We start from the raw sequence: 53,666 nt of genomic DNA, 5'->3' as shown, positions 1-53,666 counted from the left end.
TCGTGCGCGCCATGCCGAATGCCTGCGCCGAGCAGCGGCAGTCCTTCACGCCGTGGTTTGCGACGGACGACGTGCGCAAGTCCGAGGCGGAGTTCGCGCAAAGCTTCTTTTCCGCCTCGGGGCGGGCGCATTTCATCACCAACGAACACGAGCTCGATTATTTCACCGCGCTCACCGGTTCGGGCGCCGCCTTCCCGGCGCTGGTGGCGGATGCGATGATCCGCCATGCGATCGAGGCGGGCATCGATCCCGAGACGGCCGACCTTGCCGTGCGCCAGCTTTTCCTCGGTGCTGCCATGCAGATGGCGAGCATCAGCGATACGCCGGCCGATATCGTCGAACTCTTCATGGAATATCGCGGCACCACGGCGGCCGGCCTTTCCGCGATGATCGACGCCGACCTGGCGCACGCCGTCTTCATGGGGCTGACGGCCGCGCGGCGGCGGGCGATGCAGGGCGCGGACTGATCCGCACGGCATCCTGCACCTGCGCCCACTGGCTGAGCCAGACACTTCCCAGCACCACGACCATGCCGGCGATCTGCAGCAAGCTGAGATCCTGCCTGAGCAGCGCCCAGCCGAGCACGACGGCGACCAAGGGGCTCAGGAATCCAAGCGGCGAGATCGTTGCCGGGTCGAGCCGGGCAAGGCCGCGGAACCAGACGATATAGGTGAGGGCCGCGCCGATGACGCCGAGATAGGCGAAGCCGATGAGGTTTTCGGCTGTCGGAACGGGCAGCGCCGGCTCGAAGAACAGCGCGACGGGCACGAGCAGCAGGCCGCCCGCCGTCAGTTGCCAGGCGGTGAAGGTGAGCGGCGGCACGGGCGGCTGCCAATGGCGCGACAGCACGGTGCCGAAGGCCATGGACACGGCGCCGGCAAGGCCGGCGACGATGCCGATCGGGTCGAGATGGGCGGCTGGTGTCAGCACCAGCAGCGCCACGCCGCCAATGCCGGCGAGACCCGCGACGACCGAAAGCGGCCGGATCGCCGTGCCCATCACGGCGCGCGACAGGCCGAGCACGATCAGCGGCTGGATGGCGCCGACCGTGGCCGCCACGCCGCCCGGCAGGCGATAGGCCGAAACGAAAAGCATCGCCCAGAAGAACGAAAAGTTCAGCGCGCCGAGGAGGAAGGTCCGCCCCCACCAGATCCCCTGCGGCAATTGCCGCACGAGGGCGAGCAGGAGAAGGCCCGCCGGCAGCGCGCGCAGCATGGCGAGGGTCAGCGGATAGCCGGCCGGCAGCAGCTCGGTGGTGACGATATAGGTGCTGCCCCAGATGGCGGGTGCGGCGGCGGTGAGGAGGATATCGGTGCTGCGAGACATAATTATCTCCATATAAAGAATCTTGATGTCAAGATATATGAGATTATCTTGACGTCAAGTTAATTTCGCCCTTAAGTCCGCGCATGGATCACGTCGACAGAATTTTAGCCCAGTGGAACCGCGAACGGCCGGACCTCGATGTCGGGCCGATGGGCCTGCTCGGCCGCATCGCGCGGCTGCGCACCCATCTTGCCCGGGAAATCGACAAGACGCTCGCCGAAAACGGGCTCAACGCCGCGAGTTTCGACGTGCTGGCGACGCTTCGCCGGTCCGGGCCGCCCTATCGGCTTTCGCCGGGCGACCTGCTGGCGGCCACCATGGTGACCTCCGGCACGATGACCAATCGCCTCGATCAACTGGAAAAAGCCGGGCTCATCGAACGCTCACACAATCCGGAGGACCGGCGCGGCGTGATCATCGCGCTGACGCCGAAGGGTTTTTCCGTGGTGGATGCGACCGTGACCGCCCATGTCGGGAACCAGCACCGGCTGCTGGAAGGCCTGGATGACGGCGAGCGCGCGGCGCTGGATGGCTTGCTGCGGAAATTCCTGGCCGAATTCGAATAGTCAGATGCGGTCGACCAGCTTTTCGACCCGCGCGATATGCGCCTTGCGCTTGGCCTCGCTGCTGCGATCGATGTCGTAGAGATTGACCAGCTTGAAATCGAGGCCCTTGGCGCAGAAGGCGGCGATGGCGCGCTTCAGCAGCCGTTTCACCGGGTTGCCCATGTAGAGATGCACGATCCACCAGGGTGAACCGGTCGTGGTGAAGGCCCAGAACAGGTGGATATTGTCGAGGCGCGGCTGGATGCGCCCGCCCGCCGGATCGTTTTCATAGGCGACACCGGGGGCAAACACCCGGTCGAAGAAGCCCTTCAGGATGGCCGGGAAATTGAACCACCACTGCGGAAAGACCAGCACGAGCCCGTCCGCCGCCTTCAGCCGCGAAACGAACGGCTCCGCTTCCGACGGGTCGTAACCCGGCTGGAAAAAGCGGGCGCGTTCGGAGGGTGTGAGCCGCGGATCGAAATCCTCGCGGTAGAGGTCGAGAAGATCGACCGTATGGCCGTTTGCCACCAGCTTCCGTCGCACCGTCTCGGCGACGCTTGCGGCGAAACTCTCCTCCAGCGGATGGGCGAGCACGAGCAGGATGCGCATCAGAACAGCGAGCCCTGGCGCGGCGCGGGTTTTTCCGGCTCCGCCTTCGCGCCCTTCTTGCGCGGTGGCGTGCCGCCGCCCGAGCCCGTGACGGCATCGACCGTGCCGTCGGCGAATTCGATGGCGATCGCCCGGCCCGGTCCCAGTTCCGCTGCGGCATTGATGGGCGAGCCCTCCTCGTCGCGCACCAGCGCGTAACCGCGCTTCAGCACGTTGCGATAGGAGAGCGATTGCAGCATGCGGTCCTGCGCCTGGAGCAGCGCGCGGCGGCGGGCGAGATTGCCGGCGAGCGCGCTTTCGGCGCGCAGCGCCAGCCCCGTCAGCCGGTCGCGTGAGCGGCCGGTCTGCGCGGCGATGCGAGCCGGCGTCGCGCGCAGCGACACGTCGAAGGCGGAGAGCCGGGCGCGGAACTGGTCGAGCCTGCGCTCGATGATGCGCTCGGCGCGTTGCACGCGGTCGGTGACGCGCTGGCGGCGCTCGGCGATGCGGGTGAGGAGAACGTCGGGCCGAAGATGCGCCGCCGCGCGCTCGAAGGTGCGGCGCTTGTTGACCGTGTTCATCTGCAGGCCGCGGCCGAGCCCGGTGGCCGCCTCATCGAAGCGGCGGCGGGGGAGTGCGAGAAGCTGGTCGAGCGAGGGCAGCGCGCGCGCGAGTGCGCGCACCCCCTGGCGACGATTGTCCATCTGGCGGGCCACGGCGCCACGAAGGCGTGCGGTGAGCGAGGCGATTTCCGCGTCGAGGTCGGCTTTGACGGGCACGGCCATTTCGGCGGCCCCCGTCGGCGTCGGCGCGCGCCGGTCGGCCGCATGGTCGATCAGCGTCCAGTCCGTCTCATGGCCGACGGCGGAGATCAGCGGGATTTTCGAGGCGGCGGCGGCGCGCACGACGATCTCGTCGTTGAAACTCCAGAGGTCCTCCAGGCTGCCGCCGCCGCGCGCGACGATCAGCACGTCAGGCCGCGGCATCGCTCCACCCGGCTGAAACGCGTTGAACCCCTCGATCGCCGCCGCCACCTCCTGGCCCGACCCTTCGCCCTGCACCTTGACGGGCCAGACGATGACATGGACGGGAAAACGGTCGGCGATGCGGTGCAGGATGTCACGGATGACGGCACCCGTTGGTGACGTGACGACGCCGATCACCCTGGGCAGGAAGGGGAGCGGCTTCTTGCGCTCCGTATCGAAAAGCCCCTCGGCGGCGAGCTTGCGGCGGCGTTCTTCCAGCAGCGCCATCAGCGCGCCGGCACCGGCGGGCTCCAGCGTCTCGATGACGATCTGGTATTTCGAGGAGCCGGGGAAGGTCGTGACCTTGCCGGTGGCGATCACCTCCATGCCCTCTTCCGGCTTGAAGCGCAGCTTCGAGAAGCTGCCCTTCCAGATGACCGCGTCGATGCGCGCCCGGTCGTCCTTCAGCGAGAAATAGGCGTGTCCCGAGGAATGCGGGCCGCGATAGCCAGAAATCTCGCCGCGCACGCGCACCTGGTCGAAGGCCTGCTCGACCGTGCGCTTGATGGAACCGGAAAGTTCCGACACCGAATATTCGGCGAGGTTGCTGGGCGAATCACTGTCGGAAAAGAAGCTCATGCGGCAAAGTGTAGTGCGTTTGGCGGCGGATGACAGGGTGCCGCAGCCGGCATCCCCAGCTGTCGCGCGCCAAAAAGCGGCCTATTCGGGTTTCACCCGGTAGAGTTTTAGCACCGGCCCCTGTGCGCCCTCGACCGGTTCGAGATAGTCCGGCACTTTGCCTTTCAGGAGGTTGGCATAGAGACCGTCCGGCTCGGCCTTGGCGATCATCTTGATCTGCGAATTGCCCGGGCAAAAGGCGAGCAGCGTCACCTTGGCCCCGCGCAAGAATGCTTCCGCCTGGCGCGGGTTGGAAAGGCCGATATGCAGCTCCGTCAGCATGCCGCCCTGGTTGCGGTGGTAGGGCGCGGACAGCACGCGGTGGCCGGTAAAGCGCAGGATCGGCGCGCCGAGATCCGAAACGGCGGCGACGACGCCGATCGGCTCGTGGGCAAGCGGCGCCAGCACGGACTGGTCCTTGCAGGCGGGCAGCTTCGGCTTGCTCGAAAGTTCGGCGCGCAGCACATCGCCGGACTGGCCAGGCAGGAGGGCGCCGCCGAGCGCCCAGCTCGCGGGCGTCGAGGCGAGTGTGAGGCCGGCGAAGGCAGCGCCGAGCTTCAGGTTCTTCGGTGCGGCATTAGAGGCCTCGCGCAGCCTGGCGACCATGCGGCCGAGCGGGATGGCGGCAAGCACATAGACGAAGATCGAGCCGCGGATCTGGAGGACGGAGATCGCGAAGGCGACCGTTAGCAGCGCGAGCAGGATGATATGCTGTTCCGTCGCCTCGCGGCGATAGACGCAGCGCAGGCAGGCGACGATCGCGATTACGCCGGTGGCGTAGAAGCCGGCGATCGACGTGGGGTCGAGGTGGAACTGCGCGATTGCCGATTGCGCCTCGATGACCATGTCGAGCCAGAAGGTTTTCAACAGCGGATCGAGCGCATCGAGCGGGTTCGACAGGCAGCCGGGCGCGATCAGCAGCACGGCCGCGGCAAGTACGGCGCCGGCACCCGCGAGCGCGAAAACCCGGCCGCGGAACGACCAGGCGCTGGCAAGCGACGCTGTCAGGAAAAGCGTGCCGCCGCCGAGCGTGGCGAGCGCATAGAAGCCGTAGGACAGGCTGTCGCAGGTGACCTGGCTGTAATGCGACGGCGCCACGGTGGCGAAGAAGGCCCCGGTCGTCGTCAGTGCCAGCGCGAGGCCATAGGCGGTGGCGGCATCCCGGAAGCTGCTGCCATGCCACGCCCAGCGCAGGGCGACGATCAGGCAGACCGCGCCGATCAGCGGCGTCGTCTCCACGCCGATGGCGATGGCGAAGCCCGCCAGCACGCCCGCGATGGCATGGTCGCGTGGTCGTCTTGTGGGCGAAAGCAGCATGGCCGTGATGGCGGTCACCAGCAGGATCTGCACATTGTGATGATCGATCGAGCCGGGCTGGAAGCGGTTCAGCGAGAGGATGAGGATGGAGGTCAGGATCAGCGTCGCATGCATCGCCATCGTGCCGCCCAGCCGATAGCTGGCAACGCCTGCGCTGAAGAGCACCGCGACGACGAGAATGGATGGCCAGACGGCAAGCGCCAGCGCCTCGGCCTGCTGCTGCCCGGCAAAAAGCGAGAAGAAACTGATCAGGTTGGCGATCGGCAGGTCGATGAAGCGCGACCAGTGCATCGGTGTGCCGCCGGCCAGCCCCAGGCGATACTGCGTGGTATCGAACCAGCCCTGGCCGGCGAGCAGGTCGCGCACCATGACGAGCCGCATCGCATCGTCATTGTCGGAGCCGACATAATCGGTGGTGAAGGGCAGCGAAAGGGCAAGCAGCAGGGCGATGGTGATGGCGGAATAGAAGGCGAGCACGCGCCAGGTCATCCCGGTGCGCGGTGCGAACGTCTCCTGCGGTGCGATCGGCAGGGCTGCAGGCATGGATTTCGACACGTTTCGCCTCTTTGTCTGCCCATTCAACTCTGGCGAAAACCTAGCCTTAACCTTCTCAAGAAATAGTAAAACCGGTGGGGCGCATGAGGCGGCCCGCAACGGAGACCGCGTCGTCATGACGGAAGCCTTGCTGGAAGACCTTGAGATTGCCGTCCTGCTGCCCTGCTACAACGAGGCGCAGACGATCGGCGATGTCGTGACGAATTTCCGCGCAGCGCTGCCCTCCGCCCGCGTCTATGTCTACGACAACAATTCCACCGACTCGACCGCGTTGCGCGCAGCCCTTGCGGGCGCGACCGTCGTGCGCGAGCGCCGCCAGGGCAAGGGCAATGTGGTGCGCCGTATGTTCTCCGATATCGAGGCGGACATTTACATCATGGCCGACGGCGACGGCACCTATGCCGCCTCGGATGCGCCGGAACTCATCCGCACGCTGATCACCGAGGGTGCCGACATGGTCGTCGGCACGCGGCGCGGCGTGCATGCGGATGCCGGACGCCAGGGCCATGCCTTCGGCAACCGCATCTTCAACACGCTGTTCCGCTCGCTGTTCGGCAACGATTTCTCCGATATCTTCTCCGGCTACCGCGCCTTCTCCCGCCGCTTCGCCAAGAGCTTTCCGGCCGTGTCCGGCGGCTTCGAGATCGAGACGGAAATGTCCGTGCATGCCTCTCGGCTGCGCATGCCCATCGCCGAGCTGGAGCTCGATTACGGCCGCCGGCCGGAGGGTTCGCACTCGAAGCTCTCCACATTCAAGGACGGCGCAAAGATCCTCTGGATGTTCGCCATGCTGATGAAGGAGACGCGGCCCTTCGTGTTCTTCGGCGCGATCAGCGGCTTCTTCATGATCCTGAGCCTCAGCTTCATGGCGCCGGTGCTGGGCGAATATTTCCGCACGGGGCTCGTCGAGCGTATGCCGACCTGGGTCTTCTCGCTGGCGTTGATGATGATCTCGTTCCTGGTCTTCTCCGCCGGCATGATCCTCGATTCGCTGGCCCGCGCCCGCGCCGAGCAGCTCCGCATCCATTACATGAACCAATCCGCCGGCCGGTATGCCCGCACCGCCCGCAGGGCGGAAAAAGCGGCGCGGAATCTTGCGGCCTGACCGAACGGGACAGCACCATGAACAGGGAAACCACCAACCGCATCCGCTTCGTGATCGAAGACGTGCTGCCACCGATCCTGCGCGATTCCGCGCTGTTCAAGCAGGCGGCGAGCCTGGTCTGGGGCAAGCATATCGGCAAGCTCGCCAAATTCCGCGAGCGCGCGCCCTTCCTCACCGCCGCGGAATATGAAGACCTCTATCGCGAGCATCCGCGCGTCCACGCCGGCACGGACAATTCGCAGGCCTGCATCGATCGCATCGTCGCCTCCATCGTCGGCGAAAGCGTCTGCGATGTCGGCTGCGGCACCGGCGCGCTGCTGAACTTCATCAAGGCGGGCAATCCCGGCCTCAAGCGGCTGACCGGCGTCGATTTCGTCGTCGACGATGCGGCGAGCATCACCGGCGTCGAATATGTCGCCGCGATGATCGAGTCTTTGCCCTTTGCCGATGGCGAATTCGACACGGTCGTCTGCACCCATGTCATCGAACATGTGCTGGAATACCGCCAGGCCATCGCCGAGCTGCGCCGCATCGCCCGTCGCCGGCTGATCATCGTCGTGCCGCGCGAGCGGGAATATCGCTACAGCTTCAACCCGCATTTCAACTTCTTCCCCTACACGCATTCCTTCCTGCGCGCCGTGCATCCCGTGCCGCCGCGCCATGTCTGCGTCGATATCGGCCGCGACATTTTTTACATGGAAGACCGCGCGGAGCCCGACGCGTGACCACAGGCGGCTATAGCCCGACCATCTGGGCCGGCCTGCTCGGAACACCGCTGCTGATTGCGGCGGGGCAGGTGCTGTTCAAGCTGACGAGCGGCACGACCGGCGAATTCGGCGTGAAGGGTCTCGTCGCGCTGGCGTTCAATCCGCTGCTGCTGCTGGCGCTGGCCATCTACGGCGCCGGCACGATCGTCTGGATCTTCGTGCTGAAGGCGGTGCCGCTGACGATCGGCTATTCCTTCATGGCGCTGACCTTTTGCTTCGTGCCGCTGCTCGCCAGCCTCTTCCTCGGCGAGGCGCTGACCCTGCGCTACGCGCTCGGCGCCGTCCTCATCGTCGGCGGCATGCTCGTCATCAACGGCTGACATCACCCCTCGAAATGCGCCCGCGTCTCGGCATCCGCCGGGAAGAAACTCTCGATCAGCACGCCCTGCACCAGCGCATCCTGCGCCGAGCCGAAGGAGGTGAGCGTGGTGATCCAGTTGAAGCGTTTCGTGCCGATCGCCATCTCGATCGGCAGGATCGGCAACCTGTCCGTCTCCGGAAAGGCTTCTAGTGCGGCCTGGATATCGTCCGCTGCCGCCAGCCGCTCGATGCGCTTAAGAAGGGGGCTTCGCGGCCCCTGCAACCAGGCTTCGGCGCGGATGCGGTGCACCAGATCGGCCGCCGACTGTGCCCAGTTGACGACGATCTCGCGCAGCGGCGTCGGTCCGAGATAGGCGTCGAGGAAATTGTCGCCCGGCGACACTGCGATGCCCGCCATGCCGGCAAGGCTGAGGAACGCCTGGTTGGCCGTCAGCACATTGTATTCGTGATCGAAGACGACGCCCGGATAGGGATCGTGCCGGCCGAGGATGAGGCCGATCGCCTCCGCCACCGCCGGCGGGAAGGCCGACAGGCTCGCGGCCGGCGACGTCGCGAAGCGCGGGCGAAAACCGGCAGCGGAAAACAGCATGCCCTGGTCGCGCGCCGGAATGTCGAGCACGGCGGAAAGCCGGAGGATCATGCCTTCCGAGGGGCGCGAGCGGCCGGTTTCCAGGAAGGACAGGTGGCGGGAGGAGATGCCGGCCTCGGTCGCAAGCTCCAGCTGGCTCATGCGCCGGTGGCCGCGCCATTCCTTGAGATGTTCGCCAAATTCCATGCCGGTCTCCTATTCATGCTGTCCCGCGCACTAAACAGCAGGCGCGACATCATTTCCATTACCTCCAAGGTAATTGGTTTGCCGCATCGCTCCCGGCAGGATCAGCCCATCGAAACGAAAGGAGCCCATCATGTTCACCACCCTCAACCGCAATCTCCTGAAGTCCATCATGCTCGCCGACGGCGTCTTCTCGCTCGCCGCCGCCGCCGGCCTCTTCGCCCTGTCGGGTCCGATCGGCAGCCTCGTTGGCCCGCTCGCCACACCGGCCGTCCTCAACGGTTTCGCCGCCTTCTTCCTCGTCTGGGGCGCCTTCCACCTCGCCGCCGGCCGGCAGGAGCGGCCGTCACCTGCCGCGGTGCGCTTCGCCATCGCCGGCGATGCGCTCTGGGTCATCGGCAGCGTGGCCGTGCTGCTCTTTGCCCGCAGCGGGCTGACGCTCACCGGCATCGGCCTCATCGCGGTCGTGGCCGTGGCGGTTGCCGATATCCTGCTCGTCAAGCAGATCGGCCTCGGCCGGCAGCAGCGCGCAGCCCTCGCGTGAGCATCCAATCGCCCCCGCGAAAGCGGGGGCGATTGCCGTTCAGAAAGCATCGACCTACCTCGCGGGAGAGATTCCCCTTGCTCGGAAAATGCACTACCGTCGCGCCCGAATGAACACGGGGAGCCCTTCATGCGCGTTATCTTTTCCGAGGACCACAAGCTCAGGAACGCTCGCACCGAGCTTTACGGCGGCGAGCTCGTGCCGCCCTTCGAGGCGCCGTTCCGGGCGGAGTGGATCCTGGCGGCGGTCAAGGATGCCGGTTTCACCGATGTATCCGCGCCAGAGCGCCACGGTCTCGAAACCGCGCTGAAGGTCCACGATGCCGGCTACCTCGCCTTCCTGGAAGTGGCCTGGGAAAAGTGGAAGGCCGCCGGCTACAGGGGCGAGGCGATCGCCACCTCCTTCCCGGTGCGCCGCACCTCGCCGCGCATCCCCACCCAGATCGATGGCCTGCTCGGCTACTATTGCAACGCCACGGAAACCGCGATCACCCCCGGCACCTGGGAAGCCGCCGTCTCCTCCATGCAGACCGCGCTGACGGCAGCCGACATCGTGGCCGGCGGCGACAAGGCCGCCTTCGCGCTCTGCCGCCCGCCCGGCCACCATGCCGGCATCGACAGTTTCGGCGGCTATTGCTTCATCAACAACGCCGCCGTCGCCGCCCAGCGCTTCCTCGACAAGGGCGCGAAGAAGGTCGCGGTGCTCGATGTCGATTTCCACCACGGCAACGGCACGCAGGATATCTTCTACGAGCGCGGAGACGTCTATTTCGCCTCGCTGCATGGCGATCCGGCCGAAGCCTTCCCGCACTTCCTCGGCTATGCGGAAGAGACTGGCAAGGGTGCCGGCGAAGGCACGACGCAGAACTACCCGCTGCCGCCCGGCACGCCCTATTCCGTCTGGGAGGCCGCCCTTCACGACGCACTGAAGCGTATCGCCGCCTTCGGTGCGGAGGTGATCGTGCTGTCGCTCGGCGTCGACACGTTCGAGAAGGACCCGATCTCCTTCTTCAAGCTCACCTCGCCGGACTATGTAACGATGGGCCGGGCGATGGCGGCAAGCGGCCTGCCCGTGCTCGTCGTCATGGAAGGCGGCTACGGCGTGCCGGAAATCGGCCCCAACGTCGCGAACACGCTAAAAGGCATCACCGGCTGAGGCCTGGAGGCTGTCAGGTTCATTATGAACCTGACAGACTCCAGGTTTCTTTGTTTTCGTTTGTCTTTTCGGGAAAACCGGTTTCCACTTTTCCCTGACAAACTTTAGCATCAATTTTCCTGAAGCAAGGCGTCACGATTATCCATTTGTCGGCTGGCAGACCCTCCTCTAGGACTGGGTGCCTGGAGGAGCATCTCATATGGCGGATCAACAGGTGGCAGCGGGCGGAAAGCTTTCCGGCTCCGGAAATGCGGGGCTTTTTTCGGGCGTGCTGCTCTGCCTCGCCTCCATGTCGAGCATCCAGTTCGGCTCGGCGTTTTCCGCGACCGCCATCGACGCCTACGGGCCGTCCACCACGACGTTCCTCCGCTTGGTCATGGCGGCCGCCGTGCTGGCGCTGATCGTGCGCCCGCCCATGCGCTCCTACAGCCGCGAACAGTGGAAGAGCGCGTTGACGCTCGGCACCACCATGGCGGCCATGACGCTCTGTTTCTTCGCCGCCATCGACCGCATTCCGCTCGGCCTGGTCGTGGCGATCGAGTTTCTCGGGCCGCTTGCCGTCGCGACCTGGGGGCTTGGCGGCGGCTGGCGGCTGATCTGGCCGCTCGCGGCCTTCATCGGCGTCGTGCTGCTCTCCCATGACGGCGAAGGCTGGGTCGGCGATCCCGTCGGCGTGCTGTTCGCCTGCGGCGCGGGCGTCGGCTGGGGCACCTATATCGTTCTCATGAAGAAGTCTGGAAAGCTCTTCAAGGGCCTGGAAGGGCTCTCCATGTCGCTGATCGTGGCGGCAGTCGCCGCCGCACCCTTCGGCCTCATGCGCGCACACGAGGCGATGAGCCCGGAAGGGCTCGGCATGATGCTCGGCCTCGCTATCCTCGTGCCGCTCTTCCCCTATGCGCTGGAAATGATTGCGCTGCGCCGCATGCCGATGTCCGCTTTCGGCATCCTGATGAGCCTGGAACCCGCGCTCGGCGCGCTGGCCGGCTTCCTGGTGCTCAGCCAGCCGATGACGCCCTTCCAGATGCTCGGCACCGCCTTGGTCGTCGCGGCGAGCGCTGGTGTCACGTCTGGCGGAAACAGTGAAGCCTAGGCAAAACTGCCGCCTCTTTCATGTTCCTGCCGCAATCGCTAGGTTGAAGCAGATTCATCGAATCCTCGGGGACGCCTAGATGTACAAGAAATGCGCTGTTATCGCGGTTGCCGCGGTCTATCTTTCTGCCTGCACGACGACTGACCCCTATACGGGCGAACAGAAGGTCTCGAACACCGCCGGGGGTGCCGCGATCGGCGCGGGCGTGGGCGCCGTGGCCGGCCTGCTGATCGGCAACAACCCGGTGCAGCGCCGCAATGCCGCGCTGATCGGCGCCGGTGTCGGGGCGCTCGCTGGCGGCGCGATCGGCAATTACATGGATACGCAGGAATCCGAGTTGCGCGCGCAGCTGCAGGGCACCGGCGTCTCGGTTACCCGCGTTGGCGACCGCATCGTCCTCAACATGCCGTCGAACGTGACCTTCTCGACCGACCAGGACCAGGTGATTCCGCCGTTCTATCCGACGCTTGATTCGGTGGCGATCGTGCTGCGCAAGTTCGACAAGACGCTGATCGACGTCGACGGCCACACCGACTCGGTCGGCAATGCCGGCTACAACATGGATCTCTCCAACCGCCGCGCCAATTCGGTCGCGAACTACCTCGCCTCGCGCGGTGTCGATCCGCGCCGCATGTCGGCGATGGGGTATGGCCTGGAACGTCCGATCGCCTCCAACGCCTCGGAAATGGGCCGCGCGCAGAACCGTCGCGTCGAAATCGCGATCTCGCCGCTCAAGAGCTAAGCGCGCTTGAGACCCGGGTCGTCGTCGGCCGGGTTGTAGAAGAGCGAGAGCACCAGGCTCTTCGCGATCCGCTCGGCCGTCGCCATGAACCACGCCTTCGCCTCCGGCGAGGGCGCGATGTCGTCCAGCGTCGCGGAAAACAGGCCGAGCCAGGTCTGGAACAGCGGCGGGTTCATGCCCGCCACACCCTGGTGCGCCATCACCGGCTTGCCGCCATAGCCGCCATCCTTGAAGGCGACGGCGGACCAGAAGCGGTTCATCTTCGCCATATGCTCCGGCCAGCGGCCTTGAAGCCGGCCGTCGAAGACCGGGCCTAGCTCCGGATGCGCCCGCACGCGGCCATAAAACGTCTCCACCAGCAGCGGAATGAATGCGGCGGTGACGCCGATCGCCAGCATCTCCGCCTCCGCACGGGCACGGATGGCGGCGAAATGGGAGAGGCGGTCGGGAGCATCTTCGGTCATGGGCCGAAGATAGGATGCCGGCCGGCCGCATACAATCCGGCCGATCGCCGCAGGCAGGTCAAGGCCCCTCGCGATCCAGCGCCCATTCCAGCCGTTTGTAGTCAAACCCGTATTTCAGCGTCGGTTTGACGACCTCGAAATAGGGCGAGAGGTCGAAATCGCGCGGCGTGTAGAGCGAGTGGTGGCGGATGTGCAGGATCTCTTCGCGCGAATAGGTCGAGGTCGCCGCTGCATGGCCCGGTGAGCGGACGATATCCGGCAGGATCGGGTAGCGGATCCGCTCGAAGGCTTCCGCGATCAGCGTGGAGCAGATCGCCCGCGTCGGATCGCCCGAGCCGAAGGCCAGCATGCGGCGGCGCCAGCGCACCGGCACGGGCGGTGCGGGCAGGAAGAAGCGCAGCATGTCGGTGATGTTCTTCAGGTCGTATTTGAGGCCGAGGCGCGAGACCATGAAGGAGACCAGCATGTTGCGATCCTCCGGCGTCAGGCCGACGGGCCGGCAGATGCGCGTGTTGTAGGTGCGGTATTTGGTGAGCGGCACCGCCACGCAGCCCTCGCCGAGATTGACCTCGATGAGCTGCGGCCGGTCGATCGAGGGCAGCGCCGCCTGGTCGAGCGTCAGAGGAATCTCGTCGCCAACGAAGAGCGCGGCATGCGACCAGGTTGATTGCGTGAGGTATTTGATCGCCGCCGAGACCTTCTGGTTACCCTCGACCAGCAGCACGTCGCCGGGCCGCAGCGTGCGCGCCAGCGTTTCCGGGTCGGAGGGCGTGTAGGGCTCGTAGCCCGAGGCCTGGCTTTGCAGGCGGTCTGCGAGACGGCGGCCGAGGCGGTCCAGCAATGTGTCGCGGCTTGCGGAAAGCGGCTTCAGTGCGGCGATCACATTGCGTCCTTTGCAGTCTCTGTCGCCACCACTCTAGCGTCAGCCGCGACACTCTGTCGAGGTTGACCGCAGCGGCTGGAATCCTATATTTAGAATAATTCTAAACTGGATAGTCGCCGATGTTCTCCCGCCTTCTTCGCCCCGGCAAACGCAGCCTCGAATCGCTCAGCGAACAGGAAATCCTGGCGCTCGCCATCTCCTCCGAGGAAGACGACGGCCGCATCTATCTCGCCTATGCCGATGCGCTGCGTGACGCCTATCCGCATTCCGCCGGCGTCTTCGAGGAGATGGCGGAAGAGGAGAGCCATCATCGCCAGATGCTGATCGACCGGCATATCGCCCGCTTCGGCGACCGCATCCCGCTGGTGCGGCGCGAATATGTGCGCGACTTCCCGGAGCGAAAGCCCGACTGGCTGATTGCCAACATGTCGGTCGAGAAGATCCGGGAGCAGGCGGAAGCCATGGAGGATGCCGCCCACCGCTTCTACCTGACCGCCGCTTCGCGCACGCAGGACGCTGCCACGCGAAAACTGCTCGGCGACCTGGCGCTGGCGGAAAAGTCGCATGAATCGCTCGCCCGAAGGCTCGGCGAGGAGCACACGCCGACGGATGTGAAGGCCGAGGAGGACCAGACGTCGCGGCGGCAATTCGTGCTGACCTACGTACAGCCGGGCCTTGCCGGACTGATGGATGGCTCGGTCTCGACGCTCGCGCCGATCTTCGCCGCCGCTTTCGCCACGCAGGATACCTGGCAGACGTTCCTGGTCGGCCTCTCCGCCTCCGTCGGCGCCGGCATCTCCATGGGCTTCACGGAGGCAGCCCATGACGACGGCAAGCTCTCCGGCCGCGGTTCGCCCGTCAAACGCGGCCTCGCCTCCGGCATCATGACGGCACTCGGCGGCCTCGGCCACGCGCTGCCTTACCTCATCCCGAATTTCCTGCTGGCGACGACCATCGCCGTGATCGTCGTCTTCATCGAACTCTGGGCCATCGCCTTCATCCAGAACCGCTACATGGAAACACCGTTCCTGCGCGCCGCCATGCAGGTCGTGCTCGGCGGTAGCCTGGTGCTGGCGGCGGGTGTGCTGATTGGCAATGCGTGAACGCAAAAGGGCCCACCTCACCCACTGCGTCATCCTCGGGCTTGACCCGAGGATCCATGCCACAAGTGAGGGCGTACCGTGATGCGTGGATCCTTGGGTCAAGCCCGAGGATGACGGAGGAGAGGTCGGCAGGCCTTGAATTGGTACGAGCGGGGCGTTGTTATCGCCCCGCCTTTACACGATTACGCCCGCAGCGTGCCGCCGGTCGTCTTGACGACGTTGCCGACGATCTTTGCTGTCAGCGCTTCGAAATCCTCGTCCGTCAGCGTCTTGTCGGTCGGCTGGATGACGACTTCGATGGCGATCGACTTCTTGCCTTCACCGAGCGAGGCGCCCTCGAAGACGTCGAAGACGGTGACGCCGGCGATCAGCTTGCGGTCGGCGCCGGTGGCGGCGCGCACGATGGCGCCCGCATCCACCGTCTTGTCGACGACGAAGGCGAAGTCGCGCTTGACGGCCTGGAAGGGCGAGAGGTCGAGCGCCGGCTTGGTGCGGGTCGCCTTCTTCTTCGGGTCCGGCATGGCATCGACATAGATCTCGAAGCCGGCGAGTGCGCCGGACACGTCGAGCGCGCCGAGCGCCTTCGGATGGAACTCGCCGAAATATCCGAGAACGATCTTCGGACCCATCTTGATCGTGCCGGAGCGGCCCGGATGATACCAGGCGGGCGCACCCGCCTCGATCTGCACATTGCTCATCGGCAGGCCGCAGGCCTCGATCACGGCGAGCGCATCGGCTTTGGCGTCATAGACGTCGACCGGCTTGCCGCCACCCTTGGCGGCGTTCGACCAGAGACGGCCAGAGCCGGCAAGCGAGGCTGTGCCGCGGCGCACGCCGCCGGCAACGCGGCGCTGGCCTTCCGGCCTGTCGTTCTCGTAGGTGCCGGAGACTTCGAACAGCGCGACGTCGCCGTACCCCTTGTCGGCATTGCGCTGCGCAGCCGCCAGCAGGCCCGGCAGCAGCGAGGGCCGCATGTCGGACATATCGGCAGCGATCGGGTTCGACAGCGCGAGCGATGCGGCGCCGCCGCCGAAGAGTTCGGCATGCGCCTTCGGGATGAACGACCAGGTGACGGCCTCCATCATGCCGCGTGCGGCAAGCGCGCGCTTGGCAAGGCGCGAGCGGATCTGCAGCGTGGTGAGGATGCGGCCGTTCACCGCGCCGTGGCTTTCGAGCGGCGCCGGCTTGATATTGTCGACGCCGTGGATGCGCATGACCTCTTCAACGAGGTCCGCCTTGCCATCGACATCCGGACGCCAGGAGGGAACCGCGACGGAGACGCGTTCGCCCGAGCCCGAAACCTTGAAACCGAGGCGGGTCAGGATATCGACGCTCTCGTCCGACGAGACGTCGAGGCCGGTGAGGCGCTTAACGTCCGTGAACGGGAAATCGACGACCTTGGCGTCGTAGCCCTTGTAGCCGACGACGTCGGTCTTGGCCGGTGTGCCGCCGCAGAGCTCCAGCACCAGTTCGGTGGCACGTTCGAGGCCCGGCACCATGTATTCCGGGTCCACTCCGCGCTCGAAGCGGTAGCGCGCATCGGTGATGATGCCATGCGAGCGGCCGGACTTGGCGATGTTCATCGGGTCCCAGAGTGCGGATTCGATCAGCACGTCGGTGGTGTCCGCATCGCAGCCGGAATGTTCGCCGCCCATGATGCCGCCGATCGATTCCACGCCATTGTCATCGGCGATGACGACGTTGGACGGGTTCAGCGTGTATTCGCGCGTATCGAGCGCCAGCACCTTCTCGCCTTCCGCCGCGCGACGCACGACGAGATTGCCCTTCACCTTGGCCGCGTCGAAGACGTGCAGCGGGCGGCCCTGGTCGAAGGTCATGTAGTTGGTGATGTCGACCAGCGCGTTGATCGGGCGCAGGCCGATGGCGATGAGCCGCTGCTGCATCCAGCGCGGGCTCGGGCCGTTCTTGACGCCGCGCACGAGGCGGAGCGCAAAGCCCGGGCAGAGATGATCGTCACCGCCGAGATTGAGCGTCACCTTGACCGACGTCTCACCTTCCACCTTGAAGGACGGCGCCTTCGGCGTCTTCAGCGTACCGAGGCCGGCGGCCGCGAGGTCGCGGGCGATGCCGAAAATGCTGGTGCAGTCCGGCCGGTTCGGCGTCAGGTTGATCTCGATGACCTGGTCGTCGAGACCGGCATAGGCGGCATAGCTCTGGCCGACCGGCGCATCGGCCGGCAGGTCGATGATGCCGTCATGGTTGTCGGAGATTTCCAGTTCCTTCTCCGAGCACATCATGCCGCGGCTCTCGACGCCACGGATGGTGCCGACGGCAAGCGTCACGTCGATGCCGGGCACATAGGTGCCAGGCGCCGCGAAGGCGCCGACGAGGCCGGTGCGCGCATTCGGCGCGCCGCAGACGACCTGGATCGGATCGCCCTTGCCGGTATCGACCATCAGCACGCGCAGCTTGTCGGCGTTGGGGTGCTGCTCGGCGGAAACGACCTTGGCGATGACGAAGGGCTTGAAGGCCGCCTTGTCGTCGACGTCTTCCACTTCGAGGCCGATCGCCGTCAGCTTCGCGCAGATGTCTTCCAGCGAGGCGTCGGTATCGAGATGGTCCTTCAACCAGGAGAGCGTGAATTTCATGTGATTTCTCCTTGATGCCGGTTACGCGCTGAGGCCGCCGAACAGGGTCGGCATATCGAGCGGGCGGAAGCCGTAATGGCTCAGCCAGCGGACGTCGGCGTTGAAGAAGTCGCGCAGGTCCGGCATGCCGTATTTCAGCATGGCGATGCGATCGAGGCCCATGCCCCAGGCAAAACCCTGATATTCGTCCGGATCGAGACCGCCGGCGCGCAGCACGTTCGGGTGCACCATGCCGCAGCCCAAAATCTCCATCCAGTCCGTGCCCTCGCCGAACTTCACGATCGGGCCGGACGAGCGATCGCACTGGATATCGACCTCGAAGGATGGTTCCGTGAAGGGGAAGTAGGACGGACGGAAGCGCATGGTGACGCTGTCGACCTCGAAGAAGGCCTTGCAGAACTCTTCCAGCACCCAGCGCATGTTGGCGACATTCGCCTTTTTGTCGACCACGAGGCCCTCGACCTGGTGGAACATCGGCGAATGGGTCGCGTCCGAATCCTGCCGGTAGGTCTTGCCGGGGATGATGATGCGGATCGGCGGCTTTTGCGCTTCCATGGTGCGGATCTGCACGGGCGAGGTGTGCGTGCGCAGCACCTTGCGCTCTCCGTTCTCGTCCGCGGGGAAGAAGAACGTGTCGTGCATCTCGCGGGCCGGGTGGCCCTCGGGGAAATTCAGCGCCGTGAAGTTATAATAGTCGGTCTCGACGTCGGGCCCTTCGGCGATGGAAAAGCCCATGTCGCCGAAGATTGCGGTGATTTCATCGACGATCTGGCTGATCGGATGGATGCGGCCGCGCTCGGCGGGCGAGGAGCGCACCGGCAGGCTGACATCGACCGTCTCGGCCGCAAGGCGCGCTTCGATCGCGGCATCGCGCAGCGCCGTCTTGCGTTCGGTGATCGCGTCCGTCACGCGGGTCTTCAGCGCGTTGATCGCCGCGCCGCGCGTCTGGCGCTCTTCCGGCGACATGGTGCCGAGCGTCTTCAGGAGGTCCGAGACGGAACCCTTCTTGCCGAGTGCGCCCACGCGCACGGCCTCGATCGCCGCTTCGTCGGAGGCCGCGGCAACGTCGGAGAGGAGCTGCTGTTCCAAAGTGTCGAGTTCAGTCATCTTTACCTGCTTTGCTTGCGTCGGCCGGGCGGGGGGCCAGGAGACCCGCGGGCGGATAGCCGGTTGCGGCGAGGAAGCGCCGCAGATCACTACCCATGTGCACGCGCCCGATCAATCGGGTGGGCCAGAAAAACTTGGCGAGGACCGCCATCGCAAGACGGTGTCCATCAAGCAAAAACCCGCACCGGTTCCCCGGCGCGGGTTTCACAACGAAACGAAGTTTTGGTTGTGGAAGCGCCGGTTAGTTTACGGCGGCTTCAAACTCGTTCTTCGTACCAGCGTCCTTGAGGTATTCGAGAGCCTTCTTGGAGGCAGCGACCAGCGCGCCGAAAGCTTCGGTCTCATGGATTGCCATGTCGGACAGCACCTTGCGGTCCACTTCGATGCCGGCCTTGTTCAGGCCGTCGATGAAGCGGCCATAGGTCAGGCCATGCTCGCGGACGGCAGCGTTGATGCGCTGGATCCAGAGCGCGCGGAAATTGCGCTTGTTGACCTTGCGGTCGCGGTAGGCGAACTGCTTCGAACGGTCAACCGCGGCCTTGGCGGCGCGGATGGTGTTCTTGCGGCGGCCGTAGAAACCCTTGGCTGCCTTCAGCGTCTTCTTGTGCTTGGCGTGCGAGGTAACGCCGCGTTTTACACGTGCCATTTCATGATCTCCTTAAACGTATCAAAAGTGCCGGATAAGTCTCAGAGACCGTTGGGCAGGTAGTTCTTGATGACTTTCTTGCCATCGGCTTCGGCCAGCACCATGGTGCCGCGCGCGTCGCGAATGAACTTGTTGCTACGCTTGATCATGCCATGGCGCTTGCCGGCGGCGGCCGCTACGACCTTGCCGGTCGCGGTGATCTTGAACCGCTTCTTGGCAGACGATTTCGTCTTCATCTTGGGCATTTTGCTACTCCATTCTTCTTGAATTCGAGCCGCGTGACGATGCACGGCTCCAGCGTAAAGAACGGCCACGGCATGCCCTGCCGGACCGTTCGGACGGCGGCTTGTAACCGAAGTGCCTTAAAAGCGCAACCGGATTCCTCGAAGTCGGGGATTTCCGGCGCAGAAAAGGAAAAGCCGCCCCGAAAGGCGGCTTCGATCCATGCGGGCTAAAGCAATTCCAGCAAAAGTGTGTCGCGGTTTTGCGTCCGCAATTGCGTATAAAAGCAAAGCCGCGCGAGAGACGGGCTCACTTCGGAGCGAGCACCATCATCATCTGGCGGCCTTCGAGCTTCGGCTCGGCTTCGACCTTGGCGATGGTCACGGTGTCTTCCTTGACCTGCATCAGGAGCTTCATGCCGAGTTCCTGGTGGGCCATTTCGCGGCCGCGGAACTTCAGGGTCACCTTGACCTTGTCGCCCTCTTCAAAGAAGCGGTTCATCGCCTTCATCTTCACCTCATAGTCATGGGTGTCGATGTTCGGGCGCATCTTGATTTCCTTGATCTCGACGATCTTCTGCTTCTTGCGCGCTTCGGCCGCCTTCTTTTGGTTGGCGTATTTCAGCTTGCCCAGGTCGAGGATCTTGACGACGGGGGGCTCGGAGTTCGGCGAAATCTCCACCAGATCCAAGCCGGCTTCTTCCGCCATGCGGAGTGCCTGATCGGTCGGAACGGTGCCGTGGTTGGTGCCTTCGGCATCGATAAGTTGAACCCGGGGAATCCGGATTTCCTTGTTGGAGCGCGGGCCGTCCTTGACGGGTGCTTCCGCTTTGAAGGGTCTGCGAATGGTCGTGTTCTCCTCGAACTGTTTCAGCAGGGTATAATTTGGTGCGTCGATCGGGCCGTTTGCCCGCCTCGCGGCGTTTTTCGGCAATGTGTTGATCGGGCTTGCGAAGTCAATAGCACGGCGCGTGGAAAAAATCACCACCTGTCCTTGCGTGCGCGAATCTGGTCTAGCTCTCGGCCAAAGACCGGCTGGCGGGCGGGTTTTCGCGGCTGGAACGTGCAGATCAGGGAGATAGGTATGACGGCGACGAACGGCAATGGGCAGGCCACGGATTTCATCACCGTCGGGGCCGGTGACGAGGCGCGGCAGATCGCGGTCGCGCTCCAGCCGGAAGCCGCCGGCAACGGGCTTGCCCATTTCGTCTGGCTCGGCGGCTACCGTTCCGACATGACCGGCACCAAGGCGGTGGAGCTTGCCGCATTGGCCGCAAGACTCGGCACCGGCTGCGTGCGCTTCGACTATTCCGGCCACGGCGCCTCCGGCGGCGCCTTCACCGACGGCACGATTTCGCGCTGGCTGGAAGAGACGCTTGCCGTGATCGAGCATGCGGCCAGGGCGCTCGGCACGCGCCGCATGGTGCTCGTCGGCTCGTCCATGGGCGGCTGGATCGCGCTGCGCACTGTCGCGGAACTTGCCGGGCGCAAGGGGATCGCGATCGCGGGCCTCGTGCTGATCGCGCCGGCGCCCGATTTCACCTCGGAACTGATCGAGCCGAACCTGACGGACGCTGAACGCGCGGCCCTTGCCGAGCGCGGCCAGTTCGAGGAGCCGACGCCCTACGGTCCCGATCCGAACATCTATACGCTGAAACTCATCGAGGACGGCCGCGACAACCGCGTGCTCACTGGCGCCATCGAGACCGGCTGCCCCGTGCATATCCTGCAGGGCATGGCCGATCCGGACGTGCCCTACAGCCATGCCGTGCGCCTCATGGAGCATCTGTCCGGCGACGACGTGATCTTAACGATGATCCGCGATGGTGACCATCGCCTGTCGCGGCCGCAGGATATCGCGAAAATCCTTGAAGCAGCAGAGGTTTTCGCCCGGGCGGAATGAGGTCTCGGCGTGTCGCCGGGATCGCATTTTAACCATAATGCTGCATCGCCAATTCTGATGATTGACGAGATGCCCTCCTGACCGTTAACTCTTTGTTAACGATTAGGGGACGTTTCATGGCACGAATGATTGGTGCGAAGGCTGGGGCTGCGGCGTTTTTCGCGCTCCTCGTTTCTTCTTCCTCGGCTTTCACGGCACCGGCATCGGCGCTTTCCATGCAGACCGGCGGCGTCACGTCCCAGCCGATCGGCCACTACGAATTCTGTCAGACCTATAAGTCCGAATGCCGCGCCGGCGTGCGCAACCAGGCGCCCGCCAAGGTCACGGAGTTCGGCTGGTCGGTGGTCCGCCAGATCAATGCCAGCGTCAACCGCGACATCACGCCGATGACCGACAAGGAACTGCACGGCAAGGACGAATACTGGTCCTATCCCGACGGTGCGGGCGACTGCGAGGATTTCGTTCTCCTCAAGCGCAAGAAGCTGATGGAAAAGGGTTTTGCCGCCGGTGACCTCTTGATCACCGTGGTGCGCAAGCCGGACGGCGAAGGCCATGCCGTGCTGACCGTGCGCACCACCCAGGGCGATTTCATCCTCGACAACCTCAACACCGAAGTGAAGCCCTGGACGGCGACGCCCTACCGCTACCTGAAGCGCCAGGCCTCGTTCCACGCCGGCCGCTGGGTCTCGATCGAAAACGGCGATGCCGTCATGGTGTCGTCGGTCGGCCAGTAAGCAGGCCGCAGACCCGATCTGAAAAGGCCGCGGAGCGATCCGCGGCCTTTTTGTTTCGCACCCCCATCTCCTCCGTCATCCTCGGGCCTGACCCGAGGATCCACGCGGCACTCTCGGCTTGGATGGTCGGGTCAAGCCCGACCATGACGAGGGAGAGGGTTTCCTTCTAGCGGCTGGTCATCGAGGCCATGCGCTGCGAATAGCGCCCGCCGGCAACCTTGGCCGGCGACAGCAGGTCGCCGAGGCGGGCGGCCTCTTCAGTGGTCAGCACCACGTCGGCCGCAGCCGCGTTCTGTTCCAGGTGCGGCACCTTGCTGGCGCCGGGGATCGGCACGATGAAATCGCCCTGCGCCAGGACCCAGGCCAGCGCCAGCTGGGCGGGTGCGACGTCCTTTTCCTTGGCCATCTCCTCCAGCGCCGCCACCAGCGCCAGGTTGGCGTCGAAATTCTCGGCCGCAAAACGCGGCAGCGAGCGGCGGAAGTCGTCGGCGGAAAGGCCGTCGATATTCTTCAGCGCGCCGGTCAGCACGCCGCGGCCGAGCGGGCTGAAGGGCACAAAGCCGATGCCGAGCTCCCGGCAGGTATCGAGCACGCCGTTTTCCTCGACGTCGCGGGTCCACAGCGAATATTCGCTCTGGAGGGCGGCGATCGGATGGACGGCATGCGCCCGACGAACCGTATCGGCGCCCGCCTCCGAAAGGCCGAGCGCCTTCACCTTGCCGGCGCTGACCAGCTCCGCCATGGCGCCCACCGTTTCCTCGATCGGCACGTTGGGATCGACGCGGTGCTGGTAGAACAGGTCGATGACCTCGATGCCGAGCCGCTTCAGCGAGGCCTCGGCGACGGCCTTGACGTTTTCCGGCCGGCTGTCGGTGCCGGTGATCATCTCGGCCGATGGCTTTGACGGATCGATGCGGAAGCCGAACTTGGTGGCGATCACCACCTTGTCGCGCACCGGCTTCAGAGCCTTGCCGACAAGGATTTCGTTCTTGTAGGGGCCGTAGACCTCGGCCGTGTCAAACAGCGTGATGCCGAGATCGACGGCACGGTGCAGCGTGTCGATCGCCGCCGTCTCGTCGTGCGCGGGGCCATAGGCATGGCTCATGCCCATGCAGCCGAGGCCGAGAGCGGAAACGTCGAGGCTGCCGAGTTTTCTGTGATGCATGGCAAAATCCTTTTCCTGGGGTCCGGGCAGCGCTTCGCCGTCATCCGGACAAGTCCAATCTAGGGCGCGGCCCTTCATCTGAAAATTGCTGCAAACGCCAACGGGTTGTTCTATCTGTTGGAACAATGAACCGGACCCAGCTTTCCCAACTCGCCGTGCTCGCCATCGTCGCGGAGGCGCGCAGTTTCCGCAAGGCCGCCGCCGAACTCGGCATCGCGCCGTCCGCCGTCAGCCATGCGGTCTCCGCGCTCGAGGCGAGCCTCGGCGTGCGGCTCATCGCCCGCACCACCCGCAGCGTCGCGCCGACGGAGGAGGGCCGCCTGCTGCTCGACACGCTGGCGCCGGCGCTCGCCGATATCGGCTCCGTCATGGAATCGCTGTCCGACCGGCAGGGCCGCCCCGCCGGGCCGCTGCGCATCACCATGCCGCTAATCGCCGCGGAAGACATCGTCATGCCGCGCCTCGGCGCCTTCCTGCTTGCTTACCCGGATATCGAACTGGAACTGAGAACCGACGACCGCTTCGAGGACATCGTCGAAAAGGGTTTTGACGCCGGGCTCCGGCTCGGGGAGCACCTGGAGGCCGACATGATCGCGGTGAGGGCAAGCGGCCCCTGGCGCGGCCTCATCGTCGGCGCGCCGGCCTATTTCGAGGCGCATCCGAAACCGTCGCAGCCACGCGATCTCATGCAGCACCGCTGCATCCGCCGACGCTTTTCGAGTGGCCGGCTCTATCGTTGGGAACTGGAAAAGGATGGCCGGCTGGTGACGGTGGATGTCACCGGCCCGCTGATCGTCTCGGACCAGCGGCTGATGCGCGCTGCGGCGATGGACGGCGCCGGCCTCGCCTATGTCTTCGACCAGCGGGTCGACGAGGATATTCGCGCTGGCCGGCTCATCCCGGTGCTGGAAGACTGGTGCCCGGCCTTCGATGGCTTTTCGATCTACTATCCCTCGCGCCGGCAGATGCGCCCGGCGCTGCGCGCTTTTCTCGATTTCTTTCGGTATCGCGGCTAGGTCTTCAGGCGATACCGGATGTGGCCGTCGGTCTCGACATAGGTGTCATAGAGTTTGCGGGCGCGGGCATTGTCGTGGTTGGTGTGCCAGTAGATGCCGCGCCAGCCGTTGCGCTTGGAAATCTTGACGAGATCGTCGATCAGCGCCCGCCCGACGCCCTTGCCGCGGATCGTCTCGTCGACGAAGAGGTCTTCCAAATAACCTTCCGGCGCGATGTCCCAGGTGGAATCGTGATAGTGGTGGATGGCGAAGCCGAGCATGTCCTCGTCCTCCACGGCAACGCGCATCGTCACGCGCGAGCCCGCATCGAGGATGCGCGCCCAGGTGAAGGCCGTCACTTCGTCCGACAGCTCGGTCTCGTAAAAGGCGAGGTAGCCGGCCCAGAGTTTCCTCCAGGCCGCCTCGTCGCGCTCCACGGCATCGCGGATCGTCACGGTCATGTCGAGGCTCCCGCCGCGTCGAGCGCGGCCATCTGTTCCGGGGAAAGCGACAACGACGCCGCCTTCGTCAGGCTTGCAAGCTGGGCAAGGCTGGTGGCGCTGGCGATCGGCGCGGTCACGGCCGGCTTCGCCATCAGCCAGGCAAGCGCGATTTCCGCCGGCTTGGCGTCGGTCTCCGCGGCGACCTGGTCGAGCGCCGCGAGAATGCGAAGGCCCTTCTCATCGAGATAGTGCACGACACCCTCGCCGCGGGCCTTGCCCTTGGTATCCTCTGCCGAGCGGTACTTGCCCGTGAGGAAGCCGGAGGCGAGGCTGTAATAGGTAATGACGCCGATCTCTTCCTTTTGGCAAAGGTCGGCAAGCGCACCCTCGAAGCCGGCGCGGTCGTAGAGATTGTATTCCGGCTGGAGCGCGCCGTAACGCGGCAAGCCGGCCTTGTCGGCGGCGTCGAACGAGGCCTGGAGCTGACCGGCATCGAGGTTCGAGGCGCCGAAGGCGCGCACCTTGCCCGATTTCACCAGGGCCGCGTGGGCTTCCAGCGTTTCCTCATAGGGCGTTTCCGGATCCGGCCAGTGCGACAGGTAGAGGTCGATATGGTCGGTCTGGAGCCTCTTCAGCGAATTCTCGACCGCCTCGACGATCCAAGACTTGCGCAGGTCCCGCCGGCCCTGGCCCATGTCGGAGCCAACCTTGGTGATGACGACGACCTTGTCGCGCGCGATGCCGGAGCACTTCAGCCACTTGCCGATGATCGCCTCGGACTCGCCGCCTTCATTGCCCGGCACCCAGCGCGAATAGACATCCGCCGTGTCGATGGCGTTGAAGCCGGCGCCGGTGAAGGCGTCGAGCAGATCGAAAGAGGTCTTCTCGTCGGCGGTCCAGCCGAAGACATTGCCGCCGAAGACGAGAGGCGCGATGGAAAGGCCGGTCTTGCCGAGGGAACGAAGCTGCATGGGATCCTCCAAAGGGTTCGTGCTGAAAACGGTCGAAGGCAACATAGGACTCGGCAAAGCGCTTTGCACGCTGTTCGTCCGATTTTTTGCCGGCATCCGCGCTTGCGAGGAACGTACCTCGCGACTAGTCTCTGCGCGCAATCCAGGGAGAGATCACCATGCTGCGTTTCGGAATTCTGTCGACGGCCAAGATCGGTCGCGAGCTCGTCGTGCCGGCCATCCAGGATGCGGAAAACTGCGTCGTCACCGCCATCGCCAGCCGCGACCTTGCCAAGGCGCGCGCCCTGGCCGACCGCTTTTCCGTGCCGCACGCCTTCGGTTCCTATGAGGAGATGCTCGCCTCCGACGTAATCGACGCCGTCTACATCCCGCTGCCGACCTCGCAGCATGTGGAATGGTCGATCAAGGCGGCGGATGCCGGCAAGCATGTTCTGTGCGAAAAGCCGATCGCGCTGAACGCCGGCGAGATCGCCACGCTGATCGAAGCGCGCGAGCGCAACAACGTGCTGATCTCGGAAGCCTTCATGGTCACCTACAGCCCCGTCTGGCGCAAGGTGCGCTCGCTTCTGGCGGAAGGCGCGATCGGCAGGCTGCGCCATGTGCAGGGTGCCTTCACCTATTTCAACCGCGACCCCGGCAACATGCGCAACGTGCCGGCGCTCGGCGGCGGCGGCCTGCCGGATATCGGCGTCTACCCGACGATCACCACGCGCTTCGTCACCGGCAAGGAGCCGGTCCGCGTGCAGGCGAGCACCGATCGCGATCCGGATTTCGGCACGGACATCTATTCCAGCGTGCGCGCCGATTTTGGCGATTTCGAACTGTCCTTCTACATCTCCACCCAGCTCGCCCAGCGCCAGATCATGGTCTTCCACGGCGACAAGGGCTTCATCGAGGTGAAATCCCCCTTCAATGCCGACCGCTACGGCGCGGAAGAAATCGAGCTCACCAACCAGAGCCACACCGAGAGCCAGCACTTCCGCTTCCAGGACGCCCGCCAGTACCGGTGCCAGGTGGAAGCCTTCACCAAGGCTGCCCTTGGCGAGAAGGAGGAAGTGGTGTCGCTGGAAAGCTCCGCCAGCAACCAGAAACTCATCGACGCCATCTACCGCGCCAGCGAGAAGGACGGCTGGGAGGCAGTCTGAGCGTCAGGACCTAAGGATCAGAACAGGGTTTCGTAGATGTCCGGCTTGAAGCCGGCCGTCAGCGCGCCGTCGCGGTCGAGCATCGGGCGCTTGATCATCGAGGGCTGGGCGAGCATCAGCGCGATCGCCTTCTTCGCATCAAGATCCTGCTTGTCGGCATCCGGCAGTGCGCGAAAGGTGGTGCCGGCGCGGTTCAGCACGATTTCCCAGCCCAGCGCTTCGACCCAGCGCTTGAGGCTCGCTTCGTCGATGCCTTCGGCCTTGTAGTCGTGGAAGCGGTAGGCGATGCCCTTGGCATCGAGCCAGGTGCGGGCCTTCTTCATCGTGTCGCAGTTCTTGATGCCGTAGATCGTGACGGTCACGCGTCTCTCCTCGATTCGCCTTGTGGCGCTTTCTTAGAGCGCCTTCGCCGTCACGTCACCCCGAGATAACGGCCGGGGCGGTGATTGATCGCGAGCGTCATGTTGACCACGACGGCGCCGACGATGGAGAGGGCGAGGCGATCGAGCGGGATGACGAAGAAGGCGGCGGCGAGGATGGCCAGATCCACGGCGAGCTGGAAATAGCCGGCGCGGATGCCGAAATGGTCCTGAAGGTAGATCGCCAGCACGTTGATGCCGCCAAGCCCGGTGCGGTGGCGAAAGAGAATGAGCAGGCCCGTGCCGGACAGCGCGCCGCCCATGACCGCCGCATAGAGCGGATCAAGGTGCGAGAAGGAGACCAGCTCGAATGTGAGCCGGGTAAAGATCGAGACCAGCGTGACCGCGGCGAAGGTGCGCAGCGTGAAGGCCCAGCCGAGCTTTCTGACGGCAAGGATGCAGAAGGGCAGGTTGATGGCGAAGAACAGCCACCAGAAGCCGATGCCGGTGGCATATTGCAGGAGCAGCGCGAGACCCGCCGTGCTGCCGGCGAGCAGCACGGTTTTCGTATAGATCACGATGCCGAGCGCCATGAACATCGTGCCGACGACGATGGCGATGGCATCCTCGTAGGCGGAATGGCGCTCGTTCTGTGTCGCGGTCTCGGCCGACATGGTTCCCTCAGAGGCTCAGGAATTTCTCGATGACGGCATCGACCTCGGCGGTCTTGAGGCCGGCAATGTTGATGCGGCCGGAGGTGGGCATGTAGATCGCGTGTTCGGCGCGCAGCTTCAGCACGTCGGCCTCTTCGAGCGGCAGCAGCGAGAACATGCCCTCCTGCTCGCGCACCGCCGTCAGCACCTGCCAGCGGCGGGAAAGCCCGGCGGAGAGCCGTTCGCGGATCGAGGTGATGCGCAGCCGCATGGCCTCGATCTCTTCCATCCAGTCGGCCGTCAGCGCCGCGTCGCCGAGGATCGTGCTGACAATGGCGGCGCCATGGTCCGGCGGCATGGAATAGCTGGTGCGGGCAAGGGCGGCGAGGTTGGTACGCACGGAAAGCGCGGTCTCAGGCGTGCTGCAGGCGGCATAGATGGCGCCGGTGCGCTCGCGGTAGAGGCCGAAGGATTTCGAGCAGGAGACGGCGACGAGCGCTTCCGGCACGGCGGTCAGCAGGGTGCGAAGCCCCGCAGCGTCCTCGTCGAGGCCGCGGCCGTAACCCTGGTAGGCGATGTCGACGAGCGGCAGCAGGCCGCGCGCCGCGATGAGGTCAGAGACGGCGCGCCATTGCTCGGCAGTAAGGCCGGCGCCGGTCGGGTTGTGGCAGCTCGCATGCAGCAGCACGGCATCGCCCGGGGCGGCGCCTGTCAGCGCCTCCATCATGCGGTCGAACTGCACGGTCTGCGACGGGATGTCGAAGAAGGGATAGGTGATGACTTCGAGGCCGGCGGCCTTGAAGATGCTGGCATGGTTCGGCCAGCTCGGCAGGCCGAGCCAGATGCCCTTGGTGCCCATGCGCGCCATCAGGTCGGCGGCAAGGCGCAGCGCGCCGGAGCCGCCCGGCGTCTGGAGGGCGGCGGTGGCACGGCCGCGACCGGCGTCTCCCGTCGTCAGTGCCCAAAGGCGGTCGAGAAAGACCGGGTCGCCTTCCGGGCCGACATAGGCCTTGGTCGGCTGCGTCTCGACGAGCCGGCGCTCGGCCTCCTTCACTGCGCGGAAGATCGGCGTCGCACCCGTCTCGTCGCGATAAACGCCGACGCCAAGGTCCACCTTGCCGGCGCGTTCATCCGCCCGGTAAAGGCCGATCAGGGCGAGCAACGGATCATCGGGCTGGCGGGTGAGGGCGTCGAACATGGCCGGTTCCTTGGTGGCGTGAAGATCAGTCCGGTTTAGGCCAAAGCCTTGGCAAAATCGACCATGATATTGCGGAGAAAGCGCAAGAAGCTTTTGTATTATTGCAGGCTGACGCTAGATTGATGCGTGTTTTTGCGCGAGGGGCGATCATGGACAAAAAGGCGGACGGCGAGGTGGCGCTCGACCAGACGGACCGGCGCATCATCCGCCTGCTCGTCGAGGATGCCGGGCTCTCCAACAACCAGCTCGCGGAGAAGGTCGGCCTCTCGCCGGCGCCGCTGTCGCGCCGGCTGGCGCGGCTGGAGGCGACGGGCGTCATCCGCCATACGGTGATCGTCGATCCGCGCGCGGCCGGCATCGGCTTCCAGGCCTTCCTGGAGGTGACGCTGGAGCGTACCGCGCCGAAGGTCGGCGAGCGTTTCATCGATCTGGTGCGCCGCATGCCGGAGGTGGTGGAGTGCCACACGGTGGCGGGCGATTTCGATTTTCTCCTGAAGATCGCGGTGAAGGATGTCGCCGATTACCGGCGGCTGCTCTGGAGCGAGTTCGAACGCATCGGCGAGATCAAGACGCTGCGCTCGACCATCCTGCTCGACAGCCCGAAGATGCAGGTGAGCGCGCTGCCCTGACATTCTTTGCGGAACCTTCTGGCGCGACAGAGGTTGCCGACCGGGGGAAACCGCCCATATGATGCGATATGCCGCGAAGGAAGGACGAGTGGACAGGAAGCTGAACGACAAGCTCATGTCGGCCGCGCTGCTGTCGGCCATCCGAAACCGTCGCGGCCACCGGCCGCCGGAAGACAATCGCCCCGGCGATACCGTCATCGCGTCCTATAACGTGCACAAATGTGTGGGCGTCGACCGGCGGTTCCATCCGGAGCGCACGGCGAGCGTGATCGCCGAGATCGATGCGGATATCATCGCGATCCAGGAGGCGGACAAGCGCTTTGGCGAGCGCTCGGGTCTGCTCAATCTCGAAATCCTGGAGCGCGATTGCGGCCTCGTGCCGGTGCCGATCACGGCGCTGTCCTCCACCGGTCACGGTTGGCACGGCAACATGATCATGATGCGCAAGGGGGCCGTTGGCGCCGTCCGCCAGTTGAAGCTGCCAGGCGTGGAGCCGCGCGGCGCGCTGGTCGTCACGCTCGATCTGCCGATGGGCAAGCTCCGCCTCGTCGCGGCGCATTTCGGCCTGCTGAAGCGCTCGCGCGAGCAGCAGGCCATGGCGATCCTCGCCTCGGTTGCGGAGGAGGAGCAGATGCCGACCCTGCTCGTCGGCGACCTCAACGAATGGCGCGTCGGCCGGCGCTCATCGCTCTCCCGCCTCCAGCCGACCTTCGATCCGGCCTCCGGCGCGGTGCCGAGCTTTCCGTCACGCTTTCCGGTGCTGGCGCTCGACCGCGCGCTCGGCCATCCGCACGATCTCGTCACCTCCGTCGAGGTGCACGACACGCCGCTCGCCCGCGTCGCTTCCGATCACCTGCCGATCAAGGCGCATATCGACCTGAAGGTCGTCTGGGAGCGTTCGCTCGGCGTCACAGATAGGGCGAACCAAGCCATGTGACGCGCTCGACGAGGCGCTGCGCAAAGGGCCGCGCCCGGAGTTCGTCGAGCTTCACCTCAACCGCCTCCGACAGGGCGGCCGCGATGCGCTCGCCGATGAGATCGGCGAACTCCGCATCGATCACCTCGATATCCACCTCGAAATTCAGCCGCAGCGAGCGCGGATCGATGTTCGACGAGCCGATATAGGACCAGGCATCGTCGATGACGGCCAGCTTGGAATGGTTGAAGGCACCGGACGCCCGCCAGATGCGGCAGCCATATTTCAGCATCTGGTCGAACTGCGCCGTCATGGCGAGGTCGACGAGCTTGAGGTTGTTGGCGGACGGCACGACGATGTCGATCTCCACCCCGCGCCGCGCCGCCGTGACGATCGCGCTGATCAGCTCGCGGTCGGGCAGGAAATAGGGCGACATGATGCGGATATGCTTCTTGGCGACCGAGACGGCGCCCATCAGCATGCGGTGGTTGGTTTCCAGGCTCTTGTCCGGCCCGGAGGGCACGACACGGGCGAGCATGCCGCTGTCCGGCGCATCCGGTGGCCCGGCGATCTGCCAGACCTCGCCGGCGAGATCCTCGCCACCGGAAAAGCGCCAGTCTTCATACGCGATGCGGAACAGATCGCTGACGATCGGCCCGGTTATGCGGAAATGCGTGTCCAGCGCCGCCGCATCGCCGGAAAATTCGGCGCAGAAGCCGGCGCGGATGTTGAGCCCGCCGGTGAAAGCCACGCTGCCGTCGACGATGATGATCTTGCGGTGGGTGCGCAGGTTCGCATAGGGCAGGCGCAGGCCCATGACGATGTTGCCGTTGAACACATCCGTCGGCACGTTGGCGCGTTGCAGCTCGGAAACGATCGAGGGAATGGAATAACGCGCGCCGACCGCATCGATCAGCACACGCACCTCGACGCCACGCCTGACCGCCGCCGAGAGCGCCGCCACGAAGCGCTCGCCGGCCTGGTCGCGGTCGAAAATATAGGTTTCGAGCAGGATGGAGCGTTCCGCGGCGTCGATGGCGGCCAGCATCGCCGCATAGGCCTCGTCGCCGGTCGAGAGAAGCTTGATGCGGTTGCCGGCGGTGAGCTTGCAGCGCCCCACCGTGTCGCCGAGACGCTGCATGGCGGCAAGCGCGCCGCCATAGGTCACCTGCATGTGCTCGTTCGAAACGTCGTATTCCGCCATATGGTGCCAGCCGGCGGCGAGCAGCCCCTCGCGGCTGAGGTTCAGCGTCTTGCGGCGGATGCGGTTCACCCCGCCGATGGCATAGATGAGCGCGCCCACCACGGGCGACAGCACGATGACGCCGACCCAGCCAATTGCCGCGCGCACCTCTTCCTTCGTCATGGTGGCGTGGATGGCGGCCGGCACGCCGAGGATGATCGAGAGCGCGACGAGGATATGCGGCCAGTAGGTGGAGAACGTCTCAATCATGCTGCGTGCGGACCATCCAGAGGCGGCAACCTATTCTGCCGCCACTATATATTGCTTCGGACGATGCGAATGCGAGGGGTAACGGACCCCATTTGGAAGATTATCGCTCAGTCCTCCAGCGTGCCCGGCTTGCGGTCCTTCCGGGTCGCTTCGTGGCAGGCGATCTTCATCAGGTCCTCGCCGCGCCGCGCATAGCGCGCGGAGGTGCGGGTGGCGATCAGCCCGTCATGGCCCGCCGTCACTGGAAGCGTGCCATCCGCCTCGCCGGGGCGCGTGATCAGCGTCGCCAGCAAGTCGCCGGCCTTCACCGTGTCGCCGATGTCGCGGTGGAAGAGCACGGTGCCTGGCTCCGGTGCCCGCACCATCTCGATATTGTCGAGCGGAATGGCCGGGCCGGTATAGTCCTTGGCCCGGTAAGCGGGATCGGAGACGACGCCGCGGCCGGCGAGGAAGTGCCAAAGGCCTGCCGCATCCGCCTTCGCCATCTCCGGATAGACATCGCGCCGGCCACGCAACTCGACGGTCACCGCGAGACGCCCGGGAACGGTTTTCAGCTTGTCGCCGCCCTGGTGCTTGAAGGCATGGCCGACGGCCTCCTCGAAGGCGCTGCTTTCACCGTCGGAGAGGAACACGGCCTGCATATCGAGCGCAGAAGCAAGGTCGGCCGCCTCCGGCCAGAAGGCATCGTCGATATAGGCATATTGCAGGGATTCGTCGTCGCAATGGAGATCGATCATGAGATCGGCGCCGAGTGCCGTGTGCAGCAGCGTGCGCTTCAGCCGGTCGGCGGCGCTGCGGCGGTCGAGATTTTCCAGCAGCGTCTCGCGCTCGGCAAGTGCTACCAGCGGGAAATCGCGGTTGAAATTGGTGCGCGAACCAAGCTCGAACCGGCCCTGCATCTCGCCGAAATGCGATTGTGCAAGCCCGATCGGGTTGGCCTGCGGAACCACGGTCATGTCGCCGAGGATTGCGCCGTCGGCTTCCGCCTTGCGCAGCGTCTCCAGCAGAAAGTGCGCGAGCGCCGTACCCGGCAGCTCGTTGGCATGCAGCGCCGCCTGGATGTAGACGGACGGCGCCTTGGCGTCGCTGCCCTTGAAGCGGAAGACGGGCAGGCGCCACTCGATGCCTGCGGTATCGCCGCCGATGATGATCTCCGAATGCTCCACGTCGTTTCCTCGCTGACATATTTTGCGACGGTTTATGCGAATTGGCGGCGGATGACGCAAGTCCCGGCAAGAAACGGGTTGAAAGCGGGCGGGCAAAGCCCGATCTTGTGACAAAACGGGAACGGAGGAGCCGATCATGCCCGGCAAGACCCATTTTCTGATCTTCGACACCGAGGGTGGCCCCTGCGGCATCGCCTGGACGGCTGCCGGCGTGGTGCGTTTCCAGCTGCCCGGCGACGATGCGGCTACAACCCGCCGCCTCCTGTTGCGCCACCTGCCCGAGGCGGAGGCCGCCGAACCGCCCCCGGCGATCGCCGAGACGGTCGCGGCCGTCAAACGCTACTTCGCCGGCGAGCAGGCGGATTTTTCAAAGGTCCCGCTCGACCTTGCCGGCCAGAGCGCGTTCTTCCGCGCGATCTACGATGCCGCGCGCCAGGTGCACTGGGGCGAGACGACGACCTACGGCACGATCGCCCGCGACCTTGGCGCCGGCCCGGAAATGGCGCGCGAGGTCGGCCAGGCCATGGCAAAGAACCCCGTCGCCCTCATCATTCCCTGCCACCGCGTGCTCGCCGCCGGCGGCAAGGTCGGCGGCTTCTCCGCCCCCGGCGGCGCCTCGTCCAAGCTGAAGATGCTGGCACTGGAAGGGATTTCCTTCACGCAACCCGAGCCGGCTCAACAGTCGTTCGGGTTTTGAACACGGCCATTCGAAATCATTCGCCTTGACTGGCCGCCTACTAGTTGGTAGGTTGTCGATATGGGAAACGTATCGACCAAAGCCGAAGACATTGTCAGCTGTGCTCGCGCCCTGATTATCAGGGGCGGCTACAACAGCTTCAGTTATGCCGATATTTCCAACGTGGTCGGCATTCGCAAGGCCAGTATTCACCATCATTTTCCCGCCAAGTCGGATCTCGTCCGCACCGTCGTCAAACAGTACCGGGAGGAGGGTGAAGCGGGGATCGCCGCACTGGAACGCAATGTTCCCGATCCGCTCGATCAACTTCGTGCCTATGTCGGCTACTGGGAGGCCTGTATCGCAGACGCATCGCACCCGTTCTGCGTCTGCGCCCTGCTGGCCAGTGAAATCCAGGTTCTTCCCGAAGACGTCGCGCTCGAAGTGCGCGGGCATTTTCGAACGCTCTCCGAGTGGCTCACGTCCGTCCTGGAGCGCGGCATTGCAGAAGGCCGTTTCGCTTCGATCGGGACCGCCAGGGAAAACGCCGAAATGCTCATGGCCACCGTGCATGGCGCCATGCTTTCGGCGCGCGCCTATGGCGACCCTGCAATTTTTGGCGTGATAACAAAGCCGTTGCTGCAACGCATCGCCGCCTAAAAACGGGAGCCCCGCCCACCGATGTCTACACGCCCTCAAAACCTATCAACTAGTAGATAGTTTTTTCCGCAAAACTCACATCGTCCATTCGACGAGAAAGGTCATCTCCATGTTCGGAATTTCCACCCTTGGCTGGGTCCACACGATCGGCAGCCTGCCAGCCATCCCCGCCGCCCTTTACATGATCGCACGGCATGGCCGTATCGTTCCGAGGTCCAGATTGGGTACTCTCTATTTTGTGTCCATGCTGATCGGTGCCGCGACCGTGTTCCTCGTTGCCCATCAGCCGGTCAGCTATGGCATCGCCATCACGACGATCCTGCTCCTGCTGGCAGGTTATGGGGCCGAACGCATTCTTCGACCGTCACCCGCAGCCAGATATGTTGAAATCATCTGTCTGACGCTGAGCGTCTTTCTTCTGATGCTGCCGACCGTCACGGAAATTCTGCGCCGCGTTCCGGACGGACACCCGCTGGTCACCGACCTGAAATCGCCGCTGCTTCTTGGAGCCCAGGGCGCGCTGCTGGCTCTTCTCATCGTCGGCCTAACCGCCCAGATCCTCTATCTGCGCAGGGCAGGGCAAGGCCGCGCGAAACAGTCATAGTATCGCGCGGCCTGTCGCAGTCATTCCCACTCGATCGTGCCGGGCGGCTTGCTCGTCACGTCATACACGACGCGGTTGATGCCGCGGACTTCGTTGATGATGCGGGTGGCGGCGCGGCCGAGGAAGTTCATGTCGTAGTGGTAGAAGTCGGCGGTCATGCCGTCGACGGAGGTGACGGCGCGTAGCGCGCAGACGAATTCGTAGGTGCGGCCGTCGCCCATGACGCCGACGGTCTGGACCGGCAGCAGCACCGCGAAGGCCTGCCAGATCTTGTCGTAGAGGCCGGCTTTGCGGATCTCGTCGAGATAGATCGCGTCTGCCTCACGGAGAATCTCCAGCTTGTCGCGGGTGATGCCGCCGGGGCAGCGGATGGCGAGGCCCGGACCCGGGAAGGGGTGGCGGCCGATGAATGAGTCGGGCAGGCCGAGCTCACGGCCGAGCACGCGCACCTCGTCCTTGAAGAGCTCGCGCAGCGGCTCCACCAGCTTCATGTTCATGCGGTCGGGCAGACCGCCGACATTGTGGTGCGACTTGATGGTGACCGAGGGGCCGCCGGTAAACGAGACGCTTTCGATGACGTCCGGATAGAGCGTGCCCTGGGCGAGGAATTCCGCGCCGCCGAGCTTCTTCGCCTCGTCCTCGAACACCTCGATGAACAGGCGGCCGATGATCTTGCGCTTGGTTTCCGGGTCGGAGACGCCTTCCAGCTCGCCGACGAAACGATCGACGGCATCGACATGGATGAGGTGCAGGTTGTAGTGCTCGCGGAACATGGCGACCACGTCGGCCGCCTCGTTCTTGCGCATCAGGCCATGGTCGACGAGGATGCAGGTGAGCTGCGCGCCGACCGCCTCATGAATGAGGAGGGCCGCGACGGACGAGTCGACGCCGCCCGACAGTGCGCAGATGACGCGCTTGTCGCCGACCTGCTCGCGGATGGCCTCCACGGCGCGGGCGCGATAGGCCGACATCGACCAGTCGCCCTTGATGCCGGCGATCTTGTGCACGAAGTTGGAGAGCAGCTTGGCGCCGTCCGGCGTGTGCACCACTTCCGGGTGGAACATGGTCGTGTAGTAGCGCTTCGCCTCGTTGACGCAGATGGCGAAGGGGGCGTTTTCCGAGGTGCCGATGATCTCGAAGCCTTCGGGCGCGACGGTGACGCGGTCGCCGTGGCTCATCCAGACCGGATATTTTTGGCCGACTTCCCAGAAACCGTCGAACAGTGGGCTGCTTTTAAGGATTTCCACGTCTGCGCGGCCGAATTCGCGGGCATGGCCGCCTTCGACGGTGCCGCCGAGCTGGGTGGCGAGTGTCTGCTGGCCGTAGCAGATGCCGAGGATCGGGAGGCCCGAATCGAACGCGATCTGCGGTGCGCGGGGGCTACCCTGATCCAGAACAGAGGCGGGGCCGCCGGAGAAGATGATCGCCTTCGGCTGCATGCGGTGGAAGGCTTCTTCCGCCGATTGGAAGGGGATGATCTCGCAATAGACGCCTGCTTCGCGCACGCGCCGCCCGATGAGCTGGGTCACCTGGCTGCCGAAATCGATGATGAGAACGCTGTCGGGATGAGCTGTCTGGGTCATGGCGAGCCTTTAATGAAAAACCTCGCGCCGCGCAACCGGGGACGGCCGGATTTTCAGCCGTTGCGCACGATCGTGCCGCTGGCGATGGCTGCTTCCAGAATGTCGACGGCGGCGGCGAGCTTCTCGTCGATCACATGCAGGTATTCCGTCCAGTCGCCGATATGGGTGAGCTCGGCCTTGCCGTCGGAAATGCCGCGCAGCCCGATCAGCCGCACGCCAAAAGCCTGGCAGGCGCGCAGTTCGGAAAAGGTCTCCATCTCCACCATGTCCGCGTCGATATCGGCATAGGCGGGGCCGGAGACGATGTTGGCGCCGGTCGAAAGCCGGGCTTCCGGGATGCCGGGAATGCGGACGGGCAGTTTCACCTCCACGGGCAGATCGAGGAAGGGCGTGGCACCCTTGGTGAAACCGAGCGGCGAGGCATCCATGTCGCGGTAGGAGACGGATATCGCCTGGTAGACACCGGTCTGTTCCAGCGTCGCCGATCCGGCAGAGCCGAGCGAGACGACGAAATCGGGCAGCTGCGCCTCGGATTCCAGATGGCTGAGCGCCAGCGTGAGCTGCACGGCCGCCTCCACGGGGCCGACGCCGGTCATGAAGGGCGTGATGCGGGCTTTCAGATGCGGGCCATATTCGGCATCGACGGCCATGACATAGAGGATGCGGTGGCTGCCGACGGTCTTGAGGGTGACGCTCATTCGGCGATGTCCTGGCGGCCGCGCACCACCATCATCGTGCCCGTCATGGAGGCGATGAGCTTTGCCGGGCCGTCGGAGATCGCATAGCCGCGCCCATCGGCGACGATGATGTTGGAGCCCGGCTTGGTGACCTCGCCGCGGAACAGGAAACGCTCGCCGCGCCCGGGCGACATGAGGTTTACTTTGAACTCGATCGTCAGGATCGAGGCATCGGCATCGATCACCGAATAGGCGGCATAGCCGCAGGCGGCGTCGAGGGCGGCGGAGATGATGCCGGCATGGAGGAAACCGTGCTGCTGTGTCAGCTTCTCGTCGAAGGGCAGCTCGATCTCCACCGTGCCGTGCTCGACGCGGGTCAGCTCGGCGCCGATCAGCGCCATCGCGGGCTGGCGCGCAAAACTTCGGGTGATGCGGCCGGCGAAATCGGCCGGCGGGAAATCGGTCATGGTGCACACATGTCTGCCGGCGCGCCGGCCTGGAACGAGGGTGGCCGACGTTTGCATGGCGCTTGCTGCACTGCAAGCGTCTTTCAGTTCAGCGCGAGAATTGCCGCGTTGAGCGCCGTCGCGAAGGCGACCCAGGCGAGATAGGGCAGGAAGAGCAGCGCCGCCGTGCGGTCCTGCCGCCAGGAGACCAGGATGAAGCCCGCGACGGAGATCAGCAGGCCGAGGATGATGATCATCGCCGACATCGGGTCCTGCAGGCCGAAGAAGGCGGGAGACCAGGCGAAGTTGAAGACGAGTTGCGCAAACCACAGGCGCATGGCGATCGATCGGCGAAGGGGCGAAAGCCAGGTGCGCGCACCGACCACGCCGATGATGACGTAGAGGATGCTCCAGACCGGCGCAAAAACCCAGTTCGGCGGATTGAACGAGGGTTTCGCCAGCGACTGATACCAGTCCCCGGGCACGTTGTTGGCGCCGATAACGAGACCGCCGCCGAGGACGAGGATGATGAAGGCGAGATAGACGAGGGGCTTGTTGTTCATGCGCCTGGAACTAGCGCGCCGCGCGCGGCCGTCCAGAGGGTGCGGTCATCGGCGCAGGCCGGCGATATGCTGGTCCCAGGCGATATCCTCGCGGCGTCCGGCAAAGCGGCCGTCATAGGAGGACACGGCAAACCCGCGCGGTGCGGCCGCGATACCGGCGGCATACGCGACGGTCTCTTCGCGCAGCACGCCGCCCGTCTTCGCGTCGAGCACGACGAAGCGGCCGCCATTCGGTGAAGTCAGGCCGACGAGGTTTTCGCGGCGATTGACGGCGATGGCGCCGACATAGTTGGCAAGGCCGATGGTGGTTTCCTCGGGGAGCGACAGGAAGCGCAGGTCTTCGCCCTTGCCGAAAGAGCCGACGAGCGGCGGCAGGTCGTTGCGCGGGCCTTCATATTGGCAGGCGAACCAGATGCGGCCCTTGTCGTCGAGGTCGATATGGCGGGTGGAAAGCTGGCGGAGTTTTTCCGGCAGCGTGTGACGCTCGATGAGCGCGCCGGTCGCGGCATCGATGAGCGCCAGCGACGGCTCCATATGGTCGAGATTGAGCTTGGTGCGGCCGAAATCCGGATGGGTCTCGATGCCGCCATTGGCGGCGATCAGCATCTGGCCGTCATCGCTGACGGAAAGATCGTGCGTGCCGATGCCGTAGGTCGCATATTCGCCGATCCGGCGGTAGTTTTCGCGGGCGTCGTAGAGACCGATGACGCCGCGATTGGCGTCGAAATCGTTCTCGCTGGCATAGAGCAGCCGGCCGTCCGGCGAAAAGCAGCCATGGCCGAAGAAATGCCGGTCCTCGGCGGCGGCGATCGTCACGGGCGCGGCCTTGCCGCTTTGGTCGATCACCAAGGCGAAGGTGCCCGGCCGCCTTGCGAAGGCGACGAGATGGCCGGTGGCGGGCGAAAAGGCCATGCCGTGGCTGCGGGCCGGCAGCGGCGTCCTGTCGATGATCGAGCCGTCTTCCGCAAGCACGGCGATGCCGAAACTGCCGTCGCGATCCCGGTAGCCGGAGGCGAAGACGGCGTCGGTGCGTGACAGCGCGAAGGACTGGCGTGCCCCGAGCGACGCGACCCAGGCAGCCCCCGCCATGCGCAGGAAGCTGCGCCGGTCGAGAAACGCGCTATGGACGCCAGCGCCCCGCATCAGTCGCCGTCCGAGAAGGAGAAGCCGGAGCCGAGCCCGATGGCGCCGCCATAGCCGGCATCGAGGCGCAGGATCAGGTCGCGCGTGTTGACGAGGAGGAAGTTGATCTTCTGCTGCTCCGCGGGCGTCGAGACGGCCTTTTCCACGTCGGGATCGACCATCGGCGCGATGTGGCCGAGCGATTTCAACACGAAGTCGATATTCTCGTTGATCGATGCGAAATTCGGATCGACGAGCTCCCGCATGCCGGATTTGTCGAACAGCACTTGCAGGCCTTCGATATTGGCGGAAATCGACGTCCAGGTGTTGCCGGAGCGCCAGAACACCGCCGATTTCGGCCGCGCGATGCCGCCATTGCGGTAGAAGGTCTCGATGCGTTGGTCGCGCACCGCCTCCGCGCCATGGACGAGAATGCCGAGCAGCGCGGTGATCGCCTCGCGGCCGGTGCGGAAGACGGGGTTCTGGGGGCCTGGATGTTTCCAGTCGTCCTGCACGCCGTCCGGCGCGTCCCAGGCCGCTACGAGCTGGCCGGCCGTCGTCTCGATATGGGTGGCGACGGCGGCGGCGTAGCGGCAGCGGAAGCCGTCCGGCTTGTCCATCAGCGTTTCGGCGCCCGTGCCGTAGAGCGCGAATTCGATCGCGCCAAACCCCTGGATCGCCACGCTCTTGCCACCCATCGTCGCGGCGTCGGTATCCTTCTCCTCCTGCTTCTGGAGCAGCGCCTGCACCTGTTTCAGGCCGGTGCCCTTGCGGTCGGGATAGAACAGGATGCGCTCGAAGCGGTTGTCGTCGATCACCGGGCCGATGCGCACGATCTCGATATGCCCCCAGTCGGTGACCGCCTGTCGGAACGCGTCGTCGACGGCCTTGCGACTGGCGTCGGACGGCGCCTTGCAGAAGGCGCCGGTCGCCTCCGCCAGCTTGCCGGCAGACGCCTGGAAGGTCCGGTAGCCGGGGCGGATGACGTCATCGACGGCGCGCGTCATGATGCCGGTGACGAGCTGTTCCGTCAGCTCCGGCGGCACGGGGGTGCTGCTCTCCTGGGCGAAGGCCGGCGGGCTCGCCGAAAGCATCAGGCCAGCGGCAATGAGGGAGGCAAAACGGAAGGGGTGGCGCCGGGTCTGCATCAGAGGCTCTCCAGGAAGGTCAGAAGGGCGTCGCGGTCCTGTTTTTCCAGCGTGGTGAAGCGGTCGCGCGCCGCTTTTGCCTCGCCGCCGTGCCAGAGGATGGCCTCGGTGAGGTTGCGCGCGCGCCCGTCATGCAGGAAGAACGTATGGCCGTTGACGGTTTTTGTAAGGCCGATGCCCCAGAGCGGCGGCGTGCGCCATTCCCGGCCGGTCGCAACCCCGACCGCCTGCCCGTCGGCAAGGCCTTCGCCCATGTCGTGCAGCAGGAAATCGGAATAGGGCCAGATGAGCTGGAAGGCATGGGCCTTGTTTGCGGCATCGCGCCGCGTCACGAATTTCGGTTGATGACAGCTCGTGCAGCCGGTCTCGTAGAAGACGCGTTTTCCCGCGAGCGTCTCGGCGAAACTCGCCTTACGCCGCGCCGGCACCGCAAGATTTTCCGCGTAGAAGGTCACGAGATCCATGATCGGCGGCGGCGCCTCCACGTCTCCGAGCCGCGCCTGCACGCCATTCGGGCGCTCCAGGCAGGCGGCCTCGGTAGCCATGCAGTCACCCTGGTGCAGCGGCACTTCCGGCGTCGAGATGCCGATGTCGTGGGCGAAGGCGTCGGCGCTCTGCTGGCGCACGGAGGCGGACTGCGCCTTCCAGCCGAAGCGGCCGAGCGTCTTTTTGCCGGTCTTCGGATCGATCGCCACGGCCGCCTTGCCGCTGATGCCGTCCTCGTCCGCATCGTCCGGGTCGGCAAGCGCCAGAATGTCCGCCTCTTGGATCGCCTGCACGAGGCCGAGACCGAGCATCGGCTGGGTGACGCGCGGCGAGAGCGTCGTCGTCCTGTCGAGGTCGCCATAGGCGAGATCGGCGACGGAATAGGTCGGCCGGCGCAGCATCACGACCTCGCCGCCGGCAAGCGTCACCGGCTCCTCGGTATAGTCGATCACCATGCGCCCCTCGGCCTTGAGGCCGGGAACGGCGAGGTCCTGCAACTGGCGGCCATAGACCGGGTCCGGCAGGCTCATTTCGCTGAAATCTTTGAGCCTTGCCTCTTCCTCCGGCGTCACCGCGGCGCGGGCCAGGCGCAGGAACATCGAGGTCGCGTCATCAGCGCCCTCCGGCGGATGGCCGCGACCGTCCTTGATATGGCAGGATTGGCAGGAGCGCGCGTTGTAGAACGGCCCGAGCCCATCGGAGGCCTGCGTGGAGGAGGGCGAGGACACCCAGAGTTTCTGGAACAGCGCATTGCCGAGCTTGAACGTCTCTTCCTCGGCAAAGCTGATGTTTTCGGAAAAATGCGAAAAGCTGTTCAGGTTGACCGAGGCAAGCGAGGTCGCAGCACCCCCGGACATCGCCTCATACTGTTCGGCGGCGGAAAAATCCGTGGTGAGCCGCGTCACGGCGGCCACGCGCTTGCGGTCCTTTTCCGAGAGGTCGTCCCGGCCTTGGCCGGCAGAATAGGCCTTTCCAAGAACAAAAACGCCCGCCACGACGGAGACCGCGGCGAAAACCGCGAGCAGGCGACGGGCGGGGCGTTCTGTCATTGCGAAATCGGGCCGCTATCGCGAGGACGCGGCCCGCCTTCTATCATTGGAAGACAGCGTTAGGATTATCCAGGCTGTCGGAGCCTTCAAGCTCGATCTTGCCGATATCGAGCGACGCAATGACGCGCTCGATCGTCTTGGTCTGGTCGATCAAGCTGTCGACGGCGGTCTGTACCACCTTGTTGCCCTCGGCATTGCCTTCGCCGATCATCTGGTCATAGGCCTCGCCTCCTTCGGCACGGTCCACCAGCGCCTTGAAGGCTGCATGGCTCGCATCGAGCTTGCCCTTCATCTCGGTGTCGAGCGCGGCGTCCTTTTCCGCGACCAGTTCCGAGAGCGACGGGCCGGTCAGCTTCGAGCCGTCGGCACGGGTATATTCACCCGTATAGACGGTCTGGATGCCGACGACGTCGTAGTAATGCGAGTTGTGCGTGTTGTCGGAGAAGCAATCGTGCTCTTCTTCCGGATCATGCAGCAGCAGGCCGAGCTTCATGCGCTCGCCGGCAAGTTCGCCATAGGAGAGCGAGCCCATGCCGGTCAGCATGGCGGTGATGCCGGCCTTCGGGTCGGCGGTCACGTTCTTCGTGGCCTCGCCTTCCGGCGCCCAGGCGGCAACCATCTCTTCGAGATCGGTGACGAGCAGCGACGAGGCGGCCTTCAGGTAGGCGCCGCGGCGGTCGCAATTGCCGTTGGTGCAATTGGCCTTGTCATAGTCCGAGGCCTGGCGGTTGCCGGCACCCTTGCCGGTGCCGTTCAGGTCCTGGCCCCACAGCAGGAATTCGATGGCGTGGTAGCCGGTGGCAACGTTCGCCTCGACTTCGCCCGCCTCGTGCAGCTCCTGCAGCACGGCCGGGGTGATCGTGGTGGCGTCGATCGTCTTGCCGCCGATTTCGAGCTTCGGATTGGCGATGACATTGCCGACGAACAGCGCGTTCTCGTCGCTTTCCGTGCCGTAGCTCGGGTCGACATAGTCGATCAGGCCTTCGTCGAGCGGCCAGGCATTGACCTTGCCTTCCCAGTCGTCGACGAGCGGGTTGCCGAAGCGGTAGGCTTCCGTCTGCTGGTAGGGCACGCGCGACTTCAGCCACGCTTCGCGCGCAGCCTTCAGCGTCTCGTCGTTCGGTGTGGCGATGAGCGCGTCGACCGCCGCGTCGAGCGCCTTGGCGGCCGCCAGCGAGTCGGAATATTTGGCATGGGCAATTTCAGCATAGTGCTTGACGATCGCAGCCGGATCGGCCGCCGCATGGGCGGTGCCGATGGCAAGGCTCGACGTCGCGGCAGCGAGCACAAAGGCAGCCGCGCGAAGGAAGGAAGTGGTCATGACGTCTCCTGGTGTCCTGTTCGATGTGTCCCCCGACACCGGACGTGGCGGTGCGCCTCCCTTGGCGACCGTCGCCCGGATGGCCCGGCAGGCAGGCCGGACCCGGGTTTATTCAGGCGTTATTGTCATGGACCAAATAAAAACTGGTGTCAAAGTGTATAGTTTAGAACGGTTTCAAGCTGTTCCACACATTTGACAGAGCGCAAGAGGGCCGGCGCCGCAGCCGTCAGGCCCGGCGGCCCATGGCGCAGAAGAAGAAGCCGTCCGTATCGGTGGACGCGGGCGTCAGCGTCACCGTCTTCTTGTCCGTCGACCAGGGCTGCGGCTTGTCGGTGCCGAACAGGTCCTGCCAGGCTTTGGCGGCCGAAAGGATCTCGAATTCCGGGTTGTTTTCGCAGAAAGCGTGGACCTGGTTCTCGTTTTCCTGCGGCAGGATCGAACAGGTGACATAGAGCAGCGAGCCGCCGGGACGCACATAGGCGCTGGCATTGGCAAGCGCTTCCTGCTGCTGGCCGAGGCGTTCTTCGAGGTTCTTCTCAGTGAGGCGCCACTTGGTGTCCGGCCGGCGGCGCCAAGTGCCGGTGCCGGTGCAGGGGGCGTCGACGAGCACGCGGTCGAAGCGGCCGTTGAGGGCGGCAAGGCTCGTAATGTCCTGATGGACCTGGACATTGCGGGTGCCGGCGCGCTTCAGCCGCTCAATGATCGGGGCGAGGCGTTTGCGGTCGGTGTCGTAGGCGTGCACCTGGCCCTTGTTGTTCATAGCCGCCGCCATGGCGAGCGTCTTGCCGCCGCCGCCGGCGCAGAAATCGAGCACCTGCTCGCCCTCCTGCGGCAGGACGAGATCGGCGACGATCTGCGAGCCTTCGTCCTGCACCTCGAACCAGCCCTTCTGGAAGGCGAGGTCGGCGGTGACGTTCGGCAGGCGCGACGGGCCTTCGCCGGCGGGAATGCGGATGCCCTGACGGGCGATGGGGGAGGCGACGGCGGCGTTGCGCTCCAGTGCCTTCAGCACCTTGTCGCGGCCCGCCTTCAGCGTGTTGGCGCGCAGGTCCAGCGTTGGGCGTCCGGCAAGCGCCTTGGCCTCGTCCAGCCATTTGTCGGAAAAGTTCTCTTCGAAGGAGGGCTGGATCCATTCCGGAATGTCGCCCTGCACATGCGGTGCCGCTTCGTCGAGGTTGCGGGCGCGGAAGGCGGCAAGCTTTTCTTCCGACAGCAGCTCCGGGGCAAACCGGTCGCCGTCGAGTTCGGCGGCGATGGCCTCGGGCGTCAGGCCCCATTGGCGCAGCAGCACGGCGTGGCCAAGGGCCGCGGGGCTGTCGTCGTCCATCAGATAGGCGTGCGACAGTTTCATGCGCAGCGCGTCATAGACGATGTTGCCGATCGCGGCGCGGTCGCCGGATCCGGCGAAGCGATGGGAGAGACCCCAGTCCTTGAGCGCATCGGCGACGGGGCGCCGCCGCGTCTCGATATCCGTCAGAACCTCGATGGCTCCGGAAAGCCGCCCACCCAATCGCATACGTTTACTCCGTTTTGCGTCGTGGTAGCGGCGGAACGCGCCGAGGGCAAGCCGGCGCGGTCAGATTAGAGTTTGTCAGGGAAAAGTGGGAACCGGTTTTCCCGGAAAGACAAACGAAAACAAAGAAACCTGGAGTCTGTCTGATTCAGAATGAACCAGACGGACTTCAGCGGCTGATCAGCCGATGACCTCGTAACAGATCTTGGCGTGGCCGGAGCGGATCATGCCGATGTTGGAGGCGGCCGCCTTGGACAGATCGAGCACGCGGCCGCGGATGAACGGGCCGCGATCGTTGATGCGCACCACGACGCTCTTGCCGTTGTTCGCGTTGGTGACCTTAACCTTGGTGCCGAAGCGCAGGCTGCGGTGGGCGGCCGTCATGAGGCTGGGGTTCATGCGTTCACCGGAGGCCGTGCGCGAGTGCAGCGCATACCACGAGGCGCGGCCGCAACCGGCTGCCTGAGCATCGGTGAATGTAACGAAGGTGGAGGAGGCGGCGACGAGGGAGGCAAGAGCCACACTGGAGAGTTTGAGCACCATGTTCGGATGACCTTCCGGGCGAGTTGTGAATTTCCGCTGCTATGCTTGCCCTATGAGGAAGCAAAAGTGGCGAAAACGTGCCTCAACCAGCCGCAATTCTGTCAAACCCCGCGCAGCTATACAGTCCATCGCCCGCGATGGATTTTTAATCTTCGTTAAGATGACAGGAAAAGTTCTTCGGAATCAGTCGTTAAACTGGATCGACTGTAAAGCTGGAATGGCCATGCGGCATTCGTGCAAATTTTCGGAAAAAACTTTCAATATTAGCAATCGCTGCGCATGAATCCGGCGGCAAAATTGGGGCAGATAAATTTATGGTTGTATAAAAGCGCAAAAGGCAAGGCTGCCGGCCCGCCGCCCTCAGCCTCGCCAGCGCCCGGAAGACCACAGGTCGGCGAGCGATTGGCGGTAGTTCGGGAAGCGGAATTCGAAGCCGGCAGCACGCAGCTTTGCGTTCGAAACGCGCTTGTTCTCTCCATAGAAAGACCGAGCCATGGGGGAAAGTTCCGCCGTCTCGAATGGAATATCCGGCGGCACCGGCAGACCCATCAGCCGGGCGGCCTCGGCAACCACGTCCTGCGGCGGGCCGGGCTCGTGGTCGGTGATGTTCCAGACACCGCCCAAGCGCTTGCCCGCAAGGAACAGCGCCGAGCGGCCGATGTCTTCCACACGAATGCGATTGAACACCTGGTCCGGCTTGATGAGGCGGCGGGCGGTGCCGTCTTCCATGTTGCGCAGCGCATTGCGTCCCGGCCCGTAAATGCCGGAAAGGCGAAGCACGGCGACGGGCAGGGCGGAGGCCTTGCCGAAGTCGAGCCAGTGGTTCTCCGCCTCGACCCGTTCGATCGAGCGGGCGGATACCGGGTTCAGCACCGTGTCCTCGTCCACCCAGGCGCCCTTGTGGTCGCCATAGACGCCGACAGTGGAGAGGTAGGCGGCCCATTCGAGCTTCGGCATCAGGACGGACAGCGCGGGGCTACCTATGCGAAACAACGGATCGCCATCCTTGCCGGGCGCGATCGACTGCACGACATGGGTGGCGCGCTTCATGTCGGCGGCAAGCGCTTCCGAAATCGCGCCGCCATCATAGAGTATAGGCTCGATGCCGAGGGTGCGCAGGCTCTCGGCCTTTTCGGCGGAGCGCGTCGTGCCGGAGACGGAAAAGCCGGCCTCCTTGAAAACGTCGCCGATGGCCTTGCCGGAAAAACCGGCGCCGAGGATCAGGAGATGCGTCATCGACAGTCCGCCTTCGCTCTTTCATATTCCGCGCGCACATCCGCGTCCGCGTCGTCCGCCCTTCCTGCCGCAAATTCTTCGAATTCGCCAGCGGTCATCAGCCGCGAGAGCGCCCATGCGGCCATGCCCCGCACCACCGGCGCGGTATCGTCGGCGAGTTGGGCGCATCGATCGATCAGGCCGCGGTCGCCGGAATTGCCGGCGGCAATCAGCACGTTTCGCACGAAGCGGTCGCGGCCGATGCGCTTGACGGGCGAGCCGGAGAAATGCGTACGGAAGCCGGGATCGTCGAGCGTCAGCAGGTCGGCAATCGCCGGCGCCTTCAGCTCCTCGCGCGACTTGAGCTTCATTTCGGAGGCGCTGGCGGCGAACTTGTTCCAGGGGCAGGCGGCCAGGCAATCGTCGCAGCCATAGATGCGGTTGCCGATTTTTTCCCGGAATTCCGGCTCGATCGGCCCCTTGTGCTCGATGGTGAGGTAGGAGATGCAGCGCCGCGCGTCGATCTTGTAGGGCGCTGGAAAGGCATCCGTCGGGCAGGAGTCGAGGCAGGCACGGCAGGAGCCGCAATGGTCGCGCTCCGGTTCGTCGCGAAAGAGGTCGGCGGTGGTGAACAGGCTGCCGAGAAAGAGCCAGGAGCCGTGCGTGCGGCTGACGAGGTTGGTGTGTTTGCCCTGCCAGCCGAGACCCGCAGCGGCGGCCAGCGGCTTTTCCATCACCGGTGCCGTATCGACGAAGACCTTCACATCCGCCCCGCCGCGCGCGGCAAACCGCGTGGCCACTTCCTTGAGCTTGCCCTTGATGATGTCGTGATAGTCGCGGTTCTGGGCATAGACGGAAATCGCCGCCCGGTCCGGCATGGCGAGCACGTCGCGCGGATCATGCTCCGGGCCGTAATTCATGCCGAACAGGATGACGGAGCGCACGTCGCTCCACAGCACACGCGGATCGGCGCGGCGGGCTTCCGTCTCCGCCATCCAGTCCATGGTGCCGTGATAGCCGGCGGCAAGAAAATCGGCGAGCCGGGCCGGCGCCTGCGGAATGGAATCGGGGCCGGTGATGCGACAGAGATCGAAGCCCTTGTCGGCGGCCTCCGCCTTGACGAAATCGGTCAGGCGGCGCCGGATACTCTCGTCGCCCGACATGTGTTCGTCCTTAGAAATCCAGGTCCGCGTAGTGCGAGACCGGGGTGACGCCGCGCACGCGCTCGGCCAGCAGCGGACGGAAGGAGGGGCGGGATTTCAGCCGCTGATACCAGTCCTTGGCCTGCGGCGCATCCGCCCAGTTGATCTCGCCCATATAGTCGAGCACCGAGATCATCGCGGCGGCGGCGAGGTCGGCATAGCTGAGGCGGTCGCCGGCGAGATAGGTGCGCGAGCCGGCAAGCCAGGAGAGGTACTTCATATGCTGGCGGATATTGGCGCGCGAGTTGCGCAGGATCTTGCTGTCCGGCGGGCCGCCGCCCTGGTCCGGCGTCATCTGCAACTTGAAGACACGCTCGCGCACCAGCGGGCGCGTCACGTCCTGCTCCATCTTCTGCAGGAACCACTCGGTCAGCCGGCGGATCTCCGCGCGCTGAAAAGGGTCTTCGGCGAGCAGTCGGCGATCGCGCTTCAGCACGCCGTGGGTCTCGTCGAGATATTCGGAGATGATGCTCGCGCCACAGAGCGCCCGCATGCTGTCATCGACATAGACGGGGAGCGTTCCGGCCGGGTTGAGGGCCAGGAAATCGCGGCGGTTTTCCCACGGCGCCTCTTCGGCAAGCTCCGTCTGGAAGCCGTATTCGGCCAGAATCAGGCGGACGAAGCGCGAGGCGGAAGACATCGGGTGATGATAGAGTGTAGGCATGAACGCTGCTTTTACTCGTCTTGCGGAAGGGGCGATGCCGGGCCTGCCGCTTGATGCGGACCTGATTTGGCGACGGCTGATTTGACGAACCTATAGAAATTTGGTGGTACAAACACAAGCGAATCGGGCTTTTTGCCGTAAGGCCGCTTCGTTTTCATGCTTTCCTTTCCCAGCATCAAGGAACTTTCATGGCAGACCAATCGATTGTCAGCGCCCTCATTCTCGGTCTCATCGAGGGCCTGACCGAATTCATCCCGGTGTCCTCCACCGCCCATATCCTGCTTGCCGGGCACTTCCTCGGCTTCAAGTCGCCGGGCAACAGCTTTGCCGTCCTCATCCAGCTCGGCGCCATCCTGGCGATCCTGTCCGTCTATGCGGCCAAGCTGCTGCGCATCGCCTTCGACCTGCCATCGCGCCCGGAGGCGCGCCGCTTCGTCGTCAGCGTGCTCTTGGCCTTCCTGCCGGCCGCCGTCATCGGCGCCATCGCACATGATTTCATCAAGACGGTGCTCTTCGAGACGCCGATGCTGATCTGCATCGTGCTGATCATCGGCGGCGTCATCCTCTATGTGGTCGATCGCCTGCCGCTGACGCCGCGTTATACGGATGCGATGACCTACCCGCCGTCGCTCGCCTTCAAGATCGGCCTGTGCCAGTGCCTGGCGATGATCCCCGGCACATCACGCTCGGGCGCGACGATCGCCGGCGCCTTGCTGCTCGGCACCGACAAGCGTTCGGCGGCGGAGTTCTCGTTCTTCCTCGCCATGCCGACCATGGTCGGCGCCTTCACGCTCGATCTCTACAAGAACCGCGATGCGCTGTCCTCGGATGACCTCGTGGTGATCGGGGTGGGCTTCGCGGCCGCTTTCGTCGCGGGTCTCTTCGTCGTGCGCAAGCTGCTGGACTTCGTCTCTCGCCGCGGCTTCACGCTGTTCGCCATCTGGCGAATCGTCGTGGGCACGCTTGGCCTGATCGGCCTTCTGGTCTTCGGCTGAAGATGTGGGTTTCGGCCGGTCTTTCGATCGGCCGAAGCTTACTTGACCGATGCGGTCGTGCAGGGGTCGACGCCGTAGGCCGGCGAACAGCCGTGCTTGCCGGCAGACACCGTTCCCGGCGCGGCAAAGGATCCGGCCACAATGATCAGAGCCGAAAATCCGAAGAATATTGCAATTGCCTTGCCCATGGGCCGGGAGCCTCTCAAAGTCCTGAAAATACGCCGCAGAACTGTCATCAGTACGACGCGACGGGGGCGGTGTTTATTCGCTGGTCCGACGACAATCAATATCGCGTCATGCTGAATCACGGGTAAATGCCACGCAGCTTTTTTTAACCGCTGCATAAGTGCAACAGAGTGCTCAAAGCGCTTTCGAAAATGAACCGGCCGCCGCGGGGTTTTCCCTCGCGACGGCCGGTCTTCATTGCGGCAATGGATGCGTCAGGCCGTCTTGTCGATCTTGGTGAACTGGCCCTGCTGGCGGTAGCGCACGAGGTAGCTCGGCAGGATCGCCTCGACGAGGGTCGGCTGGATGCCGATGGCCTCAAGGGTGCGGCCTTCGCTGCGGGCAGCCTCGGAGACGATGGTGTCCGAGCGCAGCAGCGTCACCTGGTCGGAGGTCAGCGGCGGTGCGATGAAGGGCACCAGCGAGGCGACGGAACCGATCGGCGAGGCGATGCCGAAGGGCAGCGAGACGAGCGGGTTCTTGCGGTCGACGACGCGGAGCATCAATTCCAGACACTGGCGGAAAGTCAGCACTTCCGGGCCGCCGAGTTCGTAGATGCGGCCGCGTTCGATCGTGCCGTCCACGGAACGGGCGACGGCTTCGGCGACGTCGGCGACATAGACCGGCTGGAACTTCGTGTGGCCGCCGCCGATCAGTGGTAGGACCGGCGCATAGCGTGCCATGGTGGCGAACTTGTTGAAGAAGCCGTCCTCCGGCCCGAAGATGATGGAGGGGCGCAGGATGACGGCATCCGGCACGGTACGCAGCACGGCGGCTTCACCGCGGCCCTTGGTGCGGCCGTAGGACGATTCCGACTTCTCGTTGGCGCCGATCGCGGAAATATGGGTGAGCTTGGCGCCGGCAGCCCGGGCAGCCTCCGCCACGGCGCGGGCGCCAAAATCCTGGACGGCATCGAAGGTGTTGCGGCCGGCCTCGAAGAGCACGCCGACGCAGTTGATGACGTGGTCGGAGCCCTCGACGGCGCGGTCGACGGACTGGCGGTAGCGCAGGTTCGCCTGGACGAAGGAGATCTGGCCGACGCCGCCGATCGGCTGGAGGAAGCCGGCGAGATCCGGGCGGCGCACGGCGACGCGGATGCGGTAGCCGCGGCGCGCCAGCGCGCGCACCACATGACGCCCGACGAAGCCCGAGCCGCCGAAGACGGTGACGAGCGGCGGAAGGTTGGACAAGGTCATGCGGGCAGCTCCTGAAGAGTAGGAAAGGTGGGTAGGGCCTACATAGCCCAAAGCGCCGGCAAGGTGAAGCGCGGCGAAGCGTCTCTCCTGCCGGGGTTTTCGCGGTGACTCAGATGCCTTCGACGACCACCATTTCCGCGTCCGCCACTTCCTGGCGGATCGCGGCGGCGATCTGGTATTCCGGCGAGTTGTAACAGTCGACGGCGGCTTGCAGCGAGGGGAACTCGATGATCACGTTGCGGGCGCGAACATCGCCTTCGAGGCGCTCGAACGCACCGCCGCGGGCGATGAAATTCGCGCCGTATTTTTCGAAGGCCGGCTTGGCGGCGGCGACATAGTCCTTGTAGCGCTCGGTATCGCGCACATCGACCCGTGCAATCCAGTAGCCCTTCGGCATGTCTCTCTCCCTTGGTTTCAGGCTTTCAGCGCGCCGTCCATCTCGGCGAGGATCGCCCTGGTGGCGGCAAGCGGGTCTGCGGCGTTCACGATCGGCCGGGCGACGACGAGGTGGCTGGAGCCGGCCTTCAGCGCATCGGCCGGCGTCATCACGCGCTTCTGGTCGCCGAGCTCCGCGCCCGCCGGGCGGATGCCGGGCGTGACGATCGCCATGTCGGCGCCGACGATCTTGCGCACGGCGTTTGCCTCCTCGGCCGAGCAGACGACGCCGCCCATGCCGGCGATGCGCGCCTGTTCGGCGCGGCGCAGCACCAGCGTGTGCGGATCATATTCATAGCCGGCGTCGATGACGTCCTTGGCATCCATGGAGGTGAGGACCGTGACGCCGAGCAGGCAGAGGTCGGCCCCCCTGGCGGCGGAAACCGCGGCGGCCATCGCCTTCGGATAGGCATGCAGGGTGAGCATCGACATGCCCATCTTGACGATGTTTTCCACGCCCTTGGCCACCGTGTTGTCGATGTCGAGCAGCTTCATGTCGAGGAAAACCTTCTTGCCGTCCTTGGCAAGGTCGCGGGCGAATTCGAGGCCGCCGGCGAAGACCAACTGGTAGCCGATCTTGTAGAAGAGGGCGGTGCTGCCGAGGGTGCGAACCACCTTTTCCGCCTCCGCGATGGTTGGAACATCGAGGCCAACGATCAGGCGGTCGCGCGCGGACATGGTCAAAACCCTTTCCAAGATTCGATTGGCGTCCAGTCGCATGTGACAGCGCGGTCTGCAAGCCGGAAAGCGAAAAGATTGCCGCCCCCGCCCGGCTGGTCGCCGTCGCGACGGATCGGCGTGCCTTTCAGGTAGCACTTCAGCAGCGTGCCGACGCCACCATGGCCGACGAAGGCGATGGGGACGGTCCGGTCGTGGCCGGCCAGCACCTGCTCGACGGCGGCAACGATGCGCGCCTGCGCATCCATCGCCCGCTCCCAGCCGCGAAAACTCGTCTCCGGATGGGCGAAGAATTCATCTGCCGCCGCCTCGAAGGCAGGAGGCGGCAGAAAACCCGTGGCGGAGCGGTCGTTCTCGCCCATGGCATGGTCGGTCTCGACAGGGATGCGGCCGTCGGCAAGGATGTCCGCGGTCTCGATCGCCTTGCGCTCGGTGCTCGCGACGAAGCGGCCGATCTGCTGCGCCCAGCCGGCCCCAGCCGCAAGCAAGGCGCGCTCGCGACCGTGCTCGGAAAGGCCCCAGTCGGGCACGGGCACGGCCGGGTCGATCAGTACCTGCGGATGGGTAATATAGAGCGCGAACATCGCCGCCGCTCAGTGCGTGCGGCGGTAGGTCCACAGCTGCGCCGGCGGGATGTTGCGCACGACGAAGTCGAGATGGCTGATCTGGTAGCGGTCCGGCATGGCGATGACGGGGGAGAGCGGACCGTAGGAAATCTGCACGACGGGGCGGCCGACGGGAATGCGCGTCAGCAGGTCCTCGATCATCGAGACGCGCCGGTGCATCGGGAAATTCAGCAGCGGCACGGCGGAAACGACACTGTCGAAGGTCGTCTCGCGTAGGTCGCCGAGCGTCTTTTCGAGATCGAAGGCGTCGCCATTGATGAAGTTGACTCCATGGAAGCGCTCGACGAGGTGGTTGTAGAAATCCGTGGAGAATTCGACCGAAGTCAGCTTTTCCGGGGCAAGTCCGGTGCCGAGGATCGCCTTGGTGATGACGCCGGTGCCGGGACCGAGTTCGAGCACGGGAAGGCCGGAGGCGGGATTGACGACGCTCGCCATGCGGCGCGCGGTAATGGAGGAGGTGGGAATGATCGAGCCGACCGCCCGCGTATTGCTCATCCAGCCCTTGAAGAAGCGAATCTCGTCGTCGAATTTCTTGCCGAGCCGTTCCTTGACCTTCACACGCAGCGTCATGCCGTCCCCCTTCATGGTATCGCTTTTCCGGCCGGCGGCGGGCGTCATTCCCGTCCGCGCATTCGACCATGGCGAATATGTGACGCGGTTTGCGTCAAAAACAAGTCTGATTGCGCCGTCGCCCGCAAGTTTCTAGAGCAGTTCCAGCAAAAGTGCGAAGCGGTTTTGCGTCCGGAATTGCGTAAAAACAAAGAAGGCGGCGTTGCCAGGTAAAAAAGAACCCGCCGGATAGC

59 protein-coding genes (1 of these 59 only partly in view) are annotated in these 53,666 nt (G+C 64.9%); 20 read left to right on the top strand and 39 right to left on the bottom strand.

Annotated elements, in window-relative coordinates; genetic code table 11:
- A protein-coding gene (locus AC1Q6Z_RS15920; RefSeq protein WP_492648511.1) for a pyrroline-5-carboxylate reductase family protein crosses the window boundary here: on the top strand, positions 1-467 show its 3' portion. 322 nt of this gene lie to the left of the window's left edge; only the last 467 of its 789 coding nucleotides appear in the window; its start codon lies beyond the left edge, outside the window; it ends in the stop codon at positions 465-467.
- Here AC1Q6Z_RS15920 and AC1Q6Z_RS15915 read toward each other — a convergent pair.
- A complete protein-coding gene (locus AC1Q6Z_RS15915; protein ID WP_492648510.1) occupies positions 418-1,326 on the bottom strand; it encodes an EamA family transporter in 909 nt (302 codons plus the stop codon). The genes AC1Q6Z_RS15920 and AC1Q6Z_RS15915 overlap by 50 nt on opposite strands.
- Before the next feature lie 83 nt (positions 1,327-1,409).
- On the opposite strand from AC1Q6Z_RS15915, the gene AC1Q6Z_RS15910 reads away from it, so the two are divergent.
- Positions 1,410-1,892, top strand: a complete 483-nt coding sequence (locus tag AC1Q6Z_RS15910) for a MarR family winged helix-turn-helix transcriptional regulator (RefSeq protein WP_492648509.1) — start codon at positions 1,410-1,412, stop codon at positions 1,890-1,892.
- On the opposite strand, the gene AC1Q6Z_RS15905 is transcribed toward AC1Q6Z_RS15910, so the two are convergent.
- The 3 genes from AC1Q6Z_RS15905 to AC1Q6Z_RS15895 form a co-directional block, all read right to left on the bottom strand.
- On the bottom strand, positions 1,893-2,483 hold the full coding sequence (locus tag AC1Q6Z_RS15905) for an NAD(P)H-dependent oxidoreductase (RefSeq protein WP_492648508.1): 591 nt from the start codon (positions 2,481-2,483) through the stop codon (positions 1,893-1,895). It abuts the gene before it with no gap.
- Positions 2,483-4,066: an exodeoxyribonuclease VII large subunit gene (gene xseA, locus AC1Q6Z_RS15900; RefSeq protein WP_492648507.1), complete on the bottom strand. Its 1,584-nt coding sequence runs from the start codon at positions 4,064-4,066 to the stop codon at positions 2,483-2,485. Before xseA ends, AC1Q6Z_RS15905 begins: the two co-directional genes overlap by 1 nt.
- An 81-nt stretch (positions 4,067-4,147) precedes the next feature.
- On the bottom strand, positions 4,148-5,977 hold the full coding sequence (locus AC1Q6Z_RS15895) for a hypothetical protein (protein WP_492648506.1): 1,830 nt from the start codon (positions 5,975-5,977) through the stop codon (positions 4,148-4,150).
- Positions 5,978-6,092: 115 nt separating this feature from the next.
- Here AC1Q6Z_RS15895 and AC1Q6Z_RS15890 point away from each other — a divergent pair, with 115 nt between their 5' ends.
- From AC1Q6Z_RS15890 to AC1Q6Z_RS15880, 3 genes are read left to right on the top strand one after another with little or no spacing between them, the layout of a single operon-like run.
- The gene (locus AC1Q6Z_RS15890; RefSeq protein ID WP_492648505.1) at positions 6,093-7,082 is read left to right on the top strand and encodes a glycosyltransferase; all 990 of its coding nucleotides are present in this window, start codon (positions 6,093-6,095) and stop codon (positions 7,080-7,082) included.
- A 17-nt stretch (positions 7,083-7,099) separates the two neighbouring features.
- Positions 7,100-7,807 (top strand): class I SAM-dependent methyltransferase, encoded by a 708-nt coding sequence (locus tag AC1Q6Z_RS15885; RefSeq protein ID WP_256118201.1) that lies wholly within the window; start codon positions 7,100-7,102, stop codon positions 7,805-7,807.
- Positions 7,804-8,169: a DMT family transporter gene (locus tag AC1Q6Z_RS15880; protein WP_492648504.1), complete on the top strand. Its 366-nt coding sequence runs from the start codon at positions 7,804-7,806 to the stop codon at positions 8,167-8,169. The genes AC1Q6Z_RS15885 and AC1Q6Z_RS15880 overlap by 4 nt, the downstream gene beginning before the upstream one ends.
- A gap of 2 nt (positions 8,170-8,171) precedes the next feature.
- Here the strand turns inward: AC1Q6Z_RS15880 and AC1Q6Z_RS15875 are convergent, their stop codons facing one another.
- Positions 8,172-8,945, bottom strand: a complete 774-nt coding sequence (locus AC1Q6Z_RS15875) for a helix-turn-helix domain-containing protein (RefSeq protein ID WP_492648503.1) — start codon at positions 8,943-8,945, stop codon at positions 8,172-8,174.
- A 130-nt stretch (positions 8,946-9,075) separates the two neighbouring features.
- Between AC1Q6Z_RS15875 and AC1Q6Z_RS15870 the strand changes: the two genes are divergently transcribed.
- The 4 genes from AC1Q6Z_RS15870 to AC1Q6Z_RS15855 all read left to right on the top strand — a co-directional run bounded on the left by AC1Q6Z_RS15870 (position 9,076) and on the right by AC1Q6Z_RS15855 (position 12,473).
- Complete coding sequence (locus tag AC1Q6Z_RS15870) at positions 9,076-9,486, top strand: hypothetical protein (protein ID WP_492648502.1); 411 nt, start codon at positions 9,076-9,078, stop codon at positions 9,484-9,486.
- Positions 9,487-9,615: 129 nt separating this feature from the next.
- Positions 9,616-10,641, top strand: coding sequence for a histone deacetylase family protein (locus AC1Q6Z_RS15865; RefSeq protein WP_492648501.1), 1,026 nt, complete (start codon positions 9,616-9,618; stop codon positions 10,639-10,641).
- 199 nt (positions 10,642-10,840) lie between these two features.
- The gene (locus AC1Q6Z_RS15860; protein WP_439614825.1) at positions 10,841-11,731 is read left to right on the top strand and encodes an EamA family transporter; all 891 of its coding nucleotides are present in this window, start codon (positions 10,841-10,843) and stop codon (positions 11,729-11,731) included.
- Between the two features lie 79 nt (positions 11,732-11,810).
- Positions 11,811-12,473: a YiaD family glycine zipper/OmpA-like lipoprotein gene (locus tag AC1Q6Z_RS15855; RefSeq protein ID WP_256118195.1), complete on the top strand. Its 663-nt coding sequence runs from the start codon at positions 11,811-11,813 to the stop codon at positions 12,471-12,473.
- Here the strand turns inward: AC1Q6Z_RS15855 and AC1Q6Z_RS15850 are convergent.
- Both AC1Q6Z_RS15850 and AC1Q6Z_RS15845 read right to left on the bottom strand, forming a co-directional pair.
- Positions 12,470-12,937: a group III truncated hemoglobin gene (locus AC1Q6Z_RS15850; RefSeq protein WP_492648500.1), complete on the bottom strand. Its 468-nt coding sequence runs from the start codon at positions 12,935-12,937 to the stop codon at positions 12,470-12,472. The genes AC1Q6Z_RS15855 and AC1Q6Z_RS15850 overlap by 4 nt on opposite strands.
- 58 nt (positions 12,938-12,995) lie before the next feature.
- Positions 12,996-13,820, bottom strand: coding sequence for a C40 family peptidase (locus AC1Q6Z_RS15845; RefSeq protein WP_492648499.1), 825 nt, complete (start codon positions 13,818-13,820; stop codon positions 12,996-12,998).
- Positions 13,821-13,939: 119 nt separating this feature from the next.
- Here AC1Q6Z_RS15845 and mbfA point away from each other — a divergent pair, with 119 nt between their 5' ends.
- On the top strand, positions 13,940-14,923 hold the full coding sequence (gene mbfA, locus AC1Q6Z_RS15840; protein ID WP_492648498.1) for an iron exporter MbfA: 984 nt from the start codon (positions 13,940-13,942) through the stop codon (positions 14,921-14,923).
- 182 nt (positions 14,924-15,105) lie between these two features.
- Here mbfA and pheT read toward each other — a convergent pair whose 3' ends face one another.
- The 5 genes from pheT to infC all read right to left on the bottom strand — a co-directional run bounded on the left by pheT (position 15,106) and on the right by infC (position 20,353).
- Complete coding sequence (gene pheT / locus AC1Q6Z_RS15835) at positions 15,106-17,532, bottom strand: phenylalanine--tRNA ligase subunit beta (RefSeq protein ID WP_492648497.1); 2,427 nt, start codon at positions 17,530-17,532, stop codon at positions 15,106-15,108.
- Between the two features lie 21 nt (positions 17,533-17,553).
- The gene (gene pheS / locus AC1Q6Z_RS15830) at positions 17,554-18,639 is read right to left on the bottom strand and encodes a phenylalanine--tRNA ligase subunit alpha (RefSeq protein ID WP_439614829.1); all 1,086 of its coding nucleotides are present in this window, start codon (positions 18,637-18,639) and stop codon (positions 17,554-17,556) included.
- 241 nt (positions 18,640-18,880) lie between these two features.
- On the bottom strand, positions 18,881-19,285 hold the full coding sequence (gene rplT / locus AC1Q6Z_RS15825; protein ID WP_069060325.1) for a 50S ribosomal protein L20: 405 nt from the start codon (positions 19,283-19,285) through the stop codon (positions 18,881-18,883).
- A gap of 41 nt (positions 19,286-19,326) precedes the next feature.
- On the bottom strand, positions 19,327-19,530 hold the full coding sequence (gene rpmI / locus AC1Q6Z_RS15820; RefSeq protein ID WP_069060326.1) for a 50S ribosomal protein L35: 204 nt from the start codon (positions 19,528-19,530) through the stop codon (positions 19,327-19,329).
- 286 nt (positions 19,531-19,816) lie between these two features.
- The gene (gene infC / locus AC1Q6Z_RS15815; RefSeq protein ID WP_492648622.1) at positions 19,817-20,353 is read right to left on the bottom strand and encodes a translation initiation factor IF-3; all 537 of its coding nucleotides are present in this window, start codon (positions 20,351-20,353) and stop codon (positions 19,817-19,819) included.
- Positions 20,354-20,590: 237 nt separating this feature from the next.
- Here infC and AC1Q6Z_RS15810 point away from each other — a divergent pair, with 237 nt between their 5' ends.
- Both AC1Q6Z_RS15810 and AC1Q6Z_RS15805 read left to right on the top strand, forming a co-directional pair.
- Positions 20,591-21,409 carry an alpha/beta hydrolase gene (locus AC1Q6Z_RS15810; RefSeq protein WP_492648496.1) on the top strand — a complete coding sequence of 273 codons (819 nt, stop codon included), beginning with the start codon at positions 20,591-20,593 and terminating at the stop codon, positions 21,407-21,409.
- Positions 21,410-21,534: 125 nt separating this feature from the next.
- The gene (locus AC1Q6Z_RS15805) at positions 21,535-22,143 is read left to right on the top strand and encodes a transglutaminase-like cysteine peptidase (RefSeq protein ID WP_435266947.1); all 609 of its coding nucleotides are present in this window, start codon (positions 21,535-21,537) and stop codon (positions 22,141-22,143) included.
- A gap of 166 nt (positions 22,144-22,309) precedes the next feature.
- On the opposite strand, the gene AC1Q6Z_RS15800 is transcribed toward AC1Q6Z_RS15805, so the two are convergent.
- Positions 22,310-23,308 (bottom strand): aldo/keto reductase, encoded by a 999-nt coding sequence (locus AC1Q6Z_RS15800; protein WP_492648495.1) that lies wholly within the window; start codon positions 23,306-23,308, stop codon positions 22,310-22,312.
- Between the two features lie 125 nt (positions 23,309-23,433).
- Here AC1Q6Z_RS15800 and AC1Q6Z_RS15795 point away from each other — a divergent pair, with 125 nt between their 5' ends.
- Positions 23,434-24,324 (top strand): LysR family transcriptional regulator, encoded by an 891-nt coding sequence (locus tag AC1Q6Z_RS15795; RefSeq protein ID WP_492648494.1) that lies wholly within the window; start codon positions 23,434-23,436, stop codon positions 24,322-24,324.
- Here the strand turns inward: AC1Q6Z_RS15795 and AC1Q6Z_RS15790 are convergent.
- On the bottom strand, positions 24,321-24,764 hold the full coding sequence (locus AC1Q6Z_RS15790; protein WP_435266786.1) for a GNAT family N-acetyltransferase: 444 nt from the start codon (positions 24,762-24,764) through the stop codon (positions 24,321-24,323). The two genes, AC1Q6Z_RS15795 and AC1Q6Z_RS15790, sit on opposite strands and share 4 nt — an antisense overlap.
- Entirely contained in the window at positions 24,761-25,717 is a 957-nt protein-coding gene (locus tag AC1Q6Z_RS15785; protein WP_492648493.1) for an aldo/keto reductase, read from the bottom strand. The genes AC1Q6Z_RS15790 and AC1Q6Z_RS15785 overlap by 4 nt, the downstream gene beginning before the upstream one ends.
- 158 nt (positions 25,718-25,875) lie before the next feature.
- Here AC1Q6Z_RS15785 and AC1Q6Z_RS15780 point away from each other — a divergent pair, with 158 nt between their 5' ends.
- Positions 25,876-26,862 (top strand): Gfo/Idh/MocA family protein, encoded by a 987-nt coding sequence (locus AC1Q6Z_RS15780; RefSeq protein ID WP_492648492.1) that lies wholly within the window; start codon positions 25,876-25,878, stop codon positions 26,860-26,862.
- 17 nt (positions 26,863-26,879) lie between these two features.
- Here the strand turns inward: AC1Q6Z_RS15780 and AC1Q6Z_RS15775 are convergent, their stop codons facing one another.
- From AC1Q6Z_RS15775 to AC1Q6Z_RS15765, 3 genes are read right to left on the bottom strand one after another with little or no spacing between them, the layout of a single operon-like run.
- Entirely contained in the window at positions 26,880-27,224 is a 345-nt protein-coding gene (locus AC1Q6Z_RS15775; protein WP_492648491.1) for an ArsC family reductase, read from the bottom strand.
- 50 nt (positions 27,225-27,274) lie between these two features.
- Positions 27,275-27,895: a YitT family protein gene (locus AC1Q6Z_RS15770; RefSeq protein ID WP_492648490.1), complete on the bottom strand. Its 621-nt coding sequence runs from the start codon at positions 27,893-27,895 to the stop codon at positions 27,275-27,277.
- A gap of 7 nt (positions 27,896-27,902) precedes the next feature.
- Positions 27,903-29,072 (bottom strand): amino acid aminotransferase, encoded by a 1,170-nt coding sequence (locus AC1Q6Z_RS15765; protein ID WP_492648489.1) that lies wholly within the window; start codon positions 29,070-29,072, stop codon positions 27,903-27,905.
- Positions 29,073-29,221: 149 nt separating this feature from the next.
- Between AC1Q6Z_RS15765 and AC1Q6Z_RS15760 the strand changes: the two genes are divergently transcribed.
- Together AC1Q6Z_RS15760 and AC1Q6Z_RS15755 are read left to right on the top strand one after the other, a co-directional pair.
- Complete coding sequence (locus AC1Q6Z_RS15760; protein ID WP_435266780.1) at positions 29,222-29,701, top strand: Lrp/AsnC family transcriptional regulator; 480 nt, start codon at positions 29,222-29,224, stop codon at positions 29,699-29,701.
- Between the two features lie 115 nt (positions 29,702-29,816).
- Entirely contained in the window at positions 29,817-30,638 is an 822-nt protein-coding gene (locus AC1Q6Z_RS15755; RefSeq protein ID WP_492648621.1) for an endonuclease/exonuclease/phosphatase family protein, read from the top strand.
- On the opposite strand, the gene AC1Q6Z_RS15750 is transcribed toward AC1Q6Z_RS15755, so the two are convergent.
- Positions 30,610-32,070, bottom strand: coding sequence for a phospholipase D-like domain-containing protein (locus AC1Q6Z_RS15750; RefSeq protein WP_492648488.1), 1,461 nt, complete (start codon positions 32,068-32,070; stop codon positions 30,610-30,612). The genes AC1Q6Z_RS15755 and AC1Q6Z_RS15750 overlap by 29 nt on opposite strands.
- A gap of 107 nt (positions 32,071-32,177) precedes the next feature.
- Positions 32,178-33,236 (bottom strand): M14 family metallopeptidase, encoded by a 1,059-nt coding sequence (locus AC1Q6Z_RS15745; RefSeq protein ID WP_492648487.1) that lies wholly within the window; start codon positions 33,234-33,236, stop codon positions 32,178-32,180.
- 136 nt (positions 33,237-33,372) lie between these two features.
- Here AC1Q6Z_RS15745 and AC1Q6Z_RS15740 point away from each other — a divergent pair, with 136 nt between their 5' ends.
- The 3 genes from AC1Q6Z_RS15740 (at position 33,373) to AC1Q6Z_RS15730 (ending at position 35,176) form a co-directional block, all read left to right on the top strand.
- Entirely contained in the window at positions 33,373-33,933 is a 561-nt protein-coding gene (locus AC1Q6Z_RS15740; protein ID WP_492648486.1) for a methylated-DNA--[protein]-cysteine S-methyltransferase, read from the top strand.
- 60 nt (positions 33,934-33,993) lie between these two features.
- The gene (locus tag AC1Q6Z_RS15735; protein ID WP_492648485.1) at positions 33,994-34,572 is read left to right on the top strand and encodes a TetR/AcrR family transcriptional regulator; all 579 of its coding nucleotides are present in this window, start codon (positions 33,994-33,996) and stop codon (positions 34,570-34,572) included.
- A gap of 109 nt (positions 34,573-34,681) precedes the next feature.
- The gene (locus tag AC1Q6Z_RS15730; protein ID WP_492648484.1) at positions 34,682-35,176 is read left to right on the top strand and encodes a hypothetical protein; all 495 of its coding nucleotides are present in this window, start codon (positions 34,682-34,684) and stop codon (positions 35,174-35,176) included.
- A 20-nt stretch (positions 35,177-35,196) separates the two neighbouring features.
- Here AC1Q6Z_RS15730 and guaA read toward each other — a convergent pair whose 3' ends face one another.
- The 13 genes from guaA to AC1Q6Z_RS15665 all read right to left on the bottom strand — a co-directional run bounded on the left by guaA (position 35,197) and on the right by AC1Q6Z_RS15665 (position 48,708).
- Entirely contained in the window at positions 35,197-36,759 is a 1,563-nt protein-coding gene (gene guaA, locus AC1Q6Z_RS15725; protein WP_256118168.1) for a glutamine-hydrolyzing GMP synthase, read from the bottom strand.
- 53 nt (positions 36,760-36,812) lie between these two features.
- Complete coding sequence (locus AC1Q6Z_RS15720) at positions 36,813-37,457, bottom strand: 5'-methylthioadenosine/S-adenosylhomocysteine nucleosidase (RefSeq protein ID WP_435266776.1); 645 nt, start codon at positions 37,455-37,457, stop codon at positions 36,813-36,815.
- Complete coding sequence (locus AC1Q6Z_RS15715) at positions 37,454-37,903, bottom strand: PaaI family thioesterase (protein ID WP_256118165.1); 450 nt, start codon at positions 37,901-37,903, stop codon at positions 37,454-37,456. Before AC1Q6Z_RS15715 ends, AC1Q6Z_RS15720 begins: the two co-directional genes overlap by 4 nt.
- Positions 37,904-37,986: 83 nt before the next feature.
- The gene (locus tag AC1Q6Z_RS15710; RefSeq protein WP_492648483.1) at positions 37,987-38,445 is read right to left on the bottom strand and encodes a TspO/MBR family protein; all 459 of its coding nucleotides are present in this window, start codon (positions 38,443-38,445) and stop codon (positions 37,987-37,989) included.
- A gap of 45 nt (positions 38,446-38,490) precedes the next feature.
- Positions 38,491-39,588 carry a DUF1513 domain-containing protein gene (locus AC1Q6Z_RS15705; RefSeq protein ID WP_492648482.1) on the bottom strand — a complete coding sequence of 366 codons (1,098 nt, stop codon included), beginning with the start codon at positions 39,586-39,588 and terminating at the stop codon, positions 38,491-38,493.
- Positions 39,588-40,715: an imelysin family protein gene (locus AC1Q6Z_RS15700; RefSeq protein ID WP_492648481.1), complete on the bottom strand. Its 1,128-nt coding sequence runs from the start codon at positions 40,713-40,715 to the stop codon at positions 39,588-39,590. The genes AC1Q6Z_RS15705 and AC1Q6Z_RS15700 overlap by 1 nt, the downstream gene beginning before the upstream one ends.
- Positions 40,715-42,250, bottom strand: a complete 1,536-nt coding sequence (locus AC1Q6Z_RS15695; protein WP_492648480.1) for a di-heme oxidoreductase family protein — start codon at positions 42,248-42,250, stop codon at positions 40,715-40,717. Before AC1Q6Z_RS15695 ends, AC1Q6Z_RS15700 begins: the two co-directional genes overlap by 1 nt.
- A 43-nt stretch (positions 42,251-42,293) precedes the next feature.
- Positions 42,294-43,571, bottom strand: coding sequence for an imelysin family protein (locus AC1Q6Z_RS15690; RefSeq protein ID WP_439614848.1), 1,278 nt, complete (start codon positions 43,569-43,571; stop codon positions 42,294-42,296).
- 226 nt (positions 43,572-43,797) lie between these two features.
- On the bottom strand, positions 43,798-45,087 hold the full coding sequence (locus tag AC1Q6Z_RS15685) for an RsmB/NOP family class I SAM-dependent RNA methyltransferase (RefSeq protein WP_492648479.1): 1,290 nt from the start codon (positions 45,085-45,087) through the stop codon (positions 43,798-43,800).
- Between the two features lie 177 nt (positions 45,088-45,264).
- Positions 45,265-45,627, bottom strand: a complete 363-nt coding sequence (locus tag AC1Q6Z_RS15680; protein ID WP_256118157.1) for a septal ring lytic transglycosylase RlpA family protein — start codon at positions 45,625-45,627, stop codon at positions 45,265-45,267.
- 360 nt (positions 45,628-45,987) lie between these two features.
- Positions 45,988-46,863 carry an NAD-dependent epimerase/dehydratase family protein gene (locus AC1Q6Z_RS15675; RefSeq protein WP_492648478.1) on the bottom strand — a complete coding sequence of 292 codons (876 nt, stop codon included), beginning with the start codon at positions 46,861-46,863 and terminating at the stop codon, positions 45,988-45,990.
- Positions 46,860-48,005 carry a tRNA epoxyqueuosine(34) reductase QueG gene (queG, locus tag AC1Q6Z_RS15670; RefSeq protein WP_492648477.1) on the bottom strand — a complete coding sequence of 382 codons (1,146 nt, stop codon included), beginning with the start codon at positions 48,003-48,005 and terminating at the stop codon, positions 46,860-46,862. The genes AC1Q6Z_RS15675 and queG overlap by 4 nt, the downstream gene beginning before the upstream one ends.
- Before the next feature lie 10 nt (positions 48,006-48,015).
- A complete protein-coding gene (locus AC1Q6Z_RS15665; RefSeq protein ID WP_256118154.1) occupies positions 48,016-48,708 on the bottom strand; it encodes a glutathione S-transferase family protein in 693 nt (230 codons plus the stop codon).
- 188 nt (positions 48,709-48,896) lie between these two features.
- Between AC1Q6Z_RS15665 and AC1Q6Z_RS15660 the strand changes: the two genes are divergently transcribed.
- Positions 48,897-49,703, top strand: coding sequence for an undecaprenyl-diphosphate phosphatase (locus AC1Q6Z_RS15660; protein ID WP_492648476.1), 807 nt, complete (start codon positions 48,897-48,899; stop codon positions 49,701-49,703).
- Positions 49,704-49,741: 38 nt separating this feature from the next.
- On the opposite strand, the gene AC1Q6Z_RS15655 is transcribed toward AC1Q6Z_RS15660, so the two are convergent.
- The 6 genes from AC1Q6Z_RS15655 to pmtA form a co-directional block, all read right to left on the bottom strand.
- On the bottom strand, positions 49,742-49,891 hold the full coding sequence (locus tag AC1Q6Z_RS15655) for a hypothetical protein (RefSeq protein WP_256118151.1): 150 nt from the start codon (positions 49,889-49,891) through the stop codon (positions 49,742-49,744).
- Positions 49,892-50,143: 252 nt separating this feature from the next.
- Positions 50,144-51,124, bottom strand: a complete 981-nt coding sequence (locus tag AC1Q6Z_RS15650) for a complex I NDUFA9 subunit family protein (RefSeq protein WP_492648475.1) — start codon at positions 51,122-51,124, stop codon at positions 50,144-50,146.
- A gap of 109 nt (positions 51,125-51,233) precedes the next feature.
- Positions 51,234-51,521 carry a DUF1330 domain-containing protein gene (locus tag AC1Q6Z_RS15645; protein ID WP_256118149.1) on the bottom strand — a complete coding sequence of 96 codons (288 nt, stop codon included), beginning with the start codon at positions 51,519-51,521 and terminating at the stop codon, positions 51,234-51,236.
- 17 nt (positions 51,522-51,538) lie between these two features.
- Positions 51,539-52,237: an orotidine-5'-phosphate decarboxylase gene (gene pyrF, locus AC1Q6Z_RS15640; RefSeq protein ID WP_492648620.1), complete on the bottom strand. Its 699-nt coding sequence runs from the start codon at positions 52,235-52,237 to the stop codon at positions 51,539-51,541.
- 2 nt (positions 52,238-52,239) lie between these two features.
- On the bottom strand, positions 52,240-52,821 hold the full coding sequence (locus tag AC1Q6Z_RS15635) for a histidine phosphatase family protein (RefSeq protein ID WP_492648474.1): 582 nt from the start codon (positions 52,819-52,821) through the stop codon (positions 52,240-52,242).
- Between the two features lie 9 nt (positions 52,822-52,830).
- Positions 52,831-53,433 (bottom strand): phospholipid N-methyltransferase PmtA, encoded by a 603-nt coding sequence (gene pmtA / locus AC1Q6Z_RS15630; protein ID WP_492648473.1) that lies wholly within the window; start codon positions 53,431-53,433, stop codon positions 52,831-52,833.
- Between the last annotated feature and the right edge of the window lie 233 nt (positions 53,434-53,666).

Source organism: Shinella sp. GW835-FHT14H05, assembly GCF_058793575.1.
This window is presented reverse-complemented; position numbering and strand designations above follow the sequence as displayed.

Coding starts and splice junctions, on each gene's coding strand:
- AC1Q6Z_RS15915 (WP_492648510.1), bottom strand. CDS start 1,326: ATGTCTCGCAGCACCGATATCCTCCTCACCGCCGCCGCACCCGCCATC.
- AC1Q6Z_RS15910 (WP_492648509.1), top strand. CDS start 1,410: ATGGATCACGTCGACAGAATTTTAGCCCAGTGGAACCGCGAACGGCCG.
- AC1Q6Z_RS15905 (WP_492648508.1), bottom strand. CDS start 2,483: ATGCGCATCCTGCTCGTGCTCGCCCATCCGCTGGAGGAGAGTTTCGCC.
- xseA (WP_492648507.1), bottom strand. CDS start 4,066: ATGAGCTTCTTTTCCGACAGTGATTCGCCCAGCAACCTCGCCGAATAT.
- AC1Q6Z_RS15890 (WP_492648505.1), top strand. CDS start 6,093: ATGACGGAAGCCTTGCTGGAAGACCTTGAGATTGCCGTCCTGCTGCCC.
- AC1Q6Z_RS15885 (WP_256118201.1), top strand. CDS start 7,100: ATGAACAGGGAAACCACCAACCGCATCCGCTTCGTGATCGAAGACGTG.
- AC1Q6Z_RS15875 (WP_492648503.1), bottom strand. CDS start 8,945: ATGGAATTTGGCGAACATCTCAAGGAATGGCGCGGCCACCGGCGCATG.
- AC1Q6Z_RS15870 (WP_492648502.1), top strand. CDS start 9,076: ATGTTCACCACCCTCAACCGCAATCTCCTGAAGTCCATCATGCTCGCC.
- AC1Q6Z_RS15865 (WP_492648501.1), top strand. CDS start 9,616: ATGCGCGTTATCTTTTCCGAGGACCACAAGCTCAGGAACGCTCGCACC.
- AC1Q6Z_RS15860 (WP_439614825.1), top strand. CDS start 10,841: ATGGCGGATCAACAGGTGGCAGCGGGCGGAAAGCTTTCCGGCTCCGGA.
- AC1Q6Z_RS15855 (WP_256118195.1), top strand. CDS start 11,811: ATGTACAAGAAATGCGCTGTTATCGCGGTTGCCGCGGTCTATCTTTCT.
- AC1Q6Z_RS15850 (WP_492648500.1), bottom strand. CDS start 12,937: ATGACCGAAGATGCTCCCGACCGCCTCTCCCATTTCGCCGCCATCCGT.
- mbfA (WP_492648498.1), top strand. CDS start 13,940: ATGTTCTCCCGCCTTCTTCGCCCCGGCAAACGCAGCCTCGAATCGCTC.
- pheT (WP_492648497.1), bottom strand. CDS start 17,532: ATGAAATTCACGCTCTCCTGGTTGAAGGACCATCTCGATACCGACGCC.
- pheS (WP_439614829.1), bottom strand. CDS start 18,639: ATGACTGAACTCGACACTTTGGAACAGCAGCTCCTCTCCGACGTTGCC.
- rplT (WP_069060325.1), bottom strand. CDS start 19,285: ATGGCACGTGTAAAACGCGGCGTTACCTCGCACGCCAAGCACAAGAAG.
- rpmI (WP_069060326.1), bottom strand. CDS start 19,530: ATGCCCAAGATGAAGACGAAATCGTCTGCCAAGAAGCGGTTCAAGATC.
- AC1Q6Z_RS15810 (WP_492648496.1), top strand. CDS start 20,591: ATGACGGCGACGAACGGCAATGGGCAGGCCACGGATTTCATCACCGTC.
- AC1Q6Z_RS15805 (WP_435266947.1), top strand. CDS start 21,535: ATGATTGGTGCGAAGGCTGGGGCTGCGGCGTTTTTCGCGCTCCTCGTT.
- AC1Q6Z_RS15800 (WP_492648495.1), bottom strand. CDS start 23,308: ATGCATCACAGAAAACTCGGCAGCCTCGACGTTTCCGCTCTCGGCCTC.
- AC1Q6Z_RS15795 (WP_492648494.1), top strand. CDS start 23,434: ATGAACCGGACCCAGCTTTCCCAACTCGCCGTGCTCGCCATCGTCGCG.
- AC1Q6Z_RS15790 (WP_435266786.1), bottom strand. CDS start 24,764: ATGACCGTGACGATCCGCGATGCCGTGGAGCGCGACGAGGCGGCCTGG.
- AC1Q6Z_RS15785 (WP_492648493.1), bottom strand. CDS start 25,717: ATGCAGCTTCGTTCCCTCGGCAAGACCGGCCTTTCCATCGCGCCTCTC.
- AC1Q6Z_RS15780 (WP_492648492.1), top strand. CDS start 25,876: ATGCTGCGTTTCGGAATTCTGTCGACGGCCAAGATCGGTCGCGAGCTC.
- AC1Q6Z_RS15770 (WP_492648490.1), bottom strand. CDS start 27,895: ATGTCGGCCGAGACCGCGACACAGAACGAGCGCCATTCCGCCTACGAG.
- AC1Q6Z_RS15765 (WP_492648489.1), bottom strand. CDS start 29,072: ATGTTCGACGCCCTCACCCGCCAGCCCGATGATCCGTTGCTCGCCCTG.
- AC1Q6Z_RS15760 (WP_435266780.1), top strand. CDS start 29,222: ATGGACAAAAAGGCGGACGGCGAGGTGGCGCTCGACCAGACGGACCGG.
- AC1Q6Z_RS15755 (WP_492648621.1), top strand. CDS start 29,817: ATGTCGGCCGCGCTGCTGTCGGCCATCCGAAACCGTCGCGGCCACCGG.
- AC1Q6Z_RS15750 (WP_492648488.1), bottom strand. CDS start 32,070: ATGATTGAGACGTTCTCCACCTACTGGCCGCATATCCTCGTCGCGCTC.
- AC1Q6Z_RS15740 (WP_492648486.1), top strand. CDS start 33,373: ATGCCCGGCAAGACCCATTTTCTGATCTTCGACACCGAGGGTGGCCCC.
- AC1Q6Z_RS15735 (WP_492648485.1), top strand. CDS start 33,994: ATGGGAAACGTATCGACCAAAGCCGAAGACATTGTCAGCTGTGCTCGC.
- AC1Q6Z_RS15730 (WP_492648484.1), top strand. CDS start 34,682: ATGTTCGGAATTTCCACCCTTGGCTGGGTCCACACGATCGGCAGCCTG.
- guaA (WP_256118168.1), bottom strand. CDS start 36,759: ATGACCCAGACAGCTCATCCCGACAGCGTTCTCATCATCGATTTCGGC.
- AC1Q6Z_RS15720 (WP_435266776.1), bottom strand. CDS start 37,457: ATGAGCGTCACCCTCAAGACCGTCGGCAGCCACCGCATCCTCTATGTC.
- AC1Q6Z_RS15715 (WP_256118165.1), bottom strand. CDS start 37,903: ATGACCGATTTCCCGCCGGCCGATTTCGCCGGCCGCATCACCCGAAGT.
- AC1Q6Z_RS15710 (WP_492648483.1), bottom strand. CDS start 38,445: ATGAACAACAAGCCCCTCGTCTATCTCGCCTTCATCATCCTCGTCCTC.
- AC1Q6Z_RS15705 (WP_492648482.1), bottom strand. CDS start 39,588: ATGCGGGGCGCTGGCGTCCATAGCGCGTTTCTCGACCGGCGCAGCTTC.
- AC1Q6Z_RS15700 (WP_492648481.1), bottom strand. CDS start 40,715: ATGCAGACCCGGCGCCACCCCTTCCGTTTTGCCTCCCTCATTGCCGCT.
- AC1Q6Z_RS15695 (WP_492648480.1), bottom strand. CDS start 42,250: ATGACAGAACGCCCCGCCCGTCGCCTGCTCGCGGTTTTCGCCGCGGTC.
- AC1Q6Z_RS15690 (WP_439614848.1), bottom strand. CDS start 43,571: ATGACCACTTCCTTCCTTCGCGCGGCTGCCTTTGTGCTCGCTGCCGCG.
- AC1Q6Z_RS15685 (WP_492648479.1), bottom strand. CDS start 45,087: ATGCGATTGGGTGGGCGGCTTTCCGGAGCCATCGAGGTTCTGACGGAT.
- AC1Q6Z_RS15680 (WP_256118157.1), bottom strand. CDS start 45,627: ATGGTGCTCAAACTCTCCAGTGTGGCTCTTGCCTCCCTCGTCGCCGCC.
- AC1Q6Z_RS15675 (WP_492648478.1), bottom strand. CDS start 46,863: ATGACGCATCTCCTGATCCTCGGCGCCGGTTTTTCCGGCAAGGCCATC.
- queG (WP_492648477.1), bottom strand. CDS start 48,005: ATGTCGGGCGACGAGAGTATCCGGCGCCGCCTGACCGATTTCGTCAAG.
- AC1Q6Z_RS15665 (WP_256118154.1), bottom strand. CDS start 48,708: ATGCCTACACTCTATCATCACCCGATGTCTTCCGCCTCGCGCTTCGTC.
- AC1Q6Z_RS15660 (WP_492648476.1), top strand. CDS start 48,897: ATGGCAGACCAATCGATTGTCAGCGCCCTCATTCTCGGTCTCATCGAG.
- AC1Q6Z_RS15655 (WP_256118151.1), bottom strand. CDS start 49,891: ATGGGCAAGGCAATTGCAATATTCTTCGGATTTTCGGCTCTGATCATT.
- AC1Q6Z_RS15650 (WP_492648475.1), bottom strand. CDS start 51,124: ATGACCTTGTCCAACCTTCCGCCGCTCGTCACCGTCTTCGGCGGCTCG.
- AC1Q6Z_RS15645 (WP_256118149.1), bottom strand. CDS start 51,521: ATGCCGAAGGGCTACTGGATTGCACGGGTCGATGTGCGCGATACCGAG.
- pyrF (WP_492648620.1), bottom strand. CDS start 52,237: ATGTCCGCGCGCGACCGCCTGATCGTTGGCCTCGATGTTCCAACCATC.
- AC1Q6Z_RS15635 (WP_492648474.1), bottom strand. CDS start 52,821: ATGTTCGCGCTCTATATTACCCATCCGCAGGTACTGATCGACCCGGCC.
- pmtA (WP_492648473.1), bottom strand. CDS start 53,433: ATGACGCTGCGTGTGAAGGTCAAGGAACGGCTCGGCAAGAAATTCGAC.